This window comes from Clostridium sp. FS41, assembly GCF_000954015.1.
Classification (GTDB): Bacteria; Bacillota; Clostridia; order Lachnospirales; family Lachnospiraceae; genus Enterocloster; species Enterocloster citroniae.
The window spans coordinates 288,356-346,026 of record NZ_JYHN01000059.1 but is presented as its reverse complement, the minus strand read 5'-3'; the positions used below and the strand labels follow the sequence as shown (position 1 = coordinate 346,026).

General features: G+C 50.0%; 52 protein-coding genes and 1 riboswitch (2 of these 53 running past the window's edge). Of the genes, 6 read left to right on the top strand and 46 right to left on the bottom strand.

All coding sequences use genetic code 11. The features are described 5' to 3' along the window. The 7 genes from CLFS41_RS13590 to CLFS41_RS13560 all read right to left on the bottom strand — a co-directional run. On the bottom strand, nucleotides 1-477 hold the beginning of the coding sequence (locus tag CLFS41_RS13590; protein ID WP_007858016.1) for a BglG family transcription antiterminator. It extends 1,596 nt beyond the left edge of the window; 477 of the gene's 2,073 nt are visible here — the first part of the coding sequence; it begins with the start codon at nucleotides 475-477; its stop codon lies off the left edge, out of view. 28 nt (nucleotides 478-505) lie between these two features. Beyond that, complete coding sequence (locus CLFS41_RS13585; RefSeq protein WP_007858017.1) at nucleotides 506-1,036, bottom strand: YjbQ family protein; 531 nt, start codon at nucleotides 1,034-1,036, stop codon at nucleotides 506-508. Nucleotides 1,037-1,049: 13 nt separating this feature from the next. After that, nucleotides 1,050-1,748 carry a triose-phosphate isomerase gene (locus tag CLFS41_RS13580; RefSeq protein WP_347468363.1) on the bottom strand — a complete coding sequence of 233 codons (699 nt, stop codon included), beginning with the start codon at nucleotides 1,746-1,748 and terminating at the stop codon, nucleotides 1,050-1,052. 32 nt (nucleotides 1,749-1,780) lie between these two features. Further along, nucleotides 1,781-2,629, bottom strand: coding sequence for a class II fructose-bisphosphate aldolase (locus CLFS41_RS13575; RefSeq protein WP_007858033.1), 849 nt, complete (start codon nucleotides 2,627-2,629; stop codon nucleotides 1,781-1,783). 297 nt (nucleotides 2,630-2,926) lie between these two features. Then, a complete protein-coding gene (locus tag CLFS41_RS13570) occupies nucleotides 2,927-3,736 on the bottom strand; it encodes a mechanosensitive ion channel family protein (protein WP_045092552.1) in 810 nt (269 codons plus the stop codon). A gap of 106 nt (nucleotides 3,737-3,842) precedes the next feature. Further along, nucleotides 3,843-5,750, bottom strand: coding sequence for an ABC-F family ATP-binding cassette domain-containing protein (locus CLFS41_RS13565; protein WP_045092551.1), 1,908 nt, complete (start codon nucleotides 5,748-5,750; stop codon nucleotides 3,843-3,845). 26 nt (nucleotides 5,751-5,776) lie between these two features. Next, on the bottom strand, nucleotides 5,777-6,637 hold the full coding sequence (locus CLFS41_RS13560) for a hypothetical protein (RefSeq protein WP_052665723.1): 861 nt from the start codon (nucleotides 6,635-6,637) through the stop codon (nucleotides 5,777-5,779). A gap of 485 nt (nucleotides 6,638-7,122) precedes the next feature. On the opposite strand from CLFS41_RS13560, the gene CLFS41_RS13555 reads away from it, so the two are divergent. Then, entirely contained in the window at nucleotides 7,123-8,088 is a 966-nt protein-coding gene (locus tag CLFS41_RS13555) for a hypothetical protein (RefSeq protein WP_052665721.1), read from the top strand. On the opposite strand, the gene CLFS41_RS13550 is transcribed toward CLFS41_RS13555, so the two are convergent. The 3 genes from CLFS41_RS13550 to CLFS41_RS13540 all read right to left on the bottom strand — a co-directional run bounded on the left by CLFS41_RS13550 (nucleotide 8,073) and on the right by CLFS41_RS13540 (nucleotide 11,305). Continuing rightward, the gene (locus CLFS41_RS13550) at nucleotides 8,073-9,590 is read right to left on the bottom strand and encodes a DUF4454 domain-containing protein (protein WP_052665717.1); all 1,518 of its coding nucleotides are present in this window, start codon (nucleotides 9,588-9,590) and stop codon (nucleotides 8,073-8,075) included. The genes CLFS41_RS13555 and CLFS41_RS13550 overlap by 16 nt on opposite strands. 199 nt (nucleotides 9,591-9,789) lie before the next feature. Further along, nucleotides 9,790-10,107, bottom strand: a complete 318-nt coding sequence (locus tag CLFS41_RS13545; protein ID WP_007858067.1) for a hypothetical protein — start codon at nucleotides 10,105-10,107, stop codon at nucleotides 9,790-9,792. Between the two features lie 160 nt (nucleotides 10,108-10,267). Continuing rightward, a complete protein-coding gene (locus CLFS41_RS13540; protein ID WP_082082581.1) occupies nucleotides 10,268-11,305 on the bottom strand; it encodes a putative sulfate exporter family transporter in 1,038 nt (345 codons plus the stop codon). A 118-nt stretch (nucleotides 11,306-11,423) separates the two neighbouring features. Here CLFS41_RS13540 and CLFS41_RS13535 point away from each other — a divergent pair, with 118 nt between their 5' ends. Further along, the gene (locus CLFS41_RS13535; RefSeq protein WP_045092550.1) at nucleotides 11,424-12,281 is read left to right on the top strand and encodes a LysR family transcriptional regulator; all 858 of its coding nucleotides are present in this window, start codon (nucleotides 11,424-11,426) and stop codon (nucleotides 12,279-12,281) included. A 155-nt stretch (nucleotides 12,282-12,436) separates the two neighbouring features. Here the strand turns inward: CLFS41_RS13535 and tsf are convergent, their stop codons facing one another. From tsf to CLFS41_RS13420, 24 genes are all read right to left on the bottom strand, one after another. Then, complete coding sequence (gene tsf, locus CLFS41_RS13530; RefSeq protein WP_007858077.1) at nucleotides 12,437-13,372, bottom strand: translation elongation factor Ts; 936 nt, start codon at nucleotides 13,370-13,372, stop codon at nucleotides 12,437-12,439. 36 nt (nucleotides 13,373-13,408) lie between these two features. Further along, nucleotides 13,409-14,155, bottom strand: coding sequence for a 30S ribosomal protein S2 (rpsB, locus tag CLFS41_RS13525; RefSeq protein WP_007858079.1), 747 nt, complete (start codon nucleotides 14,153-14,155; stop codon nucleotides 13,409-13,411). A gap of 254 nt (nucleotides 14,156-14,409) precedes the next feature. Beyond that, nucleotides 14,410-15,198, bottom strand: coding sequence for a GTP-sensing pleiotropic transcriptional regulator CodY (gene codY / locus CLFS41_RS13520; protein ID WP_007858080.1), 789 nt, complete (start codon nucleotides 15,196-15,198; stop codon nucleotides 14,410-14,412). 156 nt (nucleotides 15,199-15,354) lie between these two features. Beyond that, nucleotides 15,355-17,442: a type I DNA topoisomerase gene (topA, locus tag CLFS41_RS13515; protein ID WP_045092549.1), complete on the bottom strand. Its 2,088-nt coding sequence runs from the start codon at nucleotides 17,440-17,442 to the stop codon at nucleotides 15,355-15,357. 50 nt (nucleotides 17,443-17,492) lie between these two features. Continuing rightward, nucleotides 17,493-18,656 (bottom strand): DNA-processing protein DprA, encoded by a 1,164-nt coding sequence (gene dprA / locus CLFS41_RS13510; RefSeq protein WP_007858086.1) that lies wholly within the window; start codon nucleotides 18,654-18,656, stop codon nucleotides 17,493-17,495. Next, a complete protein-coding gene (locus CLFS41_RS13505) occupies nucleotides 18,647-20,188 on the bottom strand; it encodes a YifB family Mg chelatase-like AAA ATPase (RefSeq protein ID WP_045092548.1) in 1,542 nt (513 codons plus the stop codon). Before CLFS41_RS13505 ends, dprA begins: the two co-directional genes overlap by 10 nt. 237 nt (nucleotides 20,189-20,425) lie before the next feature. Further along, the gene (locus tag CLFS41_RS13500) at nucleotides 20,426-21,205 is read right to left on the bottom strand and encodes a TIGR03915 family putative DNA repair protein (RefSeq protein WP_007858091.1); all 780 of its coding nucleotides are present in this window, start codon (nucleotides 21,203-21,205) and stop codon (nucleotides 20,426-20,428) included. 13 nt (nucleotides 21,206-21,218) lie between these two features. After that, nucleotides 21,219-22,835 carry a putative DNA modification/repair radical SAM protein gene (locus CLFS41_RS13495; protein WP_045092547.1) on the bottom strand — a complete coding sequence of 539 codons (1,617 nt, stop codon included), beginning with the start codon at nucleotides 22,833-22,835 and terminating at the stop codon, nucleotides 21,219-21,221. A 171-nt stretch (nucleotides 22,836-23,006) separates the two neighbouring features. Next, nucleotides 23,007-24,023 carry a UDP-glucose 4-epimerase GalE gene (gene galE / locus CLFS41_RS13490; protein WP_007858095.1) on the bottom strand — a complete coding sequence of 339 codons (1,017 nt, stop codon included), beginning with the start codon at nucleotides 24,021-24,023 and terminating at the stop codon, nucleotides 23,007-23,009. 150 nt (nucleotides 24,024-24,173) lie between these two features. Next, nucleotides 24,174-25,514 carry a glycoside hydrolase family 3 protein gene (locus CLFS41_RS13485; RefSeq protein ID WP_045092546.1) on the bottom strand — a complete coding sequence of 447 codons (1,341 nt, stop codon included), beginning with the start codon at nucleotides 25,512-25,514 and terminating at the stop codon, nucleotides 24,174-24,176. A gap of 185 nt (nucleotides 25,515-25,699) precedes the next feature. Then, a complete protein-coding gene (locus CLFS41_RS30080) occupies nucleotides 25,700-25,870 on the bottom strand; it encodes a hypothetical protein (RefSeq protein ID WP_156200224.1) in 171 nt (56 codons plus the stop codon). Nucleotides 25,871-25,915: 45 nt separating this feature from the next. Next, the gene (gene sigK / locus CLFS41_RS13480) at nucleotides 25,916-26,548 is read right to left on the bottom strand and encodes an RNA polymerase sporulation sigma factor SigK (protein ID WP_007858098.1); all 633 of its coding nucleotides are present in this window, start codon (nucleotides 26,546-26,548) and stop codon (nucleotides 25,916-25,918) included. A gap of 83 nt (nucleotides 26,549-26,631) precedes the next feature. Further along, entirely contained in the window at nucleotides 26,632-28,500 is a 1,869-nt protein-coding gene (locus CLFS41_RS13475) for an LTA synthase family protein (protein ID WP_045092545.1), read from the bottom strand. 137 nt (nucleotides 28,501-28,637) lie between these two features. Then, nucleotides 28,638-29,975: an MATE family efflux transporter gene (locus tag CLFS41_RS13470; RefSeq protein ID WP_045092544.1), complete on the bottom strand. Its 1,338-nt coding sequence runs from the start codon at nucleotides 29,973-29,975 to the stop codon at nucleotides 28,638-28,640. 150 nt (nucleotides 29,976-30,125) lie between these two features. Then, nucleotides 30,126-31,304, bottom strand: a complete 1,179-nt coding sequence (locus CLFS41_RS13465) for a phosphoribosylaminoimidazolecarboxamide formyltransferase (protein WP_007858103.1) — start codon at nucleotides 31,302-31,304, stop codon at nucleotides 30,126-30,128. 19 nt (nucleotides 31,305-31,323) lie between these two features. After that, entirely contained in the window at nucleotides 31,324-32,037 is a 714-nt protein-coding gene (locus CLFS41_RS13460) for an IMP cyclohydrolase (RefSeq protein ID WP_007858104.1), read from the bottom strand. 106 nt (nucleotides 32,038-32,143) lie between these two features. Then, a riboswitch (ZMP/ZTP riboswitch) is annotated at nucleotides 32,144-32,236 on the bottom strand. Nucleotides 32,237-32,287: 51 nt separating this feature from the next. Further along, nucleotides 32,288-33,691 (bottom strand): ABC transporter permease, encoded by a 1,404-nt coding sequence (locus CLFS41_RS13455; RefSeq protein ID WP_007858111.1) that lies wholly within the window; start codon nucleotides 33,689-33,691, stop codon nucleotides 32,288-32,290. Then, a complete protein-coding gene (locus CLFS41_RS13450) occupies nucleotides 33,678-35,513 on the bottom strand; it encodes a CARDB domain-containing protein (RefSeq protein ID WP_007858113.1) in 1,836 nt (611 codons plus the stop codon). The genes CLFS41_RS13455 and CLFS41_RS13450 overlap by 14 nt, the downstream gene beginning before the upstream one ends. Continuing rightward, nucleotides 35,491-36,276: an ABC transporter ATP-binding protein gene (locus tag CLFS41_RS13445; RefSeq protein ID WP_117451034.1), complete on the bottom strand. Its 786-nt coding sequence runs from the start codon at nucleotides 36,274-36,276 to the stop codon at nucleotides 35,491-35,493. The genes CLFS41_RS13450 and CLFS41_RS13445 overlap by 23 nt, the downstream gene beginning before the upstream one ends. A 328-nt stretch (nucleotides 36,277-36,604) precedes the next feature. Continuing rightward, nucleotides 36,605-38,005, bottom strand: coding sequence for a glucosidase (locus tag CLFS41_RS13440; protein ID WP_007858116.1), 1,401 nt, complete (start codon nucleotides 38,003-38,005; stop codon nucleotides 36,605-36,607). Then, nucleotides 37,995-38,927 carry an amidohydrolase family protein gene (locus CLFS41_RS13435; RefSeq protein ID WP_045092543.1) on the bottom strand — a complete coding sequence of 311 codons (933 nt, stop codon included), beginning with the start codon at nucleotides 38,925-38,927 and terminating at the stop codon, nucleotides 37,995-37,997. The genes CLFS41_RS13440 and CLFS41_RS13435 overlap by 11 nt, the downstream gene beginning before the upstream one ends. Before the next feature lie 4 nt (nucleotides 38,928-38,931). Continuing rightward, complete coding sequence (locus CLFS41_RS13430; protein ID WP_007858118.1) at nucleotides 38,932-39,777, bottom strand: carbohydrate ABC transporter permease; 846 nt, start codon at nucleotides 39,775-39,777, stop codon at nucleotides 38,932-38,934. Between the two features lie 2 nt (nucleotides 39,778-39,779). Next, a complete protein-coding gene (locus CLFS41_RS13425; protein ID WP_007858119.1) occupies nucleotides 39,780-40,673 on the bottom strand; it encodes a sugar ABC transporter permease in 894 nt (297 codons plus the stop codon). Between the two features lie 157 nt (nucleotides 40,674-40,830). Beyond that, nucleotides 40,831-42,192, bottom strand: coding sequence for an ABC transporter substrate-binding protein (locus CLFS41_RS13420; protein ID WP_045092542.1), 1,362 nt, complete (start codon nucleotides 42,190-42,192; stop codon nucleotides 40,831-40,833). Between the two features lie 203 nt (nucleotides 42,193-42,395). Between CLFS41_RS13420 and CLFS41_RS13415 the strand changes: the two genes are divergently transcribed. The 4 genes from CLFS41_RS13415 to CLFS41_RS13400 all read left to right on the top strand — a co-directional run bounded on the left by CLFS41_RS13415 (nucleotide 42,396) and on the right by CLFS41_RS13400 (nucleotide 47,242). After that, on the top strand, nucleotides 42,396-44,204 hold the full coding sequence (locus CLFS41_RS13415) for a sensor histidine kinase (protein WP_007858131.1): 1,809 nt from the start codon (nucleotides 42,396-42,398) through the stop codon (nucleotides 44,202-44,204). Next, a complete protein-coding gene (locus tag CLFS41_RS13410; RefSeq protein ID WP_007858133.1) occupies nucleotides 44,179-45,696 on the top strand; it encodes a response regulator in 1,518 nt (505 codons plus the stop codon). The genes CLFS41_RS13415 and CLFS41_RS13410 overlap by 26 nt, the downstream gene beginning before the upstream one ends. Before the next feature lie 200 nt (nucleotides 45,697-45,896). Continuing rightward, a complete protein-coding gene (gene pyrB / locus CLFS41_RS13405; RefSeq protein WP_007858146.1) occupies nucleotides 45,897-46,820 on the top strand; it encodes an aspartate carbamoyltransferase in 924 nt (307 codons plus the stop codon). Next, on the top strand, nucleotides 46,814-47,242 hold the full coding sequence (locus CLFS41_RS13400) for an aspartate carbamoyltransferase regulatory subunit (RefSeq protein WP_007858148.1): 429 nt from the start codon (nucleotides 46,814-46,816) through the stop codon (nucleotides 47,240-47,242). Before pyrB ends, CLFS41_RS13400 begins: the two co-directional genes overlap by 7 nt. 69 nt (nucleotides 47,243-47,311) lie before the next feature. On the opposite strand, the gene CLFS41_RS13395 is transcribed toward CLFS41_RS13400, so the two are convergent. The 12 genes from CLFS41_RS13395 to rsmB all read right to left on the bottom strand — a co-directional run. Continuing rightward, nucleotides 47,312-47,758 carry a DUF5684 domain-containing protein gene (locus CLFS41_RS13395; protein WP_045092541.1) on the bottom strand — a complete coding sequence of 149 codons (447 nt, stop codon included), beginning with the start codon at nucleotides 47,756-47,758 and terminating at the stop codon, nucleotides 47,312-47,314. Nucleotides 47,759-47,818: 60 nt separating this feature from the next. Continuing rightward, nucleotides 47,819-48,187, bottom strand: coding sequence for a VOC family protein (locus CLFS41_RS13390; protein ID WP_007858152.1), 369 nt, complete (start codon nucleotides 48,185-48,187; stop codon nucleotides 47,819-47,821). A gap of 104 nt (nucleotides 48,188-48,291) precedes the next feature. Beyond that, a complete protein-coding gene (serS, locus tag CLFS41_RS13385) occupies nucleotides 48,292-49,581 on the bottom strand; it encodes a serine--tRNA ligase (RefSeq protein ID WP_007858153.1) in 1,290 nt (429 codons plus the stop codon). Between the two features lie 202 nt (nucleotides 49,582-49,783). Beyond that, entirely contained in the window at nucleotides 49,784-50,632 is an 849-nt protein-coding gene (locus CLFS41_RS13380) for a pyridoxamine kinase (RefSeq protein ID WP_045092540.1), read from the bottom strand. 59 nt (nucleotides 50,633-50,691) lie between these two features. Next, nucleotides 50,692-51,312 carry an ECF transporter S component gene (locus tag CLFS41_RS13375; RefSeq protein WP_045092539.1) on the bottom strand — a complete coding sequence of 207 codons (621 nt, stop codon included), beginning with the start codon at nucleotides 51,310-51,312 and terminating at the stop codon, nucleotides 50,692-50,694. Nucleotides 51,313-51,465: 153 nt separating this feature from the next. Next, on the bottom strand, nucleotides 51,466-52,116 hold the full coding sequence (locus tag CLFS41_RS13370) for a thiamine diphosphokinase (protein ID WP_007858156.1): 651 nt from the start codon (nucleotides 52,114-52,116) through the stop codon (nucleotides 51,466-51,468). Beyond that, complete coding sequence (gene rpe, locus CLFS41_RS13365) at nucleotides 52,113-52,778, bottom strand: ribulose-phosphate 3-epimerase (RefSeq protein WP_045092538.1); 666 nt, start codon at nucleotides 52,776-52,778, stop codon at nucleotides 52,113-52,115. Before rpe ends, CLFS41_RS13370 begins: the two co-directional genes overlap by 4 nt. Before the next feature lie 2 nt (nucleotides 52,779-52,780). Further along, a complete protein-coding gene (gene rsgA, locus CLFS41_RS13360; protein ID WP_045092537.1) occupies nucleotides 52,781-53,659 on the bottom strand; it encodes a ribosome small subunit-dependent GTPase A in 879 nt (292 codons plus the stop codon). A gap of 9 nt (nucleotides 53,660-53,668) precedes the next feature. Then, nucleotides 53,669-55,834, bottom strand: a complete 2,166-nt coding sequence (gene pknB, locus CLFS41_RS13355) for a Stk1 family PASTA domain-containing Ser/Thr kinase (protein ID WP_007858159.1) — start codon at nucleotides 55,832-55,834, stop codon at nucleotides 53,669-53,671. Beyond that, complete coding sequence (locus CLFS41_RS13350) at nucleotides 55,828-56,574, bottom strand: Stp1/IreP family PP2C-type Ser/Thr phosphatase (protein ID WP_007858160.1); 747 nt, start codon at nucleotides 56,572-56,574, stop codon at nucleotides 55,828-55,830. Before CLFS41_RS13350 ends, pknB begins: the two co-directional genes overlap by 7 nt. Before the next feature lie 2 nt (nucleotides 56,575-56,576). Further along, nucleotides 56,577-57,638, bottom strand: a complete 1,062-nt coding sequence (rlmN, locus tag CLFS41_RS13345; protein ID WP_007858161.1) for a 23S rRNA (adenine(2503)-C(2))-methyltransferase RlmN — start codon at nucleotides 57,636-57,638, stop codon at nucleotides 56,577-56,579. Nucleotides 57,639-57,655: 17 nt separating this feature from the next. Continuing rightward, nucleotides 57,656-57,671, bottom strand: partial view of a 16S rRNA (cytosine(967)-C(5))-methyltransferase RsmB gene (rsmB, locus tag CLFS41_RS13340; protein ID WP_045092536.1) — the 3' end only. The gene runs 1,325 nt beyond the window's last position; 16 of the gene's 1,341 nt are visible here — the last part of the coding sequence; its start codon lies off the right edge, out of view — the gene reads right to left on this strand; the stop codon is at nucleotides 57,656-57,658.

Sequence of the window (57,671 nt, the reverse complement as noted above, 5' to 3'; positions counted from 1 at the left end):
CCACAGCAGCAGCCGTTTTGCGCTTTCAGGGCCTTTTACCTGGAATCCTTTGTTGGGGTGGGAAATAACGGTTATTTTATATTTCTCCAGATGGCGTTTTACGTCCTCCATATCATTTACAACCGTAGCCCTGCTGACGCATAATTTGTCCGCAACAGCCCCCAGAGTCACAAAGCTGGGTGCAAGCACCAGGATCATGGAGATCATGGACCTGCGCTCTTCCTTAGACAGTTTGTAATTATAAAAGTCGTTCTGCTTTAACAGATCCTTCATTTTGGAAAGCTCCACGCTGCAGCTGCAGAATCCATAACGGTCCATATCAATGATGGCAAAGCTGTTCTTTTCCAAAAACAGATTGATGGTATTGATATCGTTTCGTATGGTCCTCACAGAAACCCCATACTTTTCAGCCAGCTCATTGATAAGAATCCGATTGCCCATCAGGCTCTGTAAAATGTCAACACTTCTCCTGTTCACTTTATCTTCTCTCTATCTGTATCATGGGTTATTCACCCATCACAACAATCTTGCACTTCCTGGACCTGGCCCTCATTCTGTCAAAATCCACAAAGTATATGTAACCTGTAACCCCTACTCCCAGCTTACCTTCCTCCACCGGGAATACCTGGCTGGATCCCAATATGGTGGCCTTCAGATGGGCGTCCCCGTTTAAAAGCTGTGTCTTGTCCCCTCCCGGAAGATAGAATTCCACATCCGGCCACTGGGCCACTGCGTCAAAATGTGCCTGGCCCGGATACATGTATTCCCCTTCAGGCGGAAGCTTGGTCTGGTTTGGAATGATCTTCTGGAGGACATGGTCCAGGTCTGCCTGGAGATATTCTGTTCCATCCTCCGTCACATCATGGACAAATTCCTCAAAGAAAACCGAGCAGGTGGTATGGGGTGATATAACGGTTACGATCCCTTCCTTGATCCCGCTTTTGGCAACAGCTTCCTTGACCTGAGGTGTTATATTGATATAAGAGGGGGTACGGCCGTGTGACATCAGCCCGATCGTTTCCCTGTATACTGCCATTTTCTTCCTCCTTTTACTGTTCCTTTTTTTCTTGCTGCGCTCTCACGATCGCCTCTGCCATCTCCCTGACCCGAAGCTCCGGTGAGGGCGCTTTCAGAATGCCGGAGGTGGCGCCGGTTCCATCCGCTCCCAGCCTGATGACATTATAGCAGTCATCCGCCGTGCTGATACCGGAACCGATCATCACCAGGACATGGGGATTCACTTCTTTGATGCCCTTTACGGTTTCCACCACATAGGAGTCATCAGCCGTGGTCCCTGTACCGATCAGGTCCGTGGGTTCCGCCAGAAGGATATCCGGATCCATACAGGCCAGTGCCTTTGCCTCTACCGTGGAATCCGCACACACAATGGTTGTCATCCCCAGCTCTTTGGCCCGTTTGATGGCAGCATATAGGCCGCTTACTGTTTTCGGATTTTCCGCATGATTCAGGAATACGGCCGAGGCCCCCGCTGCTCTCAATGCATCGGGCAGCACATGCCCCATCCCTCTTCCGGGATACAGGGAATCCATGGACTGTGCCGTGATGATCAGATTCCTTGTATGTTCCTTTAAAAGGCGGAGATCTGCGTATGAGCAGGTAAAGTAGATGGGAAGCCCCGTATCCTCTGCCACCTCATCGGCCGCCCTGGCCAATTTCAGCAGTTCCTCATCATACAGATATGATTTGACATTAACAATTAAAAATGGACTGTTCACCTGTGTCATCATGCTCTCCTTTTCTTTTCACTCCACTTTTCTTTTCATTTCAGTGCTTCCAGGTAACGCTCAGTGCCGAACACGTTGTAATAATGCTCCAGGCATTCCATCATTCCCTGGCGCTGTGCATCCCTGAGATCATAATATCCGTTTGCATGGCATTCTTTTGCACGGTTAAATGCGGCCACGATCAGATCCGTATAGATATTGATTTTGCTGATCCCGCCCTCTGCGCACCGCCTCAGGTTCTCATCGCCGGAGGAGGAACCGCCGTGAAGCACCAGGGGGGTGCGGACCGCGTTCCTGATCTCTGCCAGACGCTCAAAATCGATCACCGGCGTCCCCTTGTATGCCCCGTGGGCCGTTCCAATGGAGATTGCCAGGGAATCCACCTCTGTCAGGTCTGCAAATCGTTTTGCTTCCTCCACAGTGGTATAGATGTTGTCGCAGTTTGCGGCATCCTTGTACTCATCCCCTCCGCCCACATGGCCGATCTCCGCCTCCACCACCGCTCCCCTTAAATGGGCATAGGCAACAATCTCCCTGGTCTGTCTCACATTCTCCTCAAAAGGCTGTGAGGATGCATCGATCATAACGGAACGGAATCCCTGGTCAATGGCTCTAAAAATCGTCTCCTTTGTCTGTCCATGGTCCAGATGGAGGACCACCGGCACCTTGGCCTTTTCAGCATAAAACCTGCCAATGGCCGCAGCCTCGTCAAAAGGCAGATAGGTCTGATGCGCTTCCGCAAAAGCCAGTATCACCGGAAGCCCCAGCTTTTCCGCCGCCGCAATGTGTGCTGATGCGGAAATCTGATCCACATAGTTTGGGGCCGGGAATGCAAAGTTATGCTTTCTCGCAGCCTTGAATAATTCTTTTGAAGTAACGATCATATATTCAACTCCCCTTCTTATACTTTCGTTAACATATTTTCCAGGATCAGATCCGTGTTTGCTGCAGTCAACCACAGAATATATCTTTTATCGTGTTCTAATCCTTAATAAAATTCTACCATAAGTAAACTTTACAAAAAAGATGAATGTTTTTCCGCTATTTTGGTAAAGTTTTAATTTAATTTAATTCTTTTCCTGATGAAAGGTAAATAATTATACTTTTTGCCGTAAAATTCGGAAATCACTGAAAAATAGGGCAAAAAAAAGAGGAGCAGCACTAGCTCCCCACTCCTCTTTTTATAATTCACCACTGGTACTTGTTACAACATGTACATGCCTGTATGGGATTGAAATCCCTTCCGCGTCAAAATTCATTTTGATCAGCCTTCGTATTTCGCTGCACGCGGTAAAATTATCGTCAATATTCTCAGTCCACACCGTTGCCTTTAAAATGATCCCGTCCTGGGCAAGCTCCTTTACAGCCACATTCACCTTATTCCCCACGGTCCTATCCTCACGGATATCCACCACCAGAGGATGGGATGCAATGGTGTCCCGCATCACCTCAATGGCATGGTCCAGGTCGCTTTCATAGCTGACTGCTATCTCCATGTAATTGCCGATATAGTCATTGTTATAATTACTGTTTTCCACGATTGCCTTGTTGATCACACTGTTTGGAATAATCATACGGCTGTTGTGATAAGTACGGATCACCGTGTGCCGGACCGTCAGGTCCTCCACAATGCCTGATATCCCCAGGCTGCTGATATTAACCTTTTCCCCAAGGTTAAAGGGTCTGGACCAGCTGAGCATAACGCCGCTGATCACATCTGCCAATACCTGCTGGGCCGCAAAACCCACGATCGCCACCAACAGGGAGGAACTGGTGAGCAGGGTGGCGCTTAACGCCTTTGTGGTGGTAAAAAGGCCGCTGATGCAGATACATGCCATGATGGACAAGAGTACCTTTGATATACTGCGCAGGAATTTGATATGAATCTGTTCCTTACGCTTTAGGATCATACTGAATATTTTATTGAGGGCAAACATTCCTGCACTCCATAGAACAGCTATGACCGCTATTTTAATGAGCAATAGTTCCATTTCAACATCCTTTCTTTTATCATTGCCGCTCTATCAGTCTAACATAAAGACCGGTGATTGACAATCCCGGTCTTTTTTGCAATCCTTTTTGCCTGTTTGCAATTCTTTATGGCTGAGTCATCCATCCCTCATACACGCCTGTCTCTTCTGCTGCTTCCAGCCACTCCATACACGATCCATGCCACCTTTCCCAACTCTCTTTATACCGGCGGCACAGGTTTTCATACTCCCCTTTCTCCTGCCATTCCCCGCCGTCCCAGAATGCTTTGGAATCTGTCCATGCATCATGCATTCCTTCCATGGAAGCGGCTATGGCTGCCATCTCTTCCCCTGCCGCATAGAGACGGTCCAGGACCGGTCCCATTTTCCAGTCTCTGTACGCCGCATCTGTGGAAAATTCTTTCAGCTGATGGCGCTCCGCCTTTGGGACTGCCCGCATCCCCGCGATCAGAGCCTGCTCCTCCGCTTTGATCTGGGCCGCTATGGGCGCGCCATCCCGCATCCTGTTCTTGCGCTCCAGGTAATGTTCATAGCCAAATGGGTAGTACATCACGGACTGGTTTTCAAATATCAGCACCGCGTCAGCCACCTGGCGGATAAAATACCGGTCATGGGACACAAACAGAATGGTCCCTGTGTATGCCCGGAAGGCTGATTCCAGGTTTTCTTTTGCCTGTATATCCATATGGTTGGTAGGTTCGTCCAGGATCAGGAAATTGGGACGGCTCTGAAGCAGTTCGGCCAAAACAAGACGTGACTTCTCACCTCCTGAAAGGGAGGCGACCCGCTTCTCGGCCTCCCGCCCGCCAAAGAGATATGAGCCCAGAATACTTCTGGCCTCTTTCTGGGTAAGGGAGGGAAATATCCCTGTAAAATGTTCAAATACAGAGCAGTCTGCCTGTATTGCTCCTGCCTGCTGGTCGAAATACCCAATAGTAGTATTATTTCCCAGTGAAAACTCTCCCTCCACAGGAGGAATAAAACCTGCAATGGTTTTTAAAAATGTAGTCTTACCCAAGCCATTTGAGCCAAGTATGGCAATCTTTTGTCCCCGCCGGATCCGCATAGTGACCTCCAGCAAAGCTTTCCCGTAGCCGATCTTTAAATGTTCCGAAGTAAATATCCATTTGCTGCCGGGAATCTCCGGTGTGATCTCACCGGTAAATATATGGGTATCCTCCTCCAAGGGCTGTTCTACCCGCTCCATCCGGTCCATGGCTTTGCGTTTTGCCCTTGCAAACGCCGCTTTATTGGGTTTATGCTTAAAGCGCTCTACCAGGCCGCCCAGACGCTCCAGTTCCTCCTGCTGTTTCTCGTATGCCTTTTTCTGAAGACGGATCCGCTTTCCCTTTTCCTCTTTGTAGTGGGTGTAATTGCCCGGGTATCTGGTCAGACTGCCGTGAGACAGCTCGTAGACCACCTCTGCCGTGCGGTCCAGAAAAAAGCGGTCATGGGATACCATCACCACTGCCTTCTCATATCGCTCCATATACCGTTCCAGCCATTCACATGTCTCCATGTCCAAATGGTTGGTGGGCTCATCTAACAGCAGGATATCCGGCCTTCCAAGAAGAAGCCGGATCAGTGCGATCTTTGTCTGTTCTCCGCCGGAAAAATGGGAAATAGGCTTTTTCTTGTCCTCCTTTGAGAATCCCAGACCGGTGAACAGGATATCATATTCCCGCTCGTATTCAAACCGTTCCCTGTCAAAGCTGTCCTTGCAGGGGCAGGAGCTGAGAAGCTCCTCCTGCACGGTCCTGTCCATGTCTGAAAAGACCTGCTGAGACAGCATGCCTATCGTCACCTGCCTGGAACAGGTGATCCCGGGCCCCTGGCGCCGGTCATCCCGGTCCAGGGAAAGCTCGCCTGCGATCAGCTTCAAAAGGGTGGTCTTACCCGCGCCGTTCATGCCAACCACCGCGATCTTCTCAGTTCCGTGTATCTGAAAATTTATATGGGACAGGATCACCTTCCCTCCCGCTGAAACAGTTCCATCCGTAATCTGATATAACATATTTGTATACTGGTACAGCTTGTGTACTAGTTCCTTCCTCCCTGTATACTGTCAATAAAACGTTCTGTCATTTCCTCACATTCAGGGTTGTCCGGATAAGAAAATGCCATTTCCATCACCATATCATCGATCTTTCGTGTGAAGTTCTGGTGCCCGTACCCCCATGCCTTATATTTGAAACCGCTGAATCCATGCCCGCCGATCACGCGCTCAGTCTCCACAAACGGTCCCGGATAGCGGTATTCATGGATCAGGTCATAATTATGCTTTCTCATCTGGTCCCCTGCTGGGATCTGAGGGTCATTGTCCTTATGATACCAGATAAACAGGGAATATCCGCCGTATTCTGCGGTGGCCGCTGTTCCAATGTCATAATAATTCTGCCCCCTGGCTTCCTCATCCCTGTACTCACTTACAATGCTGATATCACTGTCCGGTGGGATCAGAAGTCGGTAATCGGACCATTTATTCACCAATGTGCTGTCGCTGAGCAGAGCCGTCCCAAAAGGGATTCCGGTCAGTTCCCGGTCCATGGTTTTTGTCTGTGTCCCCTCTTCTGTCATCCACGCTCCCCATGGATCCACCTGGTACCCATCTGGAGTTGTGGTATTCTGGTACATATTCCCCTGGGAATCAAAACAATAGCACTCCGCCGTCCCGTCCATATCCCCATCGATCCAATACCAGCCGTCTTTCAGCAGATCTCCGTCCGAGTACCTGTAGCTCCAGATCCCCAGGTGATCCTGCTCCCACTGCCCTGCCTGGGATACAATTCCGGATACCAGCCCGGTCAGCACCAGTACATTGCCCGCTGCAAAGGCCATGGCAGCTTTTTTTACAAGTTTTATCATTCCTTTTATCTTTCTGTGATTTATAATAGGATCCATTTTTCACACCTCCCCACTGGAAATTATACCACATTTTCCCTTCCTGCAATAACATATTTCATTTACAAACTTCTTACAATCTGTTCATATTTCATCTATATTCTGCTCACATTTTATGGATATACTATATTTTGTAAAGAACATTGCTTATAAGACTTTTTTTCATAATACAGCCGGAGGGAGAAATCCCTGCCGGCTCCTCCCTATTTATAGGGGTATTTTATCCAATATTGCGTTTTACCGTTTATGGTGGTACAATAAAAAAATCACACCAGTTCCGGGAGGAGTGCGGTTTTTCCCGTATCGCAGGTGTCCGGTCTCACATTGATCATCCCGGGAACACGCTGCGGCTGGTGTGATTTTGATGTTTATTTTGATGTTTTTATTCATATGACACAGAAGGATATATGATGATACAATAGGTTCAGAGAAGCTATGGAATCTATAAAAATTCAATTTGCACAGAAATACAAGGGGAATCTAATATGAGAAGTAAATGTTTGACTGCTATAATAAGTCTCATAATAATGGTAAGTTTTTCAGCCGTGGTTTTTGCGCAACCAGTTGATACTCTTAGAGTATCCGAGGACCAAGCGGAAATCCTTGCGCTGGAAGATAAATTGCTGGAAACAGTAAATCATGGTGCTGCCAGGAGCGAAATAGAAAGCAATGACTTAGTGGATAGCATTGATTTTGATGCAGCATATAAGGTTTACGGCAATTCAGAACTGTTTGCGGCAAGATCCTCTGACCGTGATGTTTTATTAGAAGTCCTGAATGAAGGAGAGTATATTTGGCAGATACCGTTTTTCATTGGCGGCAGTACAATCCTGGTTGATATTACGAAAGTGACAAAAATCTCGAATAATATTCCTGAAGATTCAAAGAAAGTCCTTTCTGAAAAATTGAATAAATGGACCATCGGGGCAACATATGTGTATAATGACCGAACCGTGGATTATAAGGACAACGTTATCCAATCTATAAAAAATGCAAATTTAAACCCGGATGACTACACCTATGCTTTTGTAAGTGGTTTACCACAGATCAGGTATCCGGTTGCTATTGTATTTAGCCATAAAGCTGAGTTTATTATACCAGCCGAGGAATCAGCAACACATGCATTTAAAAACGTAACAGAAGACATGGTTTATTCAGAGCCAGAGACAATGCTTTCCAATACATACACGGATCATAACGGAGCTGGTTTTACTGTCTATAATTTTTATAAGGTTGCCCATGCTGTGGATTCAACGATACCAGGCATTGGAGGCGGGGACTTGGGAATAGGTAACGGCCTTAACAAATATCAACTATATATTGGAATCATTGTTTGTATGGGATTAGCCGGAACAGGAATATGGTATAAAATGCGTTCGGCTACAAAAAAAGAAAACCTGGCGGCCAGTTCCACGCCGTCAGGCCAATCTGATTCTCAATCCCCCAGATAATAAACAGCTGTAAAATGTCCCCTGCTGTTATAATACAGGTGATTGCCAAAAACATCCGTTTCCCCCCCGCTTCTCTCTCCGGCCCCTTTGGACGCAAAGATGAGACGCTGGTTCTCTGAGGCGCCCTCCAGGCTTACATCTCCCCCTGTGACCGTTCCTTTCAGCAGGTAAATATCTCCACGGTAAACGGTTTTCATCACCGTGTCCCCGCTGGTCTGCCACAACTGATACGTCCCGCTTTTATAATCCGCCCATAAGCCGGTCTCACATCCTTGGTCTTCAGCATACTCCCTAAGAATATATCCATAGACTGGATCGGCCGCGTTTCCGCCGGGATCCAGAGTCAGGATCCCGGCCTCACCTGTCAGCTCATCCAGTACCACTTCCACCTCTTTTCCAGCCTTCACCCCTTCCAGCTGTTCCGGTGTAATAGATGCAGGAACGGAAATACTTCCCTGGACCACATAATATCCGCCCATATCTTTTGCCTGTGTCAGGTCCGCGCTTAAGCCGGTTTCATCATATTTACCCAAATAAGAAAGGTAGGGGGCAAAAGGCAGGTCCTCTATTCCATAATGGTTGCTGCCATCCAGCATGGCCCGGTTTGGATCATCTTCCATCTCCTTGATAAGGGCAACGTTCTTTTTTTCCACATCTGACAGGATATCCTCTGAAAATGCTCCCGGCTCCGTGGTTCCCCTGTACCAGGAGTATGTTTCAAAATATTGCCGCAGCACCTCGTTCTGGAATATCCGCCCATGAAGGGCATAGATCTCATTTCTGAGCAGCCACAGATCCTCTGTGGGATACATGCAGAGATCCGCCTTGGTCAAGTACCGGAACATCAGACCGGAGCCCTGGAAAACACTTGAGGGGTAATAATCCCCATCCAGTTCGTGCAACCCTTTCACAGAGATATACGGGCCTGCAGGACCATCCAGGCAAAAGCGGATCTCACCGGATTCTGCCTGCATGTAACTGCTCCCATCCGGAAATACAGGCTCTATCTCATAGGAACGCCTGCCCTTTTCCGTGGAGATCTCAACCGATGCAATACTGTCATAATAAGAGGAATGATCTGCATTGCGCATGGAAAAGGCGCACTGTATACGGTCTGATTCCATCCCCTCCCGTGTCAGGTCAAAGGATACCTGGTAACGGATATCCCCTGCTTTTAAAAAGGCAGCGGACAACAGTTCATTTCCGGTTTCCAGGTTCTGTACCGCCTTGATGTGAAAACCGCCATCTCCTTGATCCCTTTCTTCCCCTTGTTTCAGGGGATTCCGGGCAACTTCCTCCTGGCTTTTCCCCCTTTCCTCTGCATCGGATACATCACCGCTATCCTGTGCCGCGGTCTCTTTTTCCCAGCTCCCCTGTTCCCGGTTCTCCTGTTCCAGACGCTCCTGTGCCAATCTTTCATTGCCAGCGCCGGACTGACAGGAACACAGTGCCAGACTAAATACAGCCGCATATAGTGCCATAGTTCCCTGTTTTTTTCTCATACTCCCATCTTCCTCCCGCAAGAAAAACAATTTGTGACCCTTATCTCAAGTATACACCTCTCCGGTATGGCGGTGTATTAATTTTTCTTTGCGATTTTGCAAATATTGCTTACTGAAAATCCCATGCTCTTAGATGATCCTACATGGCCCCGCAGAACCCTACATAATCCTACATGGCCTTAGATGGCCTTAGCTAATCTTACATAGTCCGGCGGATATGATCCTCAATAAATGAGTCCATCTCATATTCCGGAACCTGCAGCGCTTCTGACAACATGCCGTAAAGTTTGCCCCTGGCTTCCCCGGCCATGGCATCTTCCTCAGGTGAGGGGTGTCTTCTGGCCGACTTGTCGTTTCGCCTTATATAATGTGTCTTTATAACCTTAACCCACTCAACCGGATCATCAGAATGCAGCGCCTCCTGGTAAAATTCAGACCGGACCTTATCGGCGGCCACCTGAATGGTCCTGATATACGGCATTCGCTCAACTAACTCCAATGCATCTTCTCTTGTCATGTGTTTCCTCCATTCTCTGTTTCAAATTTATGTTACAGAAGCTTTTATAATAAAAAGGAGCAGCCTGACAACTGGACTTACACCGTCAGGCTACTCGCTGTACTTATATTATACTAAAAATAATCCTATTTTTCCAGACATTGATCCGGATCATACCGCATCAGATAATGCCCATAAAATACTCCACACCAATGGCCACAATCACCACCAGAGCCGAGATAATAAATCCATGGAGCATGGGTGCTGCGCCTGACTGGTACATTTCCTTAAAACTCGTATTCAGGCCAATGGCACCAAGGGATGCCACCATCAGGAATTTACTCAGCTCCTTTAGGGCCAAAGACAAGGACGGTGAAATGAATCCCAGGCTGTTTATAAACGCCAGGGCCAGAAATCCTAAGATAAACCATGGAAACAGGGATGAGAATTTTATATTTGCCCTTATATCCCCATTTAAACCTGTTGCCGCCGCTTCTTTGCGCTTGAGGCGAACCTCAATCAATGCAAAGATGATCACCGTGGGTATGATGGACAATGTGCGCGTCAGCTTTACCATGGTGGCAAAATCACCTGCCGCCTCAGAAAAAGCATATCCTGCCGCCACAACACTGGAGGTGTCATTGACTGCTGTTCCCGACCACAATCCATAGGCCATATCGCTCAGTCCCATTGCCCTGCCCATAATGGGAAACAACAGAATCATTGCCATATCAAACAGGAAGGTGGCAGACATGGCATAGGCAATGTCCCTGTCCCTGGCATTTACCGCCGGTGCAATGGCGGCTATGGCCGAACCTCCGCAGATACCTGTTCCGGCCGAGATCAGATTTGATAACTTCCAGTTTAATCCCAATGCCTTTCCCACAAAGTAACCGCCTCCAAAGCAGGTGAGCAGCGTAAAACACATCACAACCAGAGAATACCGGCCCACATGCAGGATGGTCTGTATGCTCAGGGATGCTCCCAGCAGTATGATGGCAAGCTTCAGGATCTTTTTCGATGTAAATCTGACTCCCGCTTGTGCGGCAGGTACCGGCCTCCAGAAATAATTCAGAAGCATTCCCAGAAATAAAGCAATGACCGATGCGCCAATGAGATGGACAGGCAAAAGGGACTCCAGAACCACTGCTGCTGCGGCAATGGTCAGGGAGAGTAAAAACCCGGGTCCGATCTCATATATTTTTTTCAAACAGTCCATACTATACACTACCTTTCTTTTTTTGTCCTCATTACTATAACAGCCCTTTTCGATAATGTCTAATTATCATTTTTTTATCTTCGATAAATTAATCTTATCACAAACAGGAGGAGTCTTTATGCTTGATTATCGGATGGAAACATTTCTGACCTTATGCCAAACCCTGAATTACCGCGCCACTGCCCAGATGCTGCATATTACGCAGCCGGCTGTAACCCAGCAGATCCACTGTCTGGAGGATTACTACGGGTGCCGCCTGTTCTCCTACGACAAACGTCATCTGTCCATGACCCCGGAAGCTGAACTCATACGCCGGCATCTGAATTCCATGAATTATCAGGAAAAACACTTACTGCGCACCTTAAAAACACCAAAGGGTCATGAATTGAAGATCGGTGTCACAAAAACCATAGGGGAATATGTGATCACAGCCCAGGTGGAAGGTTTTCTGAAGGAAGAAAACAACCGCATCAGCGTGGAAACGGACAACACTAAGCGGATCCTGGAATATCTGGATCACGGGGAAATTGATTTTGCACTGGTGGAGGGCTTTTTCAGCCATTCCAAATACCAATGCAGGCAGTATCTGAGGGAACCCTTTGTGGGATTCTGCAGTTTGGGACATCCCTTTGCCGGAGAGATCATCCCCATGGAACGGCTGTTTCAGGAAAATATCATTGTTCGTGAAAAAGGATCCGGTACCAGGAGCATATTAAAAAGGATGCTGGAAGAAAACAACCATACCCTGTCTGACTTTTCCCGTGTCACCCACATAGGAAACTTCAGGCTGCTGCAGCACCTTGTGGCCTCCGGGTGCGGCATTACCTTTGCCTACCAGGCGTTTGAAAACAGTCATTTCCCCATCTCCCCGTTCCAGGTGGATGGGTGGAACATATCCAGGGATTTCTATTATGTGTATCTTCCCAATACCAGCGCACTGCAATCGGTGGAGTTGTTTGAGGCTTACCGGGTATGATCCTTGGGTGATTCTGTACTAACTATACGAGGGAATTCCAGAGAAATTTCCTATGATATCATAAAAAGGTTCCAAGACACGTTAAATCGTATCTTGGAACCTTTTTTATTTTTATCCGTTTGGACATGATTATCAGTTTGGACATTAACAGGAAATTACATCCCCATCTGCTTAGCTACCTCAGCTGCAAAATCCTCGTTCTTCTTCTCAAGACCTTCACCAGTCTCAAAACGAACAAACTTCTTGATCTTGATGTTGGCGCCGTTTTCCTTAGCTACGGCTGCAACATACTGGGATACGCTCTGCTTGCCGTCCTCAGCCTTAACGTAAACCTGATCCAACAGACAGGTTTCCTTCAGCTCCTTGTTTACACGGCCCTTTACCATACCCTCGATAATCTTATCGTTGGCATCCGGCTTCTCATTCTTAGCAGCTGCTGTGAGGATCTCAGTTTCTTTGGCAATATATTCAGCGCTTACTTCATCCCTGCTGGTGAACATTGGCTTTAATGCAGCTGCCTGCATTGCCACGTTCTTCGCCATCTCAGTAATAGCATCGTTTACAACATCTGTCTCAACATCAATCAGAACGCCGATCTTACCGCCTGCATGGATATAGGAAGCAACAAAACCATTGGCCTCTTCTACCTGCTCAAAACGGCGGATGTTCATGTTCTCGCCAATAATGGCAATCTGGGAAGCCAGTGCTTCCTTCACGGTCAGGGACTCATCCTTGGCCCACTTCTCTTCCAGGAATGCGTCTAAATCCTTAGCGCTTGTGTTCAGAGCCTGTGCTGCCACATCAGCAACATAAGTCTGGAACTTCTCATTCTTAGCAACGAAGTCAGTCTCTGCGTTTACTTCAACTACAACTGCCTTCTTATGATCATCGGTTAATGCGGTAGCCACGATACCTTCAGCCGCGATACGGCCGGCCTTCTTAGCTGCTCCGGCAAGTCCTTTTTCCCTCAGGAATTCAACGGCCTTATCCATATCGCCATCAGTTGCTGCAAGAGCTTTCTTGCAGTCCATCATTCCGGCACCGGTTACTTCTCTTAACTCTTTTACCATTGCTGCGGTTACTGCTGCCATTTCATTTTCCTCCAATTTAAAAGTTTTAAAGTTTAATTAAGCCTCTGCTGCCTCAAATGTCTGGGCAGGAATCTCCAGCTCCATTGCACCTTCTAAAACTTCACCCTGCTTAGCTTCAATCACTGCATCAGCCATCTTGGAAACGATCAGCTTAACAGCTCTGATAGCGTCATCGTTGCCAGGGATAACGTAATCCAGTTCCTCAGGATCACAGTTGGTATCAACAATACCAATTAACGGAATACCCAGTGTGTGAGCTTCCTGTACACAGATATGCTCTTTCTTAGGATCTACGATAAAGATTGCATCCGGAAGCTTCTTCATATCCTTGATTCCGCCCAGGTTCTTCTCTAACTTATCCCATTCCTTCTTTAACTCAATAACTTCCTTCTTAGGCAGAACATCAAATGTTCCGTCTGTGGACATGGTCTCAATCTGTTTCAGTCTTGCAATACGGCTCTGGATGGTCTTGAAGTTGGTCAGCATACCGCCCAGCCATCTCTCATTAACAAAGTACATACCGCAGCGCTCAGCTTCAGCCTTGATTGCTTCCTGTGCCTGCTTCTTTGTACCTACAAACAGGATGGTGCCTCCCTCAGCAGCAATATCGGATACTGCCTTGTAAGCCTCATCAACCTTGCCTACAGACTTCTGTAAGTCGATGATGTAGATACCGTTTCTCTCGGTATAGATGTATGGAGCCATCTTAGGGTTCCATCTTCTTGTCTGGTGACCAAAGTGTACGCCAGCTTCCAGTAACTGCTTCATTGAAATAACGCTCATGTTCTTTACCTCCATGTGGTTTTAGCCTGCTACGCTTCACGTAGGTTCAGGCACTTCCGTCTGCTTCTCATGTTTCCCGGAAGACCTGTCCGAATATTAGTTTCCAGTTAAATGTTGGTTTCCAATATACATCCAGGCACCGTCCCGTAGAATCCACAGACGTGTTTTTTGTCAGCCTTACAAATATAACATAAAAACAGACAGCTTGCAAGCACTTTTACGTGTTTTTGCAAACTGTCTGTCATCTTTGTCATCTACTTCAGATTTGAGTTGGATGCCTTAATCGCTTTCAATTCATCAAACACCACATCATTGAGCACCTTGATGTAGGTTCCCTTCATTCCGGAAGAACGGGACTCGATCACGCCGGCGCTCTCAAACTTGCGCAGGGCATTGACGATCACGGAACGGGTGATTCCCACACGGTCTGCGATCTTGCTTGCCACCAGGATCCCCTCATTCCCATCCAGTTCCTCAAAAATATGGATGATGGCCTCCAGCTCTGAAAATGAAAGGGTGCTGATGGCTGATTTGACAATCTGCACCTTTCTTGTCTCCTCTGCATTCTCCTCATTCACGGAGCGCATCATCTCAAGTCCCACCACGGTGGTGCCGTACTCGCTCAATATGATATCATCAATATCAAAATGGTCGTCAGACTTATAAATAAACAGTGTTCCCAGCCGCTCCCCCGCAATGTCAATGGGGGTAATGATGGCCTGGTACTTTCTTACATTTTCCTCTGCAAATCCCAAGGTTGCCAGGTTCACATTCTCCTTGGTAGACAAAACGCTGAGGAGACGCTCATTCAGCATCTTATCGATGTAACCGCCTACCTGGTCCTCAATCAGCTCCTCAATCTCATCCACTCCGGGACAAATACTTACACCAAGCACTTTTCCCTTCTTGCTGATCACAAGAATATTGGATAACAATATCTCGCTCAATACCTTGCAGATGTCATTGAATACCACTTTATGCGAATTGTTGTTATGCAATAGCTTGTTAATTTTCCTCGTTTTGTCCAACAATTGAACGCTCATAATCGAAAACCTCCTTATCCAATTTGTATAACGCCCCAAAATGCCCTACTAATAATTGAATTTTAGCACAATTTTTAAGCAATAACAAGAGTTTTTTGAAGTTTTCGATTATTTTAAGATTTATATATATTTCCTTATTTACATTTACATTTTTTTCTATTTTTCCTTTATGTCCATGCGGTATCCGCAGGTTTCATTGGAGCAGAGAAGCTTGTTGCCCTTTTCCACCATGTAAGAACCACAGTTAGGGCACTTCTGGTTGGAGGGTTTCTGCCATGACATGAAATCACAATCCGGATTGGCCTCGCACCCGTAGTACAGCCGGCCCTTCTTTGTCTTCTTGCGGACCACTTCCTTTCCGCACTTAGGACAGGGCACACCGATCTTCTCAAAATACGGCTTTGTATTCTTGCAGTCCGGGAAACCGGGGCATGCAAGGAATTTTCCGTGAGGGCCGTACTTGATCACCATCTGACGGCCGCAGAGGTCACAGACCTCATCAGAAACCTCATCAGCGATCTTCACTGATTCCAACTCCTGCTCAGCGATCTGAACAGCCTCGTCCAGATCCGGATAGAAATTGCTCACAACAGTCTTCCACGCAACGGTTCCGTCCGCCACCTTATCCAGCAATGATTCCATGTTGGCTGTAAAGTTGGGATCCACAATGCTGGGGAATGAGTTTTTCATAATGCGGTTTACCACATCTCCCAGTTCCGTCACATAAAGGTTCTTGCTCTCCTTTACCACATACCTTCTGGCAATAATGGTGGTAATAGTGGGCGCATAAGTACTTGGACGGCCAATGCCCTGCTCTTCCAGCGCTTTTACAAGGGAAGCTTCCGTGTAATGTGCCGGCGGCTGGGTGAAATGCTGGCTTGGATCCAGATGGTCCAGCTTTAATTTTGTTCCCTTTTCCAGGTTGCCCAGCACCTGGTTCTTTTCCTCCTCGTCATCTGACTCCACATAGACGGACATAAAGCCCTCAAAGGTCAGCCTTGAAGCGGATGTGGTGAAAATATGGCTGCCTGCCCCGATCCTCACGGAAGTGGTCTCATAAACAGCGGAAGCCATACGGCTGGCTGTAAAGCGCTTCCAGATCAGCTGGTACAGGCGGAACAGATCCCTTTGAAGGGATTCTTTTACAATGGTAGGAGTCAATGTAATATCAGTGGGACGGATGGCCTCATGGGCATCCTGGATCTTCCCGTTCTCTTTTTTAGTCTGGGTGCCCTGGGTCACATAGTCCGCGCCGTAATGTTCTTTTACAAACTCTCTTGCTGCTGCGTCCGCCTCGTCTGCGATACGTGTGGAATCCGTACGCAGGTAGGTGATAAGACCCAGGGTTCCATGGCCCTTAACCTCTACGCCTTCATACAGCTGCTGAGCCAGACGCATGGTCTTTTGTGTGGAGAAATTCAGCGCCTTGGAAGCTTCCTGCTGAAGGGTACTGGTGGTAAACGGAATGGGTGCCTTCTTGACACGCTCCCCCTTCTTCACTTCCTCCACCTCATAGCTGCAGCCTTCCAGTTCCTTTAAGATCTGATCCAGTTCTTCCTTGTTGCGGATCGTGGACTTGCCGCCTTTAGAATCCCTGGTACCGTAGTACTTGCCCGTTAACGCCTTTTTACTTCCCTTCATCAAAAGGTCGGCATCCAGATTCCAGTATTCCTCCGGAATAAAAGCGTTGATCTCGTCCTCCCTGTCGCAGATCATCCTCAGGGCAACCGACTGCACACGTCCTGCACTTAAGCCCCTCTTGACCTTTGCCCAGAGAAGGGGGCTGATGCGGTAACCAACCATACGGTCCAGCATCCTTCTTGTCTGCTGTGCGTTCACCAGGTTCATGTCCAGGTCCCTGGGAGATTTAAAGGAAGCTTTTACAGCATTCTTGGTAATCTCATTAAAGCTGATCCGGTATACATCCTTGCCCTTTTGCTCATCCAGCTTTAACGCCTTCATCAGATGCCAGGATATGGCCTCCCCTTCACGGTCAGGGTCTGTTGCCAGATAGATCTTATCCGCTTTTTTCACTTCCTTGCGAAGCTTTGCCAGCACATCGCCTTTTCCTCTGATCGTAATGTACTTTGGTTCATAGTCATGCTCCGCATCAAAACCCAGCTGGCTTTTGGGAAGGTCTCTCACGTGGCCCCCTGAGGCATCCACCTCATAGTTGTTTCCCAGAAACTTCTTGATGGTTTTTACTTTTGCTGGTGACTCCACAATTACCAGATAATTTGCCATTGTAAAACTCCTTATTCCCTGTTCTTATATTGATAAATACACATAAATTACTATTCGTTTGTCATTCCTTGTACGTAGTACTGGCCTCTCGCCCGCACTGCATATCCTCCCAGTTCCAGTTCCAGCAGAGCGCTCATACAAAGGCTCACAGAAAGTCCTGTAAGCACTGCGATCTGTTCCGGGTTTCTGGGTTCGGAATCCAGGCAACTATACACCATTTTTTCAATCTTGGCAAGTCCCTTATTGTCTTTTTTGTTAGAAATCCTTTGTTTTTCGTAAAAAATGCCCATATCTTCCAGGACATCCAAAGGGGATGTCAGGATCCCCGCTCCGGCTCTGATCAGATAATTGCACCCCTGGCTTAGGGGATCTGTAATCCTGCCGGGAAGGGCATATATATCCTTTCCCTGTTCCAGTCCCAGCTGCGCCGTGATCAAGGAACCACTCTTTTGCCTGGCCTCAATCACCAGGATCGCGTCAGATAATCCGCTTATGATCCGGTTGCGCACAGGAAAATTCCGGGCGCAGGGCTCTTCCTGGGGCGCATACTCAGATATGATACCGCCCTTTTCAAGAATCTGTTCAAACAGTCTGTAATTTGTTTTGGGATAACAGATATTTACCCCACAGCCCAGCACTGCGAAAGTCCTTCCTCCGCCTTTTACAGCTCCCGCGTGGCCGGCCCCATCGATTCCCAAGGCAAGGCCGCTGATAACCTGTACCCCTTGTCCGGCCAGTTCCCTGCTTATATACTCCGCAGACTGTTTTCCATAGAATGTACAGTTTCTGGCCCCGATCACCGCTGCTGTGGGAATCTCCTCCTTTGGAAGTTCCCCTTTTACATAGAGTCCCATGGGATAGTCATAAATATGCCCCAGACGTTTTGGATATTCCGGATCAAGGGGTGTTACAAAACGGATTCCCTTTTCCGGCAGGCTGTGGTACTCCTGGCGCATGGGTTCCAGTTCCTTCTTCCATCTGTCAAATTGAAGGCATTGTTTTTCGCTGCGCAGGATTCCCATTCGGCGCAATTCTGTTCCTTCTATATAATATACATTCTCGAATCCTCCTGCCCGCTCACCGGCCTTTTTAACAGTCACGGCGCCAACACCCGGACACCTGGTGAGCCAATAGATGAACTCCTTTTCCCTGTTTAATTTAAGGACCGGGCCTTCCTGCTCCAACTGTCCTAACCTGTCCTTTATCATCCCCATAATTTATCCTCCAGCATTCCATAGCCCAACGCTTCCGCCAGGTGCTCCCGTCTGATGGAGCCGCATCCCGCAAGGTCGGCTATGGTCCGCGCTACTTTTAATGCTTTGTGATACCGCCTGGCGCTGAGTCCTCGTGTTTCATATGCTGATTTTAACAGGCGCTTTTCCTTTTGTCCTAGTACGCAGTACTGGGCCACCTCCCTGGGCCCCATATGGCTGTTGAACCGTATCCCGGTTCCCTCATAACGATTTCTCTGAATCTGTACGGCAGCCTCCACCCGTTCCCGGATGGATGCAGAATCCTCATTGTCCTGGTTTTTGCCGCTTAACTCCTCAAATGAGATCATGCTGGCCTCTGCGCAGAGATCGAACCGGTTTAGTACAGGCCGTGATATGTGTTCCAGATATCTTTGGATCTGTGTCTCGGAGCAGTTACACCTGGTCCTGTCCGGATAAAATCCGCATGGGCACGGGTTAATGGCTGCTACGATGAGAAAATCGGCCGGGAACTCATAGTTTCCATGTACCCTGGTAACCGTAACCCGGCGCTCTTCAAGTGGCTGTCTCAGTATGTCTATGGCTTTTCGTCCAAAGTGGGGCAGCTCATCCAGAAAAAGTATCCCCCCTGATGCCAGGGATAGTTCGCCCGGCTTTGCCATTCCACCACCTCCCGTCAGGGCAAGAGGCGTGACGGTGTGGTGGGGATTTCTGAATGGACGGTGCGACAAAAGAGGCTGCCCCTGGGGCAGCATACCGCAGATGCTGTATATCTTTGATATCTCGATGTCCTCCTCCCTGGATAAAGCCGGCATAATGGTGGGAATCCGTTTGGCCACCATGGTTTTTCCGGTTCCGGCACTGCCGCTCATGAGAAGGCCGTGCATTCCGGAAGCCGCGATCTCAGCAGCCCGTCTCAGGACCAGCTGCCCGTTTACATCCTGAAAATCCACATCATACCCTTTCCCTGTCTCACCCCCGGCATTTTCCTTCAGGCTGCCCGGCTTCAGCACTTCTATGGATCCAGGCGTTCTCAGCATGCGGACCATTTGTTCCAGGGACTCTACCCCCACTATATCTATATTTCGGATCACCAACCCTTCCCTGGCATTTTCCACCGGCAGAAAGCATCGCCTTAATCCGTGTTCCCTGGCAGCATCCACCATGGAAAGCACACCGTTCACAGGCTTTACCCTCCCATCCAGCCCCAACTCTCCAATGACAAAACAGTCCTGTAGTGCGCATAGATCCACCTGCTCAAATGCCCCCAATACAGCCACGGCTATGGCCAGGTCGTAAGCGGTTCCCCCTTTTCGTATCCCTGCCGGGGATAAATTCACCGTGATCTTCCGGGCCGGCAGCCTGAATCCGGAGTTTCTAAGAGCCGTGCGCACCCGCTCCTGAGATTCCCTGACCTCGGAAGCCAGATGGCCGGAAATAGAAAAAGCAGGCAGCCCCCCTGATACATCTGCCTCCACTGACACAAGAAAGCCGTCCACAGCCCGTATACCTCCGCTGTTGATTTTTGTAAACATTCATATTTCCTTTCTTTTGTGTGTTTGATTCATAGTACCCCTGTCAAATGAGGGTATCGTGTGTTATAAAATTGGGATATAGCACAAACCGTGCCTGATCGTAGCAAGACAGAGCAGGAAGATACCTGCTCCTCTGAATTAAGATAGTATTACTATACTAAAATACTGTAAAAAAAACAAGGGTATCTTAAATTACATTCTGTGATGTATCTCAAGGCAGCCTGGAGCAGCACGGGCTCACTTGCGGAATTCCGTCATGTAGGGCCTGAAACGCAAAGGTAAATGGTTTCTCTGGCAGACAGGATTCTTCCTTTCCTTAATGGCAATGGTATTAAAAAAGGCAATCCACAGGTCCTCATACTCCTGTTCATCTGTGTCCTGTTCAAGGCACAGCTGCCAAATTCCACCATTCCCTGACTGCTCCATGGGATGATTGACGATCATCCAGTCCCTTCCCCTTGGGTGGACCGCTGCCTTCTCCCTGTTCTCATCATAAATCACCCAGTTTTCCTCAGGAAGCCTGTCGGCAAAATGGGGTGCCAGGAGCGTCATCACATCGTTCTTTGGCCCGATCCTGGATACCAACATGCCTCCCGGAGCCTGGGAAAAACGAAGGAACTCCACCAGCAGATGGTTTTCATTATATACATTACGGCACATCTGAAAGAGTTCATAGCTCTCCGGAATCTGGAGCTGATCCAATATCTCCGGCCCCATGGCAAAGGCCCGTACCAAAAAGCGGTAGATCTTATCCGCCCTGTCACCGTCCTGGCTCAGGGATGCCACATAAATCTTCTCATAAACACTTTGTGACAGCTTTTTACACACGGACCGTGTTACCTTTCCCACCTTTTCAGGTGACGTCCCCACATCCACATATTCACTGAAAAGCTCCATCTCCTGATAGGTTCCCTTAAGTTCCAGGCGCACGTTATCATGCCCTTTAAGCCCCATCCAGGCATCATAGATGCCGCACAGGATCCCCTCAAAATCCGGATTACACAGATAAATGGTCATGATCCCTTACCTCCTAAAGATTCCCCAGCACGGCTGTATATTGGTCCTCATCTGTAACCGGCATCTCCATATGCATATCATCAAACAGCGACAGCTGCCTGAAACAGTCCTTGTGTTCTATATCCCAGGCAGCCCTTCTCTCATCCCCTATGAGACAGTTGGTGATGTAGTCCTGGTCCAATCTTGCCCCTTCCATCATGCGGCCTGAACAGGTGATAAAATATCTAGCCCGCTTCAGCACCACCCCCAGCTTCTTCAGGTCCTCAAAGCCCAGCTTTCCTGCACTTCTGGCAGACACGATCCTCACGGCGGACTTCACCCCCATTCCCGGGACACGAAGCAGTTCATCATAAGAAGCCCTGTTCACCTCCACGGGAAATCCCTCCAGATGGCGAAGGGCCCAGTCACACTTGGGATCCAGAAACACGTTAAAATTCGGCTTATCCTCTGACAGCAGTTCCTCTGCCTTAAAGCCATAGAACCGCAGCAGCCAGTCCGCCTGATACAGCCTGTGCTCCCTGAGCAGGGGCGGCCCCCCGGGCAGGCTGGGAAGGCTGCTGTCCTCATTCACCGGAATATATGCGGAATAAAATACCCGCTTCAACCCAAAGTTCCGGTAAAGGGCCTGGGTCACGGACATCATCTGATAATCATTCTCCGGAGTTGCCCCCACGATCATCTGGGTACTCTGCCCCGCGGGCACAAAGGCTGACTTCTTATACCTGGAGGCGGGAAGAACCAGATGGCTCTTATGGGCATCCCAGGATGCAGCGCCGGCTGTGGTGCCGGCTATGGTGCCGGCTGCTATACCGGTTGTTATACCGGTTGATGGATCGGATGGTTGAAGATCCGGTACTCTTCCCACGGACCGGTCTGAATCATCTCTTTCCTCCAGCACCCCCAAGGGTGCCTGGGCCAGCTTCGGATCGATCAGGGCCGCGCCCCCGGCAAAGCCTGCATGCTTTGTGCTGTAGGGCTTCTTATACTCCCTGTCATACCCCAGCAGATGGCTGGATACAGAGATCCCCTGCTGGATCTGGCGCATGGGGCTTAGGATCTTATCCCGGGTCTTTCCAGGCGCCAGGTTCTTAAGCCCCTCTGCTGTGGGCAGTTCCAGATTAACGCTCATCCTGTCGGCCAGGAACCCTACGCGCTCCACCAGCTCAGGATCAGCGCCCGGTATAGCCTTCACGTGGATATAGCCGTTAAAATTCCACTGGTTCCTGAGCTTGTACATGGTCTCGTATATCTGCTCCATGGTGTATGTGGCATTATACAGAATGCCGGAGCTCAGGAAAAGACCTTCAATATAATTCCTCCGATAGAATTCAATGGTCAGTTTACAGACCTCGTCCGGTGTAAAAGCAGTCCTCACCACATCATTGGTACACCGGTTCACACAGTACTTACAGTCGTAAATGCACTGGTTGGTGAACAGGATCTTAAGCAGGGATATGCACCGCCCGTCCGCCGCAAAGCTGTGACAGATTCCCGCCTCCGATGTATTCCCAATACTTCCGGCCTTACCCCTGCGCTTCACACCGCTGGATGTACAGGCCACATCATACTTTGCCGCATCTGTCAATATCTTAAGTTTTTCCTGTATGGTTAAATTCTCCTGAATCAGCATGGCATCGCCCGTCCTCGAACATATGTTTGTTTTAACAGTTTACCATAAGGCCGCGGTAAAATCAACCCCTGATGCAAACATTTGTTCTTTTATATTAAAAACCGTATATAAAAAAAGCCCGGAGCCAGACAGATACTTCCAGCTCCGGGCCTGCAAAAGCCTGTATTTTATTTAATCCCTGTAGCCATTTGGGTTCATGGACTGCCATTTCCATGAATCAGCGCACATTTCCTCAATTCCCTTTTCAGCCCTCCAGCCCAATTCCCTGCCGGCTTTTGCGGAGTCGGAATAGCACACTGCCACATCTCCGTCCCTGCGGGGCCGGATCTCATACTTTAATGTCTGGCCGCAGGCCTTTTCATAGGCATGGAGCACATCCAGCACACTGTAACCAACGCCCGTACCCAGGTTGTAGATGCTGACTCCCTCCCTGTCTTCCAGCTTTTTAACAGCCTTCACATGGCCCTTTGCCAGGTCCACCACATGGATGTAGTCGCGCACTCCGGTCCCATCAGGCGTGTCATAATCATTGCCAAATACATTGAGATGTTCCAGCTTGCCCACTGCCACCTGGGCAATATAAGGAACCAGGTTGTTGGGGATCCCCTTTGGATCCTCGCCGATCAGGCCGCTCTCATGGGCTCCGATGGGATTAAAGTAGCGCAGAAGGACCACATTCCACTGATCATCCGCGGTATGCAGGTCAGTGAGGATCTGCTCCAGCATTCCTTTGGTGCGTCCGTAAGGATTGGTGATCTCCCCCTTAGGGCAGTTCTCGGTAATGGGAATCTCGGCAGGATCCCCGTACACGGTTGCAGATGAACTGAATACAATATTCTTAACCCCATGGTTCCTCATCTCATCACAGAGGATCAGGGTTCCTGTTATATTATTGTGATAGTATTCAAGAGGCTTGTGAACAGACTCACCCACGGCCTTCAGGCCTGCAAAATGGATGACAGACTCAATGTTCTCCTTATCAAATACGTTCTTTAGTGCGGGCTGGTCAAGCAAGTCCACCTCATAGAATGTAACCTTCCTGCCGGTAATCTGCTCCACTCTCTGAAGCGCCTTCTCACTGGAATTGTAAAGGTTGTCTACTACTACTACATCATAACCTGCATTTAAAAGTTCCACGCAGGTGTGGCTTCCGATATAACCGGCGCCTCCAGTCACTAAAATCGCCATTGCTTTTCCTCCTTATGAACACTTGGTTGCCGCAAAAAGACGGAACAGGTTCCAAATTCACCGGTCCCGCCTGCTATGACTAGTATAAAGGCAAATACATCATAAGACAATGCACAATTCTTTTATCTTTTTATAATATTTTTTGAATTTTTATGAAAATGATCCTGGCAGCCCGGCTTTCACCTTCAAAATGCGCAGTACGGATCCATCCAGACGCTCCACGGAAATTTCCCCGTCCCGGACTGCCCGGACCACCTCCTCATAGGCCGCATGGAAATCCGCGGGCATCAGCAGCATATCCGCACCGGCCTTAAAGGCCATCACTGCCGCTTGACCTGACGGGTAATGCTCCTGTATAGCCCCCATATTCAGCGCATCCGTAATGATGATCCCCTCATATCCCATTTTCTCCCGCAAATACCCCTGCAGCGCCTCCCCTGAAAGGGAACATGGAACATCTTCCCCCGTAATCCTTGGCAGGGATATGTGTCCTGCCATGATAAAGGGCACCTGCCGCTCTGCCATGGCATAAAAAGGCACCAGATCCGTTTTCTCAAGTTCTTCCCATGTCTTATCCGCATAGGCATATCCCTGGTGGCTGTCCCCTTTTGTGGCCCCATGGCCCGGGAAATGCTTTGGTACTCCATAGACTCCCTGACCTGTAAGCCCGTCCAGATAGGCCAATGACATTTTTGTCACCAATTCCGGGTCCGTCCCAAAGGAACGTGTCTTTACCACCGTATTATCCGGGTTGGTGAGCACATCCGCATCCGGGGCAAAATCCACATTGATGCCGTACTCTCTCAGATATGTCCCAATGGTATTACCCGCATCGTAAGCCATTGCCCAGTCACCGGATGCTCCGATCTCAGCCATTGCAGACACCTGCTCCACCTGAAATCCCTCATGAGTACCGATCCTGGCAATATCCCCTCCCTCCTCGTCAATGGAAAGAAACAGAGGGATCCCGCTGTGTTCCATGGCATATGCCTGGGTATGTGAAGTCATCTCCTTTAGCTGGGCTGGGTCCACCAGGTTTCCGGAAAAATAGATAAGTCCGCCCACCGGGTATTGCTTTAGCGCTTCCCTAATGGTTTCATCCGCCACAGTGACCTGGGAACCGCCTGTCAGCTGCTCCGGAGTGATAATGAACAGCTGGGCTGCCTTTTCCTCCATAGTCATCTGGTCCAGGATCTCACGGGCCCACTCCGTCTGTCTGCCCGCATCCTGCTCCTCTGCCATCCGGTCACGGCTCTCCTGCCCCTCTGCCCCATTCGTATCCTTCCCGCCCTGAAGCCCGTTCTCGGAATCGTTTCCCCGTTCCCTGCTCCAAAGCCGTTCCGAGGAAAGATGCTCCTTTCCCCTGCTCCGCACCAGACCAATAAGGCAGACACACACAATTCCGGCTGTCAGGACCACGGTCCCGCCTATCATATATTTTGACCATGCCTTTGGCTCACGCTTTTTTCTTGATTGTCCTTTTTTGATCAACCTTGTCTCTCCTTCTGTCTATCATGTTTCCGTCAGTTATATTCAAATTCCTGTAAAAGCAGTGATCCGTTTAAATATCCCCTGTACTCTTATCTATATTCTGTGCATACGTTTTAACTTTCATCCTTATTGGGAACATCTCACCCGTGTCTTCGGTTTTTCAGCGTTGGGAGCGCACATGGACATCAGATATTCATAGGCATCTCCAATCCGGGCAAATCTTCCATCATTTCTATAACTGCAAAGGTTCTTTTGATAAATAATATTGCTTTTTCGATTATATCATATCTCCCCCTAAAACAAAACACCGGAACCTTGAGTTTCCCCCTCAAGTTCCGGTGTCTGTTCAGATTCATTTCTTAATTTATCCGCCAAGGCGCCGTGTTTCACTGACTTTATTTTCAGCCGCCGTGTTTAGAAAACTCCGCCCGTATCTTCTCAATCGCCTTTTTCTCAATGCGGCTCACATAAGAACGTGAGATCCCGAGGTTCCCCGCAATCTCACGCTGGGTATGTTCTTTGCCCCTGTACAGTCCATAACGCATTCCCAATACCGTCTTTTCAGTTTCCGTCAGACAGGATTCAAATGCCTCGTACAGTTCCTTTACGTCCTGTTTCAATATCATGGTATCCAATGTTTCTTTATTGTCCATCTCGATGACGTCTACCAAGCTTACTGTTTCCCCGTCCTTGTCTACCCCTATAGGTTCAAAAAGAGACACTTCTTTGGAAAATTTCTTGCTGGCACGAAGGAGCATCAGTATTTCATTTTCCACGCATCTGGCTGCATAGGTGGCCAGTCGTGAGCCTTTATCTGCATTAAATGTATTCACGGCCTTGATCAGGCCGATAGTCCCAACGGATAGCAGGTCCTCCATATCGTAATCAGAGCCCTGGTACTTTTTTACCACATGGGCCACCAGACGCATATTATGCTCAATCAGCATATCCCTGGCTGACTGGTCGCCCTCTTTGCAGCGTTCCAGATACTCTTTTTCCTCTCCTGCTGTTAATGGTTTCGGAAAAGTCTTCAAAGAAAGCCACCCTGCATATTCTTAATCTTATTCTATGCGGGGGCAGCTTGCCAAGTGCTTTTACAATTTTTTCTAAGCTTATACTATTTTATAACAAACATGTCCTTGTACTTTTTCCTGTCCAGACTGTGGTTGTAAACCAGGGCCTCATAGTCCAGGACCATGTCCTGATAGGGACAGCGCTCCGACTCGGCCTTGGCCCAGTAATAGTAATTGCCCTCCCTGTCATAACAGCCCAGGAAATGGACCACGGGCAGCACTTCCTCCATCTGGAGAAGGAAACGGTTATAGGGTGTCAGTTCCAGATTGGCCATTCTCAGGACCTCTGAGGAGAGGTAGACCGCTCCCAGCTTTCCCATGTCCCGGGAAGGCATGTCATAGTTGGTCCAAATAATAAAGGGTGTCTCATACCACATAAGATGATCCTGTACCGGTACCTCACTGCTTGGCATGCCGGCTATGGCGTCAAAAAATTCGTCCTCCACGCTGGGCTGGTGATCCCCAAACATCACGATCATGGTGGGTTCATCCACCTTGGAAAAATACTCCAGCAGGTACTGAAACGCCTCGTCTGACTTTTTCATCAGGGAAAGGTATTGGTCCGTCTTGGGATACAGGCCTTCATATTCCCCTGTCAGCCATACTTCCTGCTCAAAATTGTCATACTCCTCCTCATATCCCCCATGGTTCTGCATGGTCACATTGAAAATAAAAAGCTTATCCTCAGGCGCCCTCTTGCTCTCCACCACACTGATCAGCTTGTCGTAATCAGCCGCATCGCTCACATAATTACGAAGCTGTTCACTGTCTTCATAAAATTCCTCGTCCAGAAACGCGTCAAAGCCCATATTATTGTAACACTCCACCCGGTTCCAGTTTTCACCGGGATACGGATGCATGGCCACGGCATCATACCCCTGGTCCTTCAGCGTACTAACCATGGAATATGTATCCGGCTTTACATTAAACTGGTAGGCAATGGAATTGGAGGGCAGCAGGGCCATGGAATCCCCTGTGAGAAACTCAAATTCCGAATTGCTGGTAAGGGAACCGAACACGGGGACGCAAAGGCTTCCCTTGACCGTGTTCTCCTCAAGACTGCTGATAAACGGAAAATACTCCGTATTGGTTGTAAAATCCCCTGCAGTCCTGAGATCCGACAGGCTTTCGTTCATAATGCAGATCAAATTCACCGGAGTGATACTGTCATCCTCCAGGGACACGCTTCCCAGGGATGCCAGCCGTACCTGCTCCTCCTCTTCCAGCCTGTCATGTATCTCCTTCAGCTTTGCCGTACTGTAGCCCTGAGGCGGTTTTTTTACCATGTACTGAAGGGACACTGCAGTGGAAAGCACATACCCGTATTCCTTATACGTGTCATTGACAGCCCACATATTGATCCCCAGCCCCCAGCCGGGCACCAGGGAGGTAAAAAACCAGGCTGCAAACCCTCCGATGGCTGCTGCGGTGCCTGCCCCGGCAGCCAGGCGGAGCTTCCACCCCCTGATGCGAAACGGCATAAACCAAAGGGCAATATTCATCAAAATCACACATACACAGGCGATCTTCATCTCCTGGGTAATGACAAATGTATAATTTCCCGAAACGGTCATGGCTGTCTTAAATGCCATGGCATCCCACAGCAGGATGGGACGGTCCCTGAAGGCCACCACAAACGCCTCTGCCAGGGACAGCACCAGCAGGAAAACAGACACCACAGGCACTGCCGCGCGGGTGGTTCCGCTCACCGCAAACAGCATGAGGTACAGCACATACATCCAGGCTATATTGAGAACAGCCATACTCACGGAAACCGTTGCCAGGTTGCCGGTCACATATTCAAAAAGCAGATACGAGATACAAGGCACCAGCAAAAGGCATACGATCTTACATACAGCCTTGCTCACGTTCCATCGTTGTTTTAAATATTTATCCCTGTTTTCCTTTGTCACTGATTCCGTCCTTCTGAAACATTTTCAATCACGAGTTAGAGAGCATTTTTCAAACACACTATAGCACAAACATATTTTCCGTACAAGGTCCAAATGCTTCCATCCGCCTGATTTCACAAAAGGTTCACAATTTCCGTTTACAAGCGGATCCGGTACTTTCCGGTGACGATCCGGCGGTAAAAGATAATGGTCAGGACCGTGGCTGCGACCCACCCGAAAGGCCATGCCATCCAGATTCCCGTACTTCCAAAACGGCCGGCAAGGAGATTGGCCACAATGATGCGCAGGATCAGATCCGGCACGGTTGCCAGCACAAAATAACCCATGGCCCCGGAACCGCGTATGATCCCGTCCGTGGTCAGCTTAATGGATATCATAAAATACATGGGGCTGACAATGCGCAGGAATTCCATGCCCGAGGCGATGGCCTCCCCGCTGTCCCCATTGAGGAACAGGCCCATCATCTGGCGGCTGAATCCGAAATACAGCGCAAAAAAAGGGATAGCCGCGCACAGGGACAGCCTGATGCCTGTCCTGAATCCCAGAGGGATCCGCTCCATCTTCCCGGCCCCCAGGTTCTGGGCCGTATAGCTGGACAGGCAGCCTCCCAGGGACATAAAGGCGTTGATGGCAAATGTATTCAGCTTGATGGCGCCTGAATATCCGGCGATCACCGCTGATCCGTACCGGTTCACGATCTCCTGCACAAACATGTTTCCAACGGAGAGAACGCTCTGCTGCATAATGCTGGGCACTGCTATGGCCGCGATCTGGGACAGAAGGATAATGTCAAAGAGCACCACCCTCTTATCTGTCCTGATTCCCCGCAGACGCAGGGCCAGGGCGGCAAGGGCCAGCACGGCCGACACGCCCTGGGCGATAAAGGTTGCCCAGGCCACGCCCGCCACCCCCATGCCCAGACCGGCCACAAACCAGTAATCCAGCACAACATTGCCCACCGAAGAACCGATCAGGAAATACAGCGGTGTTCTTGAATCCCCAAGAGCGGTAAAAATCCCTGTGCACACATTGTAGAGGAACAGGAAGGTGAGGCCCAGCACGTAAATCTTCAGATAAAGCTCACCGTCCCCAAAGATATTGGCCGGGGTGTGGATGGCTTCCATCATGGCACCGCAGAACACATATCCCAGCCCGGTCAGCACCAGGCTCATGGCGCCGCAGGCAATAAAGGCCGTGTAGACCGCGGATTTCATTCTCCCCAGGTCCTTTGCTCCAAAGAGCCTGGAGACCACTACGGAGGCCCCCAGGTTGCTCCCCACCGCAAAGGCCATGAATATCACCGTAATGGGATAAGAGGCCCCCACGGCAGCCAGGGCATCCTCCCCCGCAAACCTGCCTGCAATAGCGCTGTCCGCAATATTATACATCTGCTGGAACATGACACTCATAAACATGGGCAGGGCAAACCTCCACAATGTCTTTTTAGGATGCTCCGCTGTCAGATCCGTTATCATACTTAAACTCCCCTCATTTAATTGCTCGCTCCATTATACTCCGACACTTCCGTTCTATCAACTGTGAAAATATATTATGGGCCGATACAGAGCCGGCGCCATACAGAAAAAGAACCGAAGCAGCCGCCCCGGTCCCTTTCCTGTATACTATTAATGATGAAACAGTCTGATTCCTGTAAATGCCATAACCATATGATACTGGTTGCAGGTTTCGATCACCTGATCATCCCGCACCGATCCTCCCGGCTGCGCCACATACTTGACTCCGCTCTTATAGGCCCGGTCAATGTTGTCTCCAAATGGGAAAAAGGCATCTGATCCAAGGGCCACGTCTGTCATGGTATCCAGCCAGGCCCTTTTCTCCTCCTTTGTAAACACAGGCGGTTTTACTTTAAATGTTTTCTCCCATCTGCCGTCAGCCAGTACGTCCATATAATCCTCGCCCATATACACGTCAATGGCATTATCCCTGTCAGCCCGCTTGATGCTGTCCACAAAGGGCAGGTTTAATACCTGGGGAGCCTGGCGCAGATACCAGTTGTCAGCCTTGCTGCCTGCCAGGCGTGTACAGTGGACCCTGGACTGCTGCCCTGCCCCGATACCAATGGCCTGTCCTCCCTTTACATAGCAGACGGAATTGGACTGTGTATATTTTAAGGTGATCAGGGAGATCAAAAGATCCATTTTGGCTGATTCCGGAAGTTCCCTGTTCTTTGTCACAATATCCCGAAGCATGTCGTTGTTGATCTCCAGGTTATTATGGCCCTGTTCAAAGGTGACGCCGTAAATCTGCTTGCGCTCAATGGCTGCCGGCTCATAATCCGGATCGATCTGGATCACATTGTAGTTTCCGTTCTTTTTGGACTTCAGTATCTCCAGCGCCTCAGGTTCATATCCCGGAGCAATGACGCCGTCCGACACTTCCCTCTTGATCATCCTGGCCGTGTCCACATCACACACATCTGACAGGGAAATGAAATCGCCGAAGGAGGACATCCTGTCCGCGCCCCTGGCCCTTGCATAAGCGCTGGCCAGCGGTGACAGGTCACCCATGTCATCCACCCAGTATATCTTTTTCAGTGTATCATCCAGAGGCAGGCCCACTGCGGCACCTGCAGGCGACACATGCTTAAAGGAAGCGGCGGCCGCAAGCCCGGTGGCTTTTTTTAGCTCCTTTACAAGCTGCCAGCCATTGAGGGCATCCATGAAATTGATGTACCCCGGTCTGCCGCTTAGAACAGTAATGGGAAGCTCCCTGTCCCCCTCCATGAATATTCTGGATGGTTTCTGATTAGGATTGCAGCCATACTTCAGTTCCAGTTCTTTCATAACAGTACCTCTCTCCTATTTATTTGTTTTTATTCACGATCCTTGTCTCATAGGCGCCTGATGCGATATCAATGAAGCGGACAAAGAGGGAAACCTTATTGTCCTGATCCAGGCTGTTCCAGATCATGTCCGTAAACTGGTCAATGTTCCCGCTGATCCCCACTGCCTTGGGCTCTCCCTCAAAGCTTGGCAGAGGATCTCCGTCATGCATGTAGGTGTGGATAAAACGTCCCTCTCCTGCCGCCGGAGCCTCATAGGCATAGGTAAAACGCAGGCAGGAATCAGGATTGCCGTTATTGCTCTTTAAAATGGACATGGCATAATTGTAGCCGCCATTTTCAATGTGCATGATACCGGAAATCCTTGGGGTATAGTTGGGGGCATCGGGCTCAAACTCCCTGGAGCGCAGGGACTGTTCAAATGTCATCTGATGGTCCATTCCCTCATAAATGGTGTCTGTCTGGTCACCGTTGGTCACAATGGTCTTGTTGCCCAGAACCCTGACCGGGGCATAAATGATCAGGCTGGGATCCTCCAGCCTGGCCGGATCAAAGGCCTGGGTCCTGATCCCTTCCCCATCCTCTGTGAACACACGGTTACGGCTGTTGGCGCTCCTTCCCATGATAAAGTAGGCGGTTACGGCCTTGCTTCCGTCCTCAGAACGTCCGATGACGATTCCCCGGCCCGGGTAAGCATTGCTTCTCAGTTCCTGTTCCAGCGACATCTGTTTCATAGTAATTCCTCCGTTTGCTTGTGGGTGTACTCTCGGAATTTCCCGGTACACTGTCATTCTTTCTTGTACAATTAAATAAGAGCCGAAACCCTGAGCACGCAAAATACACACGTGCCCAGGCGGTCGGCTCAATCCAACAAAATCCATACTGCGTGCTCCCTGTGGTTCATCCACTTATCCGCCAGTCACACGCCATATTATTACTATATATCTTTTTTGCTAATATTGCAATAGTTTTTTAGAAGTTTTACTAATCATTCCTGATGGCTGCCAGGGGACTCAGCTTCATGGCCCTCATGGCCGGCATAAACCCTGCCGCCATGCCCACGAAAATGGCAAATCCCACTGCTGCAAGAGACAGCCAGGGCGGTATTCTGGAAAGGTTGCCGGTGAGGCCGTTCATCTCCTCCATATTCACAAAGCGGTTGATCACGCCCGATATTCCATAGCTCAGGCCAATGCCGATCACTCCTCCCATAAAACCGATAAAGCCGGATTCAATCAGGAACATGTTCCGTATATTCCCCATATCACATCCCAGCACCTTCATGACGCCGATTTCCTTGGTCCTCTCATAGATAGACATCATCATGGTATTGGCAATGCCGATGGCGGCCACAAACAGGGATACTGCGCCGATTCCTCCCAGCACTGCCTGTATCATCTGGGACTGCTGCTTGGAACTCTCCATCCAATCCATCTGGCTGTTTACCTGAAAGCCCATATCAGCCACTTTGGACTGGACCTCCTTTACATTCTCCATGTCGTCCACATAGATCTGCGCCCTGCTGTACACCAGATAATTCAGGGGTTTTCCCTTTTTGTTGGTAGGCTGTCCCGGGATAGCGGTGCCTTTTTTGAATGCTTTTTTCAGCTGTGCCTTTAAGCCATCTATATCCGTGTACACGCCGTAGGAATAGGAATTCCAATCCTCCGGCCCGCCTTCCACCTTTCCAATGCCGTTCATCATATATTTCTTGGGAGGTTTTACCTGCGGCTGGCTGTCATCGGAAGAACTCCCAAAACTGCTGGAGGTATTCTTTGACTGGAAGTAGGCATCCATATCAAATATGACAAACAGAGGTTTGTTAAGAAAATCCACATCCGGCAGTTCCCCTGTATCCCAGTATCCTCTTCCTGTCTTGGAATTGTAAAAATCCTGCTGTACCGTATTGCCAAACACCAGCCCCATTTCCCCGGGTTCAGGCATGCGCCCTTCGCCCAAGGGAATCTGCTCCAGAAACTTCTGTCCCACTCCCCGCAGGGTCATGTACTGTGCCTCGTAGGCCCCCTGGCGGATCACCACATTCATATCCAATATGGGGGACACTCCGGTCACATGGCCGATGCGCTGGAATTTGTCGATCACCTCGTCCGTAATATAGGTTGGATCGGAGGATTTGCTTCCGCCGCCGCCCACCATGACAGCGCCTCCGTAATAGCTGCTCCCGGAACCGCCGTACACATCTACGGTGGTCAGGCTGCCCCAGGAGGAAAGCTGTTCCATAAACATCTGGTCAAGACCGATTCCCAGGGATACCATGACCACAATGGAAGCCGTACCAATGATGACCCCCAGCACTGTGAGGACGGTCCTAAGCTTCCTGCGTCTTAAATTGTTAATGCTCATGATCAGAAGATCAGGAAATCTCATCGTCTACATCCTCTTCCTTAGCTGCCCTGCGTTTCTTTCTGATAACCACAACCGCAGTCACACCTGCACCTGCCGCCGCCACTGCGCCTGCAATGATCAGCACCTTATACTTACTCCAGAAGGACGGACTGGCCTGCGCGTCCATGGCTCCTGCCTCCATGTCCATATTCATGTCAAAGGATTCATCCACTTCCTCTGTGATGAACAGGGTCAGCTCCTTTACTACAGGGTCAGCAGCCACACCGTTTTCATCTTCATAGGAAATGGAGATCTTCACCGTGCCGTCATCCATGGTGGGATTGATGCCTGTAAGCATCACGTCCACGTTCCCTGTCTCACCCGGCTTTATGTTGCCCACATATGCGTCCGTGGTTTTGATGGAATCACTTTCAAAGGTGGCCGTCACATTATAGAGGATCACCTTGCCCGTGTTGTTGATCCCAAACATGACATTGGACTCGGAGCCAACGGTCATGCTGTCCGGCATCACGTCAATGGTGCTGGTGCTGAGCTTTGCGTACTGCTTCACAGGTATGTCCACCACAATGCTCTCTTCCGCGTTCTTAAATTCAGGGCTGTCGTACTTTTCCTTGATGGTGATTGCGTAGGAACGCTGGTCCACCCCTGCCCTGGCCGTGAATTTGGCACGTACTTCTGTACTCTGCCCCGCGCCCAGGTCATTGACCACCATGGATGAGGAACCGGATTCCGTTGTGAACACCGCGCTGTCCGATACCTTCTCTGATTCCAGGTTAAAAAGGATATTGCTGGCCGGCACTGAGGTGGATGCGTTCTTCATGTTCAGCACCAGTTCAAACTCATCCCCTGCAAAGATCTGCTCCGGAACCGTATAATAGCTGTCCACAATAAGCCTTGCCTTGGTCCTGTCATTAGCGTCAAAATCCCTCAGGTCATCCTCCTTGTCCTTGGATATGATATGTACATAAAATGTTCCTTCCTCCTTGTGCAGGTCCCCCTCGGAACTGAGGCGGAAGGTAATGGTATATTTGATGGGATAATACCCGCTGTAGGAATCCTTGCGTATGGCCATGCTGTATGAGGCCGACACGGTCTCACCTGACTGTACCCGCTCAAAGGTTCTGTCATAGTTTCCGTCATTGATCTCAAAGGGGAACTTGGTATCATCCTCGGACAGCTGCATGCTGACAGTCACATCCTGGGCCGTGGTGTTGCGCTTGTTGCGGAAATTTACCGTATAGTCCATTACATTGGGGTAGATGCCCCGGGGAGTGGACTGGTTTTCCCCGATCACAAAGTAATTGCCCTCTTTTGTATCCTCCTCGTCATCTGCGCCCGAGGATGTGTCCGTTGAGATCCAGACATTGATATAGTCCGTATCCGAACCGCCGTCCCACTCCAGATAGATGGGAATGCTGTAATATCCCTGCTGGGCATCCCGGCGGACATTGGCTGAAAGGGATACGCTTTTAATATTGCCCTTCTTGATATTTCCCACACTCTTTGCCAGGAACGTGGTTTCCATTATCTCAAACGGGTAATAGTCCACCGTGTAATCGCCGTTGCCCCGCTCCTCAATCTGCTGGAAATCATTGGTCTGCTGAAGGCTTACCTTCAGGTTATTCATATCCTCATCCGTGGCCCTTATGCGGAAGGAAATGGACATGGATTTTCCAATCCTTCCCCTGGGCGCCTTGGTAGTGGAAATATAGTCATTGTCGCTGGCATTGGTGTTATATCCCAGCTGGTAGCTGCTGGCCATTGCATTGGCCGGCAGGGCTGCCGCCATCAGGGCTGTCATCCACAGGATTATCAAGCCTTTACGCATTTTCATCGGTCTCATTGTCACATACTCCCTTTTCTATATGGTTCTCCTCTGCCGGCCTGCCGCCGGTCTCTATGGCCACGATCTTTCCATCCACGATCCTGATCCTTCTGTCCGCATAGGAAGCCAGATTATTATCATGGGTGACCATGACCAGGGTCTGTCCCTGCTCCCTCACAATGGTCTGCATCAGGCGCAGAACCTCCATGGTGGTCCTGGAATCCAGATTACCGGTGGGCTCGTCCGCGAATATGATCTCCGGGCTGACCACCAGCGCCCTGGCTATGCCCACCCTCTGCTGCTGTCCTCCCGACATCTGGTTGGGCATATGTTTTGCCTGGTCCCCCACGCCCACCAGGTCCATGAACTTCTTGGCCCTCTTAAGTCTCTCCCTTTTGGACATGCCGCGGAAGGAGAGCGGAAGGGCCACATTCTCAACCGCATTCATTGTATTCAGCAGGTTGTAAGCCTGGAAAATAAATCCCACCCGCTCACGGCGGAATGTAACCAGCTGTTTTTCCGTCATCTTTTCTATATGTACCCTGCCGATCTCTATCTCACCCTTGGTGGGCTTCTCAAGGCCGGCCAGCATGTTTAAGAGTGTGGATTTGCCAGAACCCGAGGTGCCCACGATTGCTACAAACTCCCCTTTATATATCTCAAAGTCCACGCCGTCCAGCGCCCGGACCTTTGTCTCTCCCACACGGTATATCTTGTACAGGTTCCTCACGCATATGGCGGGTTTCCGGCCGGGAGGCGCCTCACATGCCTGATCTGCCAAAGCAATCTGTTCTGCCTGATCCGCTGCGACAATCTGTTCTGCCTGATCCGCCGCGACAATCTGTTCTGCCTGATCTGCCAAAGCAATGCTCCTTTCCCTGTCCTTAAGCGCGAATGAGTGTTCAAACACGCTCTTACGTTCTGTTTTGTAAAGTATATCACAGGCCCAAGTTCCTGTTCTTTTGGTTTTTCCTTAAAGTTCCTTAATAATTCCTTACTTTAGGTATTGTAAACTGATATGCCTGGAATTGCAAATAAAAATAAACACCAAAAAGGGAGCTGTACACTTTTTATACGTGCAACAGCTCCAAAGCATGCCTCTTATCTGTTTAATTCCAATCCCCGGGAAGGTATTTACGGGTATTTTTTATCATTTCATCCACCAGATTCCCCACATCCTCCTCATTGCACCCTTTCCCCTTTACCAGAGGATCGTTCATAAATGCCTGCACTACCTTTTCCCGGTCAGGCTTCAAAGCCGCTTCCATAATCAGCTCATGGTTTTTTAAATGAGGCATGATCAGCGCCCTGACAGGATCCGGCACCTCTCCCGCCACCAGGGGGTATATATGGTCCTTTTCAAACACGGCGTTTGTCTCAACCAGCGCACTGGCTGGAAGATTGGTAATCTGGCATGCTGTGTTGGGGATGTTCACATTGCTGACCACCCTTGTGAGACCGCATAATGCCTTGATCAAAAGGATCCCTTCCTCACCTGTGGGCTCCAGCTTGACCTCTTCCTCTCCGGCTGCCAGCCTGCGTCCCTTATCCAGCCGTTCCTGAAGGTCCTTTTTTCTCCACTCCACGGTGGTAAGGCCGAATTTCCATGAGGCTGCGGTTTCAGGATCCTTCAGGTATTCATCCCCGGGCATGAATTCAGCCAGATGCCTGTCACCTGCTGCCGCGATCAGCCCATAGCGGTTAAACAGATCCATCTTGACCCGATTGGCGCATTTAAACGAGGAATTCATCCAGTTCTCACCTTCCACCTGGTAACCCTCTTCAAAGTGAGCGCTGATATAATCCCTGTAAACCGGGAACAGGTCAATGCCCTTATAGGAGGCGCTGGAAAACCATGTAAAATGGTTGATTCCCAGCACATTGACAAATATATCATGCCAGTCGATCCCCCTTTCCCCACAGTACTCCTCGCAGATGCCTTTTAACACCTTCTGGGTACCGAACACCTCATGGCAGCATCCAAACGCCTTGATCTGCGGAAATACATGATAAAGGGTCTTCACACATAAAGACATGGGGTTGGTATAATTGATGACCCATGCCCCGGGCGCATACGCTTTGACCGCCTCTGCGATCTCCACAAACATGGGAATGGTGCGCAGGGCACGAATCATTCCCCCGGGGCCTGCCGTATCCCCCACGGACTGGTAGATGCCAAGTCGTTCAGGAAGATGCACATCTGATTCCATCTCGTCAAATGTCCCCGGCAATATGGATATAACAACAAAATCGCAGCCTGTGAGCGCGTCCTGAAGGGACGTCCTGGTCTCAAACCTCCAGTCCCCCCTTGCATCCTCCCTCTGCATCAGACGGTTTCCGATCACCTCATTGTTCCCGGCCGCCGTCTCATCAATATCATACAGCCGGATGGTGCCGCTGATCTGTTCCTCCAGGGCAAGGTCTGTCATAAACGTCCATGCCCATCCTCTGGAACCTCCGCCAATATATGCGATCTGGATATCCGTTACCTTATTATCTCTATATTTCATATTCTCCTCCTGTCTGCCGGAAATACACATGCTCTGCATTCCGGTACATGATCATTTCTTTCTCCTCCCTGGTCAGTCCATGGCTGTCTGTAATATAGCGGATCAAGTTGGAATAACTGTCCTCCTTCAGCACAGAAGGGATATCTGAACCAAATATGAGCTTGTGGGCGCCTGCGATCTCAATCCCATGTCTCAGGTACCGCAGCGCATTGGGGTATGGATAAGCATCCGGCCCGCAGTTGTGGGGAAGGGCCGCAAGGTCAAACCATACGTTGGGCAGGGCCAGCTTCCTAAGCCCCTCCAGCAGCTTATCCTCATCTTTCATGGATACGGCCAGCAGATGGCAGACCACAAACTTCATGCCCGGGTGCCCCGTGATGGCGTTCCTCAGCCGGTCCACCTGCCAGCTCTCACTTTGACATTTGCCTATGTCAATGACAAACACCAGATCGTGCTCATCCGCATAATCATACTCCGCTCTCATGACCTCCCCATCCAGAGGAAGGGTAAAATGGTTGCTCATAAGCCCTGAGCCGGTGCTCACCTCAAACTTCACGATATTGCACCCCAGCTTCTCAAACAGGTGTTCTCGTATCTGTTCCTTGTTCCGGCAGAACGGGTCATAGGAAGCGGCGGCCCTAAAACGCTTTGGATACCGCGCCGCGGCCTGCAGGGAATAAAGGTTCTGGAATCCAAAGTAGTTGCCCTGGAGCAGTACCGCCTTCTCCACTCCGTTCTCATCCATTTTCCCCAAAATGTCCTCGGGCGTCACCACCCCCTGTGAAAATTCCTCAGGCAGCATCTGAAACCGCTCCCCCGAAGCATATTCCGCCATGCCGTTTCCCGAGTACCTGAGTTCACCCCCGGCTCCCGTGCCTGCGATATACCGTACCAGATGTACGTGTGCGTCAATTATCTTCATATCATCACCCCTTTAATCCGGAGGTACTGATGCCCTCCACCAGGTACTTTTGAAAGAACAGGAAGATGAGGATGGACGGCAGGATGGACAGGGTCGCCATCGCAAACATTGCTCCATAATCCGATGAGGAACCCGGATCACAGAAAAGCTTCAGCGCCAGACTGACCGGATACATGCCGGACTTGCTTACATATAAAAGGGCGGAAAGGAAATCGTCCCACCTCCACATAAAGGAGAAAATACAGGCTGTGACCAGGGCCGGCTTGATCAGCGGCAGCATGATGCGCCCAAAGATGCCTGCATAGGAACATCCATCGATTTTGGCCGCCTCATCCAGTTCCGTGGGGATCCCGCTGATAAAGTTGGAGATCAGGTATACAAAAAAGCCCTGGATCGCAAAAAAGTAGGGAATGGTCAGAGGCAGATAGGAACCGACCCATCCAAGCTTCTGATACCACAGGTACTGGGGAATCATGAGCACCTGGGCCGGGAGCATCATGGACAGCAGCATGGCTGCAAACAGGATACCCCTGCCCCGGAACTTAAACCTTGCAAACCCATAGGCAACCAGGGCGGAGCTTGCCACCGTACCCGCTGTTGCCACAATGGAGATAAAAAGGGAGTTCTTAAAAAATACAGCAAAGGAAATCTTTCCAAACCCTTTCCAGCCCGTGGAATAATTCTTTAGTATGAAGTTTTCCGGGATCAGGCTTCCGGCCGTGGAGAAAATCGTGCTGTTTTCCTTGAAGGAGCTCATGATCATCCAAATCAAAGGGTAGATCATGATAATGCCGATCAGGAATACGATGACATGGTATACTATTTTCCTGGCAACTCTCTTCTCTTTCACAATCAGAGCCCTCCTTCATATACCCAGAAACGTTTGGTGGCAAACAGGAACAGGGTGATCAGCCCGATCACCGCCAGCATCACCCATGCAAGCGCTGCACCGTATCCCGTATTGTAGAATTCAAAGGACTGCTTATACATATACACCGTGTATAGCAGGGTGGAGTTCATGGGTTTTCCCTGGGTGATGATGTAGCACTGGGTAAATGCCAGAAATCCGTTGATCATCTGCATCACCAGATTAAAGAATATGGTGGGTGTCAGCAGGGGGAGGGTGATCTTGAAGAATTTCGCCGGACCGCTGGCCCCGTCCACGTCAGCCGCCTCATACAGTGACTGGGGAACCTGTTTCAGGGAGGACAGGAAGATCAGCATGGAGGAGCCAAACTGCCATACCACCAGCAGGATCAGGACCCATATGGCCGTCCTTGTATCGCCCAGCCAGGAAAAATTAGTCTCTATTCCCACCAGTCCCAACAGCTTGTTCACAACCCCATCCATGGCAAACATCCTCTTCCAAAGAATGGAAACAGCCACAGAGCCGCCGATAATGGAGGGAAGGTAATAGGCCGCCCTGTAGAATCCGGACATTTTTGAGTTCTCCAGCAAAAGCATTGCAACGATCAAAGCAAACAAAAGCTTGAGCGGCACGGAGACAAAGGCAAAGAAAAACGTCACTTTCAGCGTTTTAAAAAACGTTTCGTCCCGGAACATGGAGATAAAATTCTTCATGCCTGTAAAAACAGGCGGTGACAGGATATTGTAGTCACAGAACGAATAGTACAATGAGATTCCCATGGGAACGATCATAAACAGCAGGAATCCGATGGTAAAAGGCAGTGTAAACAGTACACCGGCCACGCTTTCCCTGCTGAGCTGCTGTTTTAAAGCTTTCATAGCTACTCCTCTCGTTATGGGCACTTAGCGTCCGTACCTTGGGCGCTTGCCGGGTATAAAAAGAGCGACCGGTTACAGCCGCTCTTTTCAATTGCAGATACTTATTTGCATATACTTATTTGCAGATCCTTATTTGCAGATCCTTATTTGCAGATCCTTAATTTTTCTTGGACTCCATGATCTTTGAACCCTCTGTAAACAGCTGCTGTCCGGCGTCCTCAGCGGTCATCTGGCCGTAGCACACTGATTCCTCCAGTTTGTTGAGAAGATCATTTACCTCGCTGGAACCGTCAGCGGAAGGCGGATTGATTTGTGAGGAATTCTCAGACACCACTTCGTTGATGAACTTGATCACTTCCTGGCTGGTCTCATCCATATTGGGGGAAATGGCATCGGCCACGGAAGCTGACAGCGGGATTCCCCTCTCTCCCAGCAGGATGTTGTTGCACTCAACGGAATTGGTGATAAAATCAAGGACCTTAGCCGCCTCATCCGGGTTTGCACTGTCCTTTGTAATGGCAAAGAACTGGCTTGGCTTTAAGTAATCGGATCTTACCGGATCCGGCGAAGGCCATGTGGTCATACCGATTTCAACGCCTTCAGGTGCAGCGCTTCTGACCGCGGTAAGCTGGTTGGTATAATTGAAGGCACACCAGGACATGGTCTCCGGGCTTGAGCCGTAAACCATGGGGTCCTGTTCCACGGAACCGATGGTCCTTTCAGCAAAGATGGAGGGATCCACTACCCAGCCGTCCCTGATCCCTTCCTCGTAAAGTTTGAAGTAGGATATGTAATCCTCCGCTGTTCCGCCCAGCTTCCCTTCCCCGAACATCACCACATCATTGGCCCGAAGGAAGTATTCGATAAAGTTCTCACCGTTGTTGTAGGCGATATTTGTCTTATAACCAGTCTTTTCCCGGATCTCCCTGCACAGGGTGATGAATTCATCCATGGTCATATTATCCTTTACCGTGATCCCCGCTTCATCCAGGGCTGTCTTGTTATAGAGCAGGGCCGGGGCATTGATGCCGTTGCAGATCGCATACAGCCCATCTCCCACCTTGCCTGAATTCAGTACATCCTCATTGCAGTTTGACACGTCAATGGTGCCGTTTTCAATATAGGGGGCCAGATCCACCAGCAGGTCATTGTTCACATACTGGGAAATGTATTTGTAATCCATCTGTACAATATCCGGCATGGAATGTCCGGCAGCCGCGGTGGCTAACTTATTCCAGTAATCCGCCCACTCGGAAAACTGTCCGTCAAAGGTCACCCCAGGATTCTGCTCGGAATACAGATCCAGGATCGCCTGGGTGCGCTCATTCCTCACCTGATTTCCCCACCAGGCCATAACCAGCTCACCGCCCTCCGAAGACGGCGCCTGGGCTTCTGTGGAAGCTCCTTCCGCCTTGCTGCCTGCGGTCTGGGTGCCGGAAGTTCCTGAGGAACCGCTGCATGCAGACAGGCCGGCTGCTGCCAGGGTCAACGTGAGCAGGACCGCGATTTTCTTTTTCATGATGTAATACCTCCCTCTTTCTCTGTTGCTTTGATGAACTGATTATAACTTTTTTTCTCAGGCAAACCAATCAAAAAAACCGATATCCATGGTTAAAATTCCGACTTTTTGTGCACTTTAGACGAATACAAGTTCCCCTTGTCCCGTGCCAAAATATGGTATATATTTATTTATGACAAGAATCTGCACCACAGGAGGCGCACATGAACTATCTGAAACGGATCAAAGGAAAATTTGAAGACCTTTCCCTGAAGAATAAACTTCTGGCAATGATCTGCTCCAATGTGCTGCTGATCCTCCTCATTGCCCTGATAGGACTTAAGATTTCCTCCCATGCCTACAACGAGCAGCTGTACAAGGCCATTTCCGGAAACCTATCCTTTTCTTCCCAGACCATAGCCAGCAATCTGAACAGCATCGAGACACTCTCCTCCGTCACCATCTCGGCCTCCGTTATCCAGGATGCCCTGAACCGGATCGACAGCATTGACGATACCATTGTGTGGTCCAACGCCAACCGGGAAATCAGCCAGGTCATCAACAATTACCAGCAGGCTTATAAAAAAGACGGGGTTTTGGCCATCGCACTGTACAACAGGCGGTTTAAAAATGCCACTAATTTTGTGGTGGCCAACAATGCGGACCAGGACCTTGTGAATGGAGCCCTAAAAAAGGCAAGGGAGCGGGAAGGCGCCATTACCTGGACCATTGATCATGAACATAACCTGTACATACTTGGCCGGAGCGTGCGAAAGGCCAACAACCTGGAGCTGAACCATCTGGGCGACCTGCTGGTATTTGTTGACATGGACCGGATCGTCAGTGAAGCCAACCGGGCGGTCACCACCTATGACGATACCAGCTACATCCTGTTTGACCGGGATCAGCTGATCTATGCCTCCTCAGGAATTGACCGGGAAACCGCCTGTCTGCTGAAGGAACAGACCGGTCAGCCCTACAGCATTGTGCGCAGCCACGGACACAGCTACTTTGCGGTAAAGAATACCATTCCCTATTATGGCTGGACCTATATAAACCTTGTCCCCTATGACCAGATCGCCAGCTCCACCACCATGGCCTACCGCCTGATCCTTGGAATGCTTATCATCGGGCTTTTGATCGCCATCGCGTATTCCAGGCGGCTGACCCGCTATATACTAAAAGATTTTGACCTGTTGATCCAGAAAATGGAATTCTTCAGCAGCACAGAGTTGGAAATGCCCAAAGTACAGGTGGATTACAGTCAGCGGACCGATGAGATCAGCCGGCTCCACCAGCATTTTGACACCATGGCCGGGCGGATCCAATACCTGGTCCACAACAATTATGTCAACCAGATTCTCAGCAGGGATGCAAAGCTGAAAGCGCTGGAGGCCCAGATAAACCCACATTTTCTTTACAATACGCTGGAGACCATCAACTGGCGCGCCAAGGCTCTTAAGGATCAGCAGATATCTTCCATGGTGGAATCCCTCGGGACACTGCTGCGCGCCACCTTAAGCAGCAAAAATCCCCTGGTCACCTTAGACTATGAGATCAGCCTGGCCCGCAGTTACATGACCATCCAGAAAATACGTTTTGAGGAACGCCTTGTGTTCCAGACCGACTGCGGCCGGGAACTGGGCGGCGCCCTCATCCTTCCCCTTACCATCCAGCCCCTTCTTGAGAATGCGATCCGCTACGGCATGGAGGAAATGATGGAAACCTGTGAGATCTCAATCAGCGCCCGCAGGAAAGAGATTCCTGAAAGCGGGGAATATGTACTGATCGTGGAGGTATCCAACGAGGGGTCTGTATTTGAAGAGGGCCTGCTTGAAAAACTCCTGGACGGTACCAGGAATGCCCACGGCTTTGGCATCGGCCTGGTAAACATCCATCAGCGTATCCAGATGCTGTTTGGGGAGGGATACGGCCTGTCCTTTAAGAACCGGGATGAAACAGCGGTTGCAGTCATCACCATACCATACAGAACAGAGGAAAAAGACTATGCTGAAATTAATTATTGCGGATGATGAGCGCATTATCCGGGAGACTATTTCCACCATCATCCACTGGGAAAACTATGATATCGAAGTTGTGGGGCTGTGCAAAAACGGTATGGAAACCTATGACATGATCATGGACGAAAGCCCGGACATTGTGCTCACTGACATCAAAATGCCGGGCATGGACGGATTGGAACTGATCAACAGGGTTTCACGCACAGACCTGAATGTACAGTTCATCATCCTCTCAGGCTACGGTGAATTTGAATATGCCAAGGAGGCCATGAAAAACGGGGTAAAGTATTACCTCTTAAAGCCATGTAACGAAGCCCAGATCATAGAATGCATCGAGCAGTGCAAGCAGGACTGTTACCAGCAAAAGATCATGGAGCGGATCGTGTCTGAGCGGTTCACCGCAGTCAACCGCATGAACCACAATGTGATATTCAGCATCATCAATGACAGCATCTGCCAGAACCGCAGTTTTCCCGAGATCATAAGAGCCTATGAATCCTACATCGACTTCCGGTTTACGGTATACCGGCTGTACTACGTATATTTCCTGCCCTTTAAACACCTGGAGGAGTTCCTGGACGACCTGAGGCTGTTTTGTTGTGAGAACATTTCCTCTGTCATCATCCACGGCATCTATGTCAACAATACCCTGCTGCTGTTTTTCCGGGATTTTGCCGCTAATTATCAGGATTTGGAGCGTTTCATCCGCCAGAGGCACTATCCGGACCAGGCAGTGACCCTGGAAACAGAATCCGTCCTCTACTCCAGCCTGAAACAGCTTCTGGTGGTTGTCTTAAAAAAGATCCGCCGCTTTGGAATGATCTATTACATCAACGACTTCCACCTGCTCTACACCTGCAACTACAATACCCATATCAATGAGCTGGAGCTATTATGCCAGTCCATCCTTGGCCGACAGGAGGGGGCCCTTGGAAAGCTGACCGAACTGATCAAGGATATAAACGATATCACCTTTTTAAAGCAGATCGCCAGCAACCTGTTTATGAAGCTGACCCTGAACAACCCTAAGCGCTCCTCCATTGAGCTCACGGAATGGCTGATGCTGATTGAAAACAGTCAAAGCCTTACAGATCTTAAAAATCTGGTCATTGATAAGGTGAGGGAGATCCTGTGCGAACCCGACACCGGTCAGACGGTCAGCGCCATGACCCGGCAGATCTTTGACTATGTCAGCCAAAATCTTCAGGATGACAACCTGACGTTAAAATATATTTCAGAAAATTATCTCTTTATGAATGTGGACTATGTGAGCAAAAAATTCCTGAAGGAAACAGGAGTCAGATTCTCCAACTATCTGGCCGACATCCGCATCAAAAAAGCCAAACAGCTTCTGGCATCCAGGGGTCTGGATAAGATCCAGACAGTCGCAGAGGAGGTGGGGCTGGGCAACAATCCCCAGTATTTCTCCCAGCTGTTTAAGAAAAAGACAGGAATGACGCCCAGCTCCTACATTGACCGGGTCTGCGGCAGGGCAAACAGATAGATCACGGAATAGGGACTATACTATAAAATTTTTAAAAAGCCATAAATTTTCGCTTGACTTATATCGTATTCTATGTAAGAATATGACGAGGCACAAATCAGTGCCATATCTGGCAGGTTCCGGCTATCGCACTGGTAGAGTGCGAAGTATTTCCCAAAATCAATTTTATTAATAAATTCATAAAGGCAAAGGAGAATCCCATGAGACATTTATTGAATCCCTTAGACTTCTCTGTGGAAGAAATCGATGACCTTCTGGCTCTTGCAAGGGACATTGAGCAGAATCTTCCCCAGTACGCCCACGTATGCGATGGAAAAAAGCTGGCAACTCTTTTCTATGAGCCAAGTACAAGAACGCGTTTAAGTTTTGAAGCCGCTATGCTTTCACTTGGCGGTAATGTATTAGGTTTTTCATCTGCTGATTCCAGTTCTGCTGCCAAGGGTGAAAGTGTTGCCGATACCATCCGCATGATTTCATGTTACGCTGATATCTGTGCGATGCGCCATCCCAAAGAAGGTTCCGCATTCGTTGCAGCCCAGAAGGCCGAGATTCCGGTCATCAATGCGGGTGACGGCGGGCATCAGCATCCCACACAGACCTTAACAGATCTTATGACCATCCGTTCCATGAAGGGACGCCTTGACAACCTGACCATTGGCCTTTGCGGCGATTTAAAGTTCGGCCGTACGGTACACTCTCTCATCCATGCCATGGTCCGTTACCCCAACATCAAATTCATATTGATATCTCCTCCTGAACTCCGGGTTCCTGACAACATCCGCGAAGATGTTCTGATTGCAAACAATGTGGAGTTTGAGGAAGTGGGCAATCTGGACGAGGCCATCGGCTGCCTGGACATCCTTTACATGACGCGTGTTCAGAAGGAGCGTTTCTTCAACGAGGAGGATTATATAAGATTAAAGGACTGCTATATCCTGGACAAGAAGAAAATGAAGCTGGCCAAGGAAGACATGTATGTACTCCATCCCCTTCCCAGGGTAAATGAAATTTCCGTGGAAGTGGATGACGACCCAAGAGCTGCTTACTTTAAGCAGGCCCGGTACGGCGTATATGTGCGTATGGCCCTGATCATGAGATTACTGGAGGTGGAAAAGCCATGTTAAATATCAGCGGATTAAAAGAAGGCATTGTCCTGGACCACATTGAGGCCGGAAAGAGCCTGGACATCTACTATCACCTGGGGCTGGACAAGCTGGAGTGTCAGGTGGCGATCATCAAGAATGCCCGCAGCAACAAGATGGGCCGCAAGGACATCATCAAGATCGAAGGCGGACTGGACACCGTGGACTTAAAGGTGCTGGGCTATATCGACCACACGATCACAGTGAACATTATCAAGAATGATAAGATCGTGGAGAAAAGAGCATTAAGGCTTCCCCACAAGATCACCAATGTGGTCCAGTGCAAGAATCCAAGATGCATCACATCCATTGAGCAGGAACTTCCCCATATCTTCTATCTGGCCGATGAAAAGACAGAGACATACCGGTGCCAGTACTGCGAGGAGAAATACAGCGGGAATTAATTTTTGCCCTGACATACCGGGCAAAAAAGAGGGGGGGCAAAAGCCTCCCTCTTCTATTGTCTGAAGCAGCTAAATCACCGTTCTTCTTCCCTCTGGTCCGATATACTCTGAACCGTCAAAGGCAAGCACAAGGAGAAAGATGAAGTTAAGGAATACCAGCCCCACACCAAACCAGGCGCCGTGCCCAAAGGAAACCGACAGTTTGATACAGGCAATGACCCGCATGACGACCATGCCTACGCTTGCAGCCAAAAAGACTATGATCCCCAGTCCTCCTACATGCTGAAAAGCCACTGCTATGACGGCAAATACCGCCAGCAGGCCGAACATCTTCCCGCTCCATGTCAGCTTATATTCTATATAGGTGCTGTAAACAGGGATCAATGCCTTCCAGCCGGCTTCCCCTGCCTTTTTAAATATCATCCAGTACGCAAGGATACAGAGTAAAACCACGACCGTGGCCACGGCATACTTAACCATCTTCAGGCTCAAAAGCAGCATTGCCAATTCTTCCATTTGAATTTCCTCCGGGAGCGTGTTTGGGACACGGGATCCAACACGTCTTCATGTACCATATTATCTCTTTGCAGGGACGATCTCCACCCAGTAGCCATCCGGATCCGCGATAAAATAAATGCCCATGCCCGGGTTCTCATAGCAGATACAGCCCATCTCTTCATGATGCTTGTGGATCTCATCAAATTCGTCTACGTGAAACGCCAGATGGAACTCGCATTCTCCCAGGTTATAAGGCTCTTTCCTATCCCTTAACCAGGTCAGCTCCAGGTTAAATCCCGTTACCCCATCCCCCAGATACACCAGTTTAAAGGAACCATCATCCGCATTCTTTTCCCTCACCGGCTCAAGTCCCAGGGCCTCTTTATAAAATGCAAGGCTTTTTTCCAGATCCAGAACATTAAAGTTAAAATGGTTAAATGTAATCATACCGCACTCTCCTTCTCTTTTATTATAGATCTATTATAAAAGGAACTGGCCTGCATAACAACATGCAAACCAGTCTTTTTAAAATTGATGCAGGTTTCAAGACCTTACTTCACAGGAACCATGACTTCCATTCCGCCCATATATGGACGAAGTACTTCCGGAATCTTCACGCTGCCGTCAGCCTGCAGGTTGTTCTCCAAAAAAGCAATGAGCATACGCGGAGGGGCAACCACGGTATTATTCAGGGTGTGGGCCAGATATTTGCTTCCATCCTCGCCCTGGACACGGATCTTTAAGCGGCGGGCCTGGGCATCTCCCAGATTAGAACAGCTTCCCACCTCAAAGTACTTCTTCTGTCTTGGGGACCATGCCTCCACATCCACGGACTTGACCTTCAGGTCGGCCAGGTCACCGGAGCAGCATTCCAATGTACGCACCGGAATATCCAGGGAGCGGAACAGATCCACAGTATTCTGCCACAGCCTGTCATACCACATGGGGCTTTCCTCAGGCTTGCACACAACGATCATCTCCTGCTTCTCAAACTGGTGGATCCTGTAAACACCCCTCTCCTCAATGCCGTGGGCGCCCTTCTCCTTGCGGAAACACGGGGAATAGCTGGTCAGTGTCTGAGGCAGCTGCTCCTCGGGGGTGATGGTGTCAATAAATTTACCGATCATGGAATGTTCACTGGTGCCGATCAGATACAGGTCCTCTCCCTCTATCTTGTACATCATGGCATCCATCTCCGCAAAACTCATCACGCCTGTGACAACATTGCTGCGGATCATGAAAGGAGGCACACAGTAGGTAAAGCCGCGGTTGATCATGAAATCCCTGGCATAGGAGATCACAGAGGAGTGCAGCCTTGCAATGTCACCCATGAGATAATAGAACCCATTACCGGCCACCCTTCTTGCAGCGTCCAGATCGATTCCGTTAAAGCGCTCCATGATCTCCGTATGGTAAGGGATCTCAAAATCCGGAACCACAGGCTCGCCAAAACGCTCCACCTCCACGTTCTCACTGTCATCCTTGCCAATGGGAACGCTGGGATCTATGATATTGGGGATCGTCATCATGATCTTTAAAATCTGCTCAGACAGTTCCCCCTCTTTTGTCTCCAATTCGGCCAGCCGCTCAGAGTTGGCGCTTACCTGTGCCTTGACAGCCTCGGCCTCCTCCTTCTTTCCCTGGCCCATAAGTTTACCGATCTCCTTGGAAAGCTTGTTGCGGCTGGCGCGAAGGTCATCCGCCTCCTTCTGGGCACTGCGGAACTCTGCATCCAGAGCGATCACTTCGTCCACCAGAGGCAGCTTGCTGTCCTGGAATTTATTCTTAATGTTCTGTCTGACAATGTCCGGGTTTTCTCTTACAAACCTTAAATCTAACATGGTATTCCTCCTGGATTTCCTTGATGTAATCACCTGTCCCACAGGGTACTTGGATGCGCACCGGACAGGTATTCCTGTACTGTTAAAGAGTATATAACATTTTACCAGGAAATAAAAGCCCTATTTTTCTGTTTTTCCGGCCGGTACCACAGTTTACTGCCTTGGGCATACTGTTTTCACGCGGCGCCTCTCTTCTATTTCTTTATCCCTGGTGGACCGCCCGGACCAGCACATCCAGCAGTTCCTCAAAACACACGCCGTTTGCCGCAGGGATGTCCAGTTCCTCGGAACGCCTGATACATTTTTTTACAAAGGATGCGGCCAGGCGGACCCCCTCTTCCAGATCCCATCCCCTGACAGCGGCAGCGGCCACCACAGAGGAGAACACATCCCCTGTGCCGGGGCGCTCCTGCCCTACGCGGATGGTTTTAGGAAATGTGACTTCACGCCTTCCCTCCGCCACCACGTTCACAAGATACCCGCCCTGGTTCACGCCGGTTATGACCACGGACTCCGGCCCCATGGCCTGGATGTCCGCCGCCATGGTCTTAAGTTCCTCCCTGGTCCATCCCTTTTTTCTAAAGGGTCTTCCGGTGAGGATACATGCCTCGGTCAGGTTGGGGGTTACAATATCGCCCATGGAAACAAGGTCCTTCATCCGTCTGCACATGGATGGGGTAAAGGTGGCATAGGTCTGACCGTGATCCCCCATGATGGGGTCTATGATCACCCTGGTCTCCTCCCCTCCAAACTTCCGGATCATATCCATTACAATGGCGATCTGGGCTTCGGATCCCAGAAATCCGCTGACGATCCCGTCAAAGGACAGATCCAGTTCTTTCCATTTTTCTATATAGGATGGCATTTTCTCCGTGTAATCATCGAAAAAACACACAGGAAACCCTGTGTGATTGGAAAGGATGGAGGTGGGAACGGGACAGCACTGCACTTTCATGGCAGATATAATGGGAATAGCCACTGTCAGTGAACAGCGGCCATATCCCGATAAATCATTGATCATAGCTATTTTTTTTTGACGGTATTCGCTCATGTTATTCTCCTGTCTTATGGAAGCTGCTTCATTCCTGTCCGTTGGCAGGCACAAAGGTCCTACCGGAGCCGTTCAAACAGGCCTGCCCGCTTGAGGGCGCTGCGCAGTGGCATGTATATGGCTGCCGCCGCAATGGTGGAGGTCACCGCATTGATGGAGGATGCGGTGACGTTCCAGGCCAGTGTGAGCTGTGCCGCAGGCTTACCCAAGATCAGCAGCTTATAATAATACCCCACCAGCGGGTCAAATATCACATTAAACAACAGTCCGCACACAGAGGCTGCCACAACAAAACGGAAGATCCGCTTCTTATCACCGGTCTCGTTGATCTTTCCGATCCGGTGCGCCACCAGGCCGGTGATCAGGCCGATACACAGCTTCAGGATAAATGTCTTAGGCGCATACACCACATACACCGGATCAAACAGATCCCCAATGGTCATCCCGATCGCGCCTCCCAGGCCGCCGTACAGTCCGCCCATAATCAAGGCGCCCAATACGCAGACCGCGTTTCCCAGGTGGATGGATGTGGCATCTCCTCCCGGAAGGGTGATCTTGATCTGCAAAAAGGTAAACACCACATAGGATAATGCGGCAAACAACCCGGTAAGGGCCACTTTGTATAAATGATTTGATTCCTCTCCCGCATAGCCGGCAGTTGTAACCTGATTTGTCTTCATACTCTCTCACTCCTTGTACCCCAAAGGGGTTATTTCATGATCCTGTCCTATCTTATCACCGAAGTGGAGTGTTTTAAATATCCAGTTTTATTGAATTTAACCAGGCCAGTCACCAGACGGAACCGCACGGAACCGCAGAAGGCCGCCAGCCGGTCAGTCGTGGGATTCCACCACAATCAGAACGCCGTCTGTAAATGTGATGCCGCCTTCCTCCCCCTCCAGCTCATTGCTGATACACAGGCTGGTCCCGATCTCAATATCCTTTAAATAAAGCGGATACTTAAATCCGGTAAGGGTAATCCCGTTTACCTGTTCCGTCAAAGGCAGGAAGGAAATATACTTTCCCCACAGTTCACTGCTCCGGAAGGTATGTTCCCCGTCAATGAGGTACATCCTGTTCTGCCGGTCCAGGATATATGCCTCGATTCCCTTTTGCAGGCAGGGGTATAAAAGGTGGAGGTTCCCCAGCATGTGATCCATACGCCCGCCTGTGGCTCCCAGGATCACGATCTGGGTACAGCCAATGGCCTGGGCTTTGAGAAGGGCCAGTTCCGTATCGGTCTCATCCTTCTCAGGCTGGTGGGTATCCCAGATGATATGCTCCCGGCTTCTGTAGTATTCCAGGATCTCAGGCTTTACCGTGTCAAAATCCCCCACGATCATATCCGGTTCCAGGCCCAGCGCCTTCACCGCCTCCAGCCCGGCATCCACAGCTATGACCTTATCAAAAACTTCCTGTTCTAAAAAACAACCGGCAAAAGACAGATCCAGCTTGCCGCCGGTGACAATCAGACATCGCTTCATGACCCATATCCTTCAAATATCTCTATAAATTCTTTTGTCTTTGCAGCAGCGTCCCCGCCAAACACAGCGGAACCTGCCACGAATACGTTGGCTCCCGCTTCCATGATCCCCCGCACATTGGCTGCGCTGACTCCTCCGTCCACCTGGATGTCGGTCTTCAGCCCCAAACGGTTAATTCTTTCCCGAAGGGAACGCACCTTGTCCAGCGTGTAGGGAATGAATTTCTGCCCGCCGAATCCCGGGTTCACGGTCATGATCAGCACCATATCCAGCTGATCCAGGACACAGTCCAGCACATGGATGGGCGTTGCCGGGTTCAGGGCAACTCCCGCCCTGCACCCCTGCTCCCTGATCTGGTTCACCACCCGGTCAAGATGGGTGCAGGCTTCTGCATGGACCGTGATAATGTCCGCGCCGCAGGCCTTCATGTCCGCCACGTATCTGCCCGGGTCTTCCACCATCATATGCACGTCAAACGCCGCCTCTGTACAGGGGCGCAGGCTTTTGAGCACAGGCATTCCAAAGGATATGCTGGGCACAAAGGCCCCGTCCATCACATCCAGATGGATGTATTCCGCTCCTGCCTGAGCAACTGTGGACACCTCCAGGCCAAGATTGCAAAAATCCGCCGCCAGAATCGATGGCGCTAATTTATAGTACATGATCAGTACCTCCTCTTATTCTTCAGTTCTTCATACATCAAGAGATAATTGTCATACCTGCTTTGGCTGAGGCCGCCTGCTTTCAGCGCTTCCTTTACGCCGCACACCCTTTCGCCCACATGGACACAGCCAAGAAACTTACAGCCATCCTCATAGACTGAAAACTCAGGGAAATAATCCTTCAGATCCCCGGCCTCCAGATCAGGCGTGAACATGGAACTGAATCCAGGGGTATCCATCATGTACGTATCCTCCTCCACATAGAACAATTCGCAGTGGCGGGTGGTATGCTTTCCCCTCTCGATCTTCTGGCTGATATCCCCTGTCTCCATAGCCGCACACGGCTGGATGCAATTGGTCAGTGAGGATTTTCCCACGCCAGAAGGTCCGGCCAGCACCGTGGTTTTTCCTCTGAGGATTTTTCTCACCTGTTCCAGGCCGGTCTCCTCATAGGTGCTGATAAAAGCCACCCGGTATCCGGCCGTTTCATAGATCTTCCTGTAAGTCTCCACCAGGTCCTCATCCCCCAGATCCACCTTGTTAAAACATATGATCACAGGTACTTCCTGGATCCCCATCATCACCAAAAACCGGTCCAGCAGGTTCAGGTTGGGGGCGGGATGGGTCAGGGCAAATACCACCAGCGCCTGGTCCACATTGGCCGCAGCCGGGCGCACCAGCGCATTGGACCGGGGAAGGATCACGTCAATATTGCCCTCCCCCGCCTCCTGGTCCAGCACGGAAAATTCCACATTATCTCCTACCAGGGGCTTGATCTTCCTATTGCGGAACACGCCCTTGGCCTTACACTCATAAATACGGTCCTTACCATTGTGTACATAGTAAAAACCGGCAATTCCCTTAATGATCTTACCTGTCATACACTCCTCTTATCCCACCGGGAAAAATGTAACCGGATAGGACGCTATTACTGTTAAATTCGCACTTCCTGCATCTACCACTTCCACAATACCGCTGTCCACGCCGTAAGCACCTCTGATCCTTGGGATCACCACAGGTATGGTCTGGGCGCCTACCACCAGCCGTTCTTTGATCAGGGGTGTATAGATCTCCTCCCCGTTGGGCATGGTCTGTTTTAACCGGACCATGACCCTGACACTGCTGGTCTGGGACGCCGGACCGATATAATTACTCAGGGAGCAGGTCTGGTCAATGGACGCCACATAGTACTGGTCCGATTCCGCCTGTGACAGATCCGGCTCACCGCTTACCACATAGTCCACAGCAGCCCCCGGCTCCAGCATGGTTCCGGCATCCACTGCCTGGCTGATGATCAGTCCCTCGGCCACCGTATCGCTGTGTTCCTGGGTCACATCCCCCGGAAGGAGTCCTGCCGCTGCCAGCATGGCATCCGCGGCTGTCTGGTTCTGTCCCCTTAATTCAGGAACCATTCCCTGTACAACCTGTATTCCCTTGCTGACAAACAGGGTCACGCTCTCCCCCACCTTCGCGGTTTCCGGGCTGAACCGTAAAACAGCACCCGCTGCAGCCGTGTTGCTGAACTCTTCCTTGATCTCCACCGTAAGCCCCTTTTCCTCCAGAAGCTTTGCGGCATTATCAGCGGTCAGCACCGTAAGGTTCAGTTCGCCCAGATCCACTTTGTCACTGCCCTTGCTCAGGGTTACGCCCACCACGCTTCCCTTTTCCAGGACAACGTCTTTATCGAACACCTGGGACATCACAAGGCCCTCTGCAACATTGTCGGAAAAGTCCGTTCCCGTCACTTCCATCTTCAGACCGGCTTTTTCCAGTTCCTCCCTTGCCTTTTCCTCTGTCATTTTCAGAACAGAGGGGACGTAGGTCTGATTGTTGGTTATATTCACTTCCACGCTTTCGGTGGCCGCCTCCGTGCTCACGGTCACCGTGGGCTTTTCACTGGTGCCTGCCCGGAACAAGCCTGTCAGCCGGGAGAACACAAACAGCACCACTGCTACGATCAGAATGGCGGCCACTATGCCGATCCCCGTGATAATGCGCTCAAACTGAGTGCTCACATCCTTCTCAGGATTCTTTCTGGATGACAGATGGCCGTTCCCGCGGCGCTTGCCCTTTTCGCGGGAAACAGGTTTGGGTACATCATCCTTTAACTCCTCCTCGGACCGTTCATTCTCCCGCCCCGCCTTCCGGCTCTCCTGCATGTTGATCAGTTCTTCCCTGGAAATGGATCTGGTTTTTCCAAGCTCATCTCCCTCTTCCAGGTCATAGATATCGCAGTCCGGGTTCATCAGCGCCTTTCTCAGGTCCCCGATCACATCCAGCACATTAGAGTAGCGGCGGTCCGGGCGCTTCTGGGTACACTTGAGAATGATCTGCTCCAGGGCATGGGACAGATCAGGTACCAGCTCACTGGGACGTCTTACAGGCTCCTCCAGGTGGGCCAGTGCAACTGTAACCGTATTATCCCCCTCAAAGGGAACCTTGCCTGTAACCATCTCATACATGGTAATGCCAAAGGAATAGATATCGCTGCGCTCATCGCAGTAACCTCCCCTGGCCTGTTCCGGTGAAATATAGTGGACAGACCCCACGGCCGTGGCATTCATAGTTTGTGTAGAAACAGCCCTGGCAATTCCAAAATCAGCCACTTTTACCTTGCCGTCCCTGGATATGATCATGTTCTGGGGTTTGATATCCCGGTGGATGATATGCTGTTCATGGGCTGCCGCGATCCCCTGTCCTACCTGGATGGCGATCCCAATCGCTTCCTTGCTCTCCAGGTGCCCCTTTTTCTCTATATAATTCTTAAGGGTGATCCCCTCGATCAGCTCCATAACAATATAGTGAAGCACATCCTCATCCACTACATCATAGACACTGACAATGTTGGGGTGTGACAGTCGGGCGGCCGCCTGTGCTTCCATCTTGAACTTGCTGACAAAATTATCGTCAAAGGCAAATTCTTCTTTTAATACCTTGATGGCCACCGGACGGTTCAGGGTATGGCACTGGGCTTTATACACCACAGACATTCCGCCGGAACCAATCCGTTCCAGGATCTCATAACGGTTCTGAAGATATGTACCAGGATTTAACATGTGCCCGCCTCCCTTCCCAGGGGATTCACAAGCACCACTGCGATATTGTCAATTCCTCCCTGCCGGTTTGCTTCCCTGATCAGGCGTGAAGCCTTTTCCTTCAGGCTTCCCGGACCGGTAACAATACTGCAGATGGTATCGTCATCCACCATATTGCTCAGACCATCGGAACAGAGAAGGATATAATCCCCTTCCTCCAGATCCACCTCAAAGAAATCAGGTTCCACACTCCTGCCGATTCCCATGGCTCTTGTTATGATATTCTTGCGGCTGTTGTAATCCACACTGCCCCTGCGCATCTGGCCCATGGCCACCATCTCTTCCACATAAGAATGGTCCCTGGTCACCTGCCGTATGGCGCCTGCCTGGATCAGGTACAGGCGGCTGTCCCCCACATTGGCCACGTAAAGAGTTCCGTCCTCCACCACGCCGGCCACCAGGGTACAGCCCATGCCCTTTAATTCTTCCCGTTTCAGGGATTCCTCGTACAGCCTTTCGTTCACTTCCTCAATTCCCATCTTTAACTGCATGACGGGAGAGCCTTTCCCTGCCCTGTTGATATAGATGACCAGATTCTCCACCGCAAACCGTGAAGCGTAATCTCCGGCCTTATGACCGCCCATTCCGTCCGCCACCAAAAACAGATTAGGCAGTGAGCCCACCATCTCCGGTGAGGAATAGATATAATCCTGATTCATGGATCTTACCTGGCCTATGTCCGTTAATGCATATGCTTCCATGGTTACTCCTCTCCTTCCATATAGCTCTTTCGCAGCTGGCCGCAGGCTCCGCCTATATCCCGGCCCATTTCTCTTCTAATAGTAACATTTATCCCGCTTTTTTCAAGGAGATTTTTAAACTCGGCAATGGCCTTCTGCCCTGACTGGACATAGTCCCTCTCCTTGATGGGGTTTACGGGGATCAGGTTCACATGGCCGTGCTGATCCCTGATCAGCCTTGCCAATGCCCTGGCTTCATCCAGGTTGTCATTGACCCCCCGGACCAGGCTGTACTCAAAGGTAAGCCTTCGTCCTGTCTTCTCATGGTAATAACGGCATGCTTCCAGCACATCCTTCAATTGGTAGCTGTTGGCAATGGGCATCAGCGTCCGGCGGACCTCATCATTGGGCGCGTGAAGGGACAGGGCCAGTGTGACCCCCAGTCCTTCCTCGGCAAACCGCCTGATTCCCGGTACAATGCCGCAGGTGGACAACGTCAGGTTCCTCTGGCTGATATTCAGGCCCTTTTCATGGGAGATCAGGTACAGAAAACGGATCACATTGTCATAGTTGTCAAAGGGTTCTCCGGAACCCATCACCACCACGTTGGAAACCCTCTGCCCCGTGACCGACTGTATCCTGTAGATCTGGTCAAGCATCTCCGATGCCCGCAGGTTCCGTTCCAGGCCATCCAGGGTGGAGGCGCAGAAACGGCATCCCATCCTGCACCCCACCTGGGAGGAAATGCAAACGGAATTGCCGTGATGGTACTGCATCCAGACGCTCTCTATGATATTGCCGTCCTCCAGACCGAATAAATATTTCCTGGTTCCATCGATCTGTGATACCCGTTCTTCCACAATACGCAGGTTTGTCAGACTGTAATGCTCCTTCAGCTTCTGCCGCAGTTCCTTGGATAAGCTGCTCATATCCTCAAAGGATTCCACCAGCTTCACATGGATCCAGTCATAAATCTGTTTTGCCCTGAAAGATTTCTCTCCCAGGGCTGCCATCTCCTCTGACACCTCTTCCAATGTCATGGACTTTATATCTTTCCGGCCTTTAAAATCCGTTAAATCCAGCATAACATACTCCTGATTCTCTATTTTCGCCTGAAC

What these genes read in the sequence shown, in the direction of transcription:
- CLFS41_RS13585 (WP_007858017.1), bottom strand. Translation starts at nt 1,036, where the DNA reads ATGGCAGTATACAGGGAAACGATCGGGCTGATGTCACACGGCCGTACC.
- CLFS41_RS13580 (WP_347468363.1), bottom strand. Translation starts at nt 1,748, where the DNA reads ATGATGACACAGGTGAACAGTCCATTTTTAATTGTTAATGTCAAATCA.
- CLFS41_RS13575 (WP_007858033.1), bottom strand. Translation starts at nt 2,629, where the DNA reads ATGATCGTTACTTCAAAAGAATTATTCAAGGCTGCGAGAAAGCATAAC.
- CLFS41_RS13570 (WP_045092552.1), bottom strand. Translation starts at nt 3,736, where the DNA reads ATGGAACTATTGCTCATTAAAATAGCGGTCATAGCTGTTCTATGGAGT.
- CLFS41_RS13565 (WP_045092551.1), bottom strand. Translation starts at nt 5,750, where the DNA reads ATGTTATATCAGATTACGGATGGAACTGTTTCAGCGGGAGGGAAGGTG.
- CLFS41_RS13560 (WP_052665723.1), bottom strand. Translation starts at nt 6,637, where the DNA reads ATGGATCCTATTATAAATCACAGAAAGATAAAAGGAATGATAAAACTT.
- CLFS41_RS13555 (WP_052665721.1), top strand. Translation starts at nt 7,123, where the DNA reads ATGAGAAGTAAATGTTTGACTGCTATAATAAGTCTCATAATAATGGTA.
- CLFS41_RS13550 (WP_052665717.1), bottom strand. Translation starts at nt 9,590, where the DNA reads ATGAGAAAAAAACAGGGAACTATGGCACTATATGCGGCTGTATTTAGT.
- CLFS41_RS13545 (WP_007858067.1), bottom strand. Translation starts at nt 10,107, where the DNA reads ATGACAAGAGAAGATGCATTGGAGTTAGTTGAGCGAATGCCGTATATC.
- CLFS41_RS13540 (WP_082082581.1), bottom strand. Translation starts at nt 11,305, where the DNA reads ATGGACTGTTTGAAAAAAATATATGAGATCGGACCCGGGTTTTTACTC.
- CLFS41_RS13535 (WP_045092550.1), top strand. Translation starts at nt 11,424, where the DNA reads ATGCTTGATTATCGGATGGAAACATTTCTGACCTTATGCCAAACCCTG.
- tsf (WP_007858077.1), bottom strand. Translation starts at nt 13,372, where the DNA reads ATGGCAGCAGTAACCGCAGCAATGGTAAAAGAGTTAAGAGAAGTAACC.
- rpsB (WP_007858079.1), bottom strand. Translation starts at nt 14,155, where the DNA reads ATGAGCGTTATTTCAATGAAGCAGTTACTGGAAGCTGGCGTACACTTT.
- codY (WP_007858080.1), bottom strand. Translation starts at nt 15,198, where the DNA reads ATGAGCGTTCAATTGTTGGACAAAACGAGGAAAATTAACAAGCTATTG.
- topA (WP_045092549.1), bottom strand. Translation starts at nt 17,442, where the DNA reads ATGGCAAATTATCTGGTAATTGTGGAGTCACCAGCAAAAGTAAAAACC.
- dprA (WP_007858086.1), bottom strand. Translation starts at nt 18,656, where the DNA reads ATGGGGATGATAAAGGACAGGTTAGGACAGTTGGAGCAGGAAGGCCCG.
- CLFS41_RS13505 (WP_045092548.1), bottom strand. Translation starts at nt 20,188, where the DNA reads ATGTTTACAAAAATCAACAGCGGAGGTATACGGGCTGTGGACGGCTTT.
- CLFS41_RS13500 (WP_007858091.1), bottom strand. Translation starts at nt 21,205, where the DNA reads ATGACCATTTATCTGTGTAATCCGGATTTTGAGGGGATCCTGTGCGGC.
- CLFS41_RS13495 (WP_045092547.1), bottom strand. Translation starts at nt 22,835, where the DNA reads ATGCTGATTCAGGAGAATTTAACCATACAGGAAAAACTTAAGATATTG.
- galE (WP_007858095.1), bottom strand. Translation starts at nt 24,023, where the DNA reads ATGGCGATTTTAGTGACTGGAGGCGCCGGTTATATCGGAAGCCACACC.
- CLFS41_RS30080 (WP_156200224.1), bottom strand. Translation starts at nt 25,870, where the DNA reads ATGAATCTGAACAGACACCGGAACTTGAGGGGGAAACTCAAGGTTCCG.
- CLFS41_RS13470 (WP_045092544.1), bottom strand. Translation starts at nt 29,975, where the DNA reads ATGATAACGGATCTGACAGCGGAGCATCCTAAAAAGACATTGTGGAGG.
- CLFS41_RS13465 (WP_007858103.1), bottom strand. Translation starts at nt 31,304, where the DNA reads ATGAAAGAACTGGAACTGAAGTATGGCTGCAATCCTAATCAGAAACCA.
- CLFS41_RS13460 (WP_007858104.1), bottom strand. Translation starts at nt 32,037, where the DNA reads ATGAAACAGATGTCGCTGGAACAGGAACTGAGAAGCAATGCTTACCCG.
- CLFS41_RS13455 (WP_007858111.1), bottom strand. Translation starts at nt 33,691, where the DNA reads ATGAGATTTCCTGATCTTCTGATCATGAGCATTAACAATTTAAGACGC.
- CLFS41_RS13450 (WP_007858113.1), bottom strand. Translation starts at nt 35,513, where the DNA reads ATGAGACCGATGAAAATGCGTAAAGGCTTGATAATCCTGTGGATGACA.
- CLFS41_RS13440 (WP_007858116.1), bottom strand. Translation starts at nt 38,005, where the DNA reads ATGAAATATAGAGATAATAAGGTAACGGATATCCAGATCGCATATATT.
- CLFS41_RS13435 (WP_045092543.1), bottom strand. Translation starts at nt 38,927, where the DNA reads ATGAAGATAATTGACGCACACGTACATCTGGTACGGTATATCGCAGGC.
- CLFS41_RS13425 (WP_007858119.1), bottom strand. Translation starts at nt 40,673, where the DNA reads ATGAAAGCTTTAAAACAGCAGCTCAGCAGGGAAAGCGTGGCCGGTGTA.
- CLFS41_RS13420 (WP_045092542.1), bottom strand. Translation starts at nt 42,192, where the DNA reads ATGAAAAAGAAAATCGCGGTCCTGCTCACGTTGACCCTGGCAGCAGCC.
- CLFS41_RS13415 (WP_007858131.1), top strand. Translation starts at nt 42,396, where the DNA reads ATGAACTATCTGAAACGGATCAAAGGAAAATTTGAAGACCTTTCCCTG.
- CLFS41_RS13410 (WP_007858133.1), top strand. Translation starts at nt 44,179, where the DNA reads ATGCTGAAATTAATTATTGCGGATGATGAGCGCATTATCCGGGAGACT.
- pyrB (WP_007858146.1), top strand. Translation starts at nt 45,897, where the DNA reads ATGAGACATTTATTGAATCCCTTAGACTTCTCTGTGGAAGAAATCGAT.
- CLFS41_RS13400 (WP_007858148.1), top strand. Translation starts at nt 46,814, where the DNA reads ATGTTAAATATCAGCGGATTAAAAGAAGGCATTGTCCTGGACCACATT.
- CLFS41_RS13395 (WP_045092541.1), bottom strand. Translation starts at nt 47,758, where the DNA reads ATGGAAGAATTGGCAATGCTGCTTTTGAGCCTGAAGATGGTTAAGTAT.
- CLFS41_RS13390 (WP_007858152.1), bottom strand. Translation starts at nt 48,187, where the DNA reads ATGATTACATTTAACCATTTTAACTTTAATGTTCTGGATCTGGAAAAA.
- serS (WP_007858153.1), bottom strand. Translation starts at nt 49,581, where the DNA reads ATGTTAGATTTAAGGTTTGTAAGAGAAAACCCGGACATTGTCAGACAG.
- CLFS41_RS13380 (WP_045092540.1), bottom strand. Translation starts at nt 50,632, where the DNA reads ATGAGCGAATACCGTCAAAAAAAAATAGCTATGATCAATGATTTATCG.
- CLFS41_RS13375 (WP_045092539.1), bottom strand. Translation starts at nt 51,312, where the DNA reads ATGAAGACAAATCAGGTTACAACTGCCGGCTATGCGGGAGAGGAATCA.
- CLFS41_RS13370 (WP_007858156.1), bottom strand. Translation starts at nt 52,116, where the DNA reads ATGAAGCGATGTCTGATTGTCACCGGCGGCAAGCTGGATCTGTCTTTT.
- rpe (WP_045092538.1), bottom strand. Translation starts at nt 52,778, where the DNA reads ATGTACTATAAATTAGCGCCATCGATTCTGGCGGCGGATTTTTGCAAT.
- rsgA (WP_045092537.1), bottom strand. Translation starts at nt 53,659, where the DNA reads ATGACAGGTAAGATCATTAAGGGAATTGCCGGTTTTTACTATGTACAC.
- pknB (WP_007858159.1), bottom strand. Translation starts at nt 55,834, where the DNA reads ATGTTAAATCCTGGTACATATCTTCAGAACCGTTATGAGATCCTGGAA.
- CLFS41_RS13350 (WP_007858160.1), bottom strand. Translation starts at nt 56,574, where the DNA reads ATGGAAGCATATGCATTAACGGACATAGGCCAGGTAAGATCCATGAAT.
- rlmN (WP_007858161.1), bottom strand. Translation starts at nt 57,638, where the DNA reads ATGCTGGATTTAACGGATTTTAAAGGCCGGAAAGATATAAAGTCCATG.